Source organism: Niveispirillum sp. (genome assembly GCF_017996735.1).
Taxonomy (GTDB): Bacteria; Pseudomonadota; Alphaproteobacteria; order Azospirillales; family Azospirillaceae; genus Niveispirillum.
The window spans coordinates 1-52280 of the sequence record NZ_JAGOGJ010000040.1 but is presented as its reverse complement, the minus strand read 5'-3'; the positions used below and the strand labels follow the sequence as shown (position 1 = coordinate 52280).

At 65.2% G+C, this 52280-nt stretch carries 46 protein-coding genes and 1 tRNA gene; 27 read left to right on the top strand and 20 right to left on the bottom strand.

What is annotated here, in order from left to right; genetic code table 11:
• From KBA48_RS14680 to KBA48_RS14670, 3 genes are all read left to right on the top strand, one after another.
• Positions 1 to 2495, top strand: a 2495-nt coding sequence (locus KBA48_RS14680) for an AsmA-like C-terminal region-containing protein (RefSeq protein WP_292907598.1), incomplete at its 5' end; no start/stop codon positions are given.
• Positions 2496 to 2564: 69 nt separating this feature from the next.
• Positions 2565 to 3347 (top strand): 3-hydroxybutyrate dehydrogenase, encoded by a 783-nt coding sequence (locus tag KBA48_RS14675; RefSeq protein ID WP_292907596.1) that lies wholly within the window; start codon positions 2565 to 2567, stop codon positions 3345 to 3347.
• A gap of 50 nt (positions 3348 to 3397) precedes the next feature.
• A complete protein-coding gene (locus tag KBA48_RS14670) occupies positions 3398 to 4438 on the top strand; it encodes a patatin-like phospholipase family protein (RefSeq protein ID WP_292907594.1) in 1041 nt (346 codons plus the stop codon).
• 9 nt (positions 4439 to 4447) lie between these two features.
• Here KBA48_RS14670 and KBA48_RS14665 read toward each other — a convergent pair whose 3' ends face one another.
• A complete protein-coding gene (locus tag KBA48_RS14665) occupies positions 4448 to 5305 on the bottom strand; it encodes an ATP-binding protein (RefSeq protein WP_292907592.1) in 858 nt (285 codons plus the stop codon).
• Positions 5306 to 5517: 212 nt separating this feature from the next.
• Between KBA48_RS14665 and yajC the strand changes: the two genes are divergently transcribed.
• Positions 5518 to 5859: a preprotein translocase subunit YajC gene (gene yajC, locus KBA48_RS14660; RefSeq protein WP_292907590.1), complete on the top strand. Its 342-nt coding sequence runs from the start codon at positions 5518 to 5520 to the stop codon at positions 5857 to 5859.
• A gap of 123 nt (positions 5860 to 5982) precedes the next feature.
• Here the strand turns inward: yajC and mgtE are convergent, their stop codons facing one another.
• The 3 genes from mgtE to KBA48_RS14645 all read right to left on the bottom strand — a co-directional run bounded on the left by mgtE (position 5983) and on the right by KBA48_RS14645 (position 10373).
• The gene (gene mgtE, locus KBA48_RS14655; protein ID WP_292907588.1) at positions 5983 to 7314 is read right to left on the bottom strand and encodes a magnesium transporter; all 1332 of its coding nucleotides are present in this window, start codon (positions 7312 to 7314) and stop codon (positions 5983 to 5985) included.
• A gap of 78 nt (positions 7315 to 7392) precedes the next feature.
• Positions 7393 to 8013: a methyltransferase domain-containing protein gene (locus KBA48_RS14650; protein ID WP_292907586.1), complete on the bottom strand. Its 621-nt coding sequence runs from the start codon at positions 8011 to 8013 to the stop codon at positions 7393 to 7395.
• Between the two features lie 68 nt (positions 8014 to 8081).
• The gene (locus KBA48_RS14645; protein WP_292907584.1) at positions 8082 to 10373 is read right to left on the bottom strand and encodes an NADP-dependent malic enzyme; all 2292 of its coding nucleotides are present in this window, start codon (positions 10371 to 10373) and stop codon (positions 8082 to 8084) included.
• Positions 10374 to 10729: 356 nt separating this feature from the next.
• Between KBA48_RS14645 and KBA48_RS14640 the strand changes: the two genes are divergently transcribed.
• Together KBA48_RS14640 and KBA48_RS14635 are read left to right on the top strand one after the other, a co-directional pair.
• Positions 10730 to 11608, top strand: a complete 879-nt coding sequence (locus KBA48_RS14640) for an FkbM family methyltransferase (RefSeq protein ID WP_292907582.1) — start codon at positions 10730 to 10732, stop codon at positions 11606 to 11608.
• 11 nt (positions 11609 to 11619) lie between these two features.
• A complete protein-coding gene (locus KBA48_RS14635; RefSeq protein WP_292907580.1) occupies positions 11620 to 12384 on the top strand; it encodes a class I SAM-dependent methyltransferase in 765 nt (254 codons plus the stop codon).
• Positions 12385 to 12564: 180 nt separating this feature from the next.
• On the opposite strand, the gene KBA48_RS14630 is transcribed toward KBA48_RS14635, so the two are convergent.
• Positions 12565 to 12649 (bottom strand) — tRNA-Leu (locus tag KBA48_RS14630).
• A gap of 176 nt (positions 12650 to 12825) precedes the next feature.
• Between KBA48_RS14630 and KBA48_RS14625 the strand changes: the two genes are divergently transcribed.
• The 3 genes from KBA48_RS14625 (at position 12826) to KBA48_RS14615 (ending at position 15017) form a co-directional block, all read left to right on the top strand.
• Positions 12826 to 13935 (top strand): branched-chain amino acid ABC transporter substrate-binding protein, encoded by a 1110-nt coding sequence (locus KBA48_RS14625; protein ID WP_292907578.1) that lies wholly within the window; start codon positions 12826 to 12828, stop codon positions 13933 to 13935.
• Positions 13936 to 14145: 210 nt separating this feature from the next.
• The gene (locus KBA48_RS14620; protein WP_292907576.1) at positions 14146 to 14556 is read left to right on the top strand and encodes a response regulator; all 411 of its coding nucleotides are present in this window, start codon (positions 14146 to 14148) and stop codon (positions 14554 to 14556) included.
• 224 nt (positions 14557 to 14780) lie between these two features.
• Entirely contained in the window at positions 14781 to 15017 is a 237-nt protein-coding gene (locus KBA48_RS14615; protein ID WP_292907574.1) for a hypothetical protein, read from the top strand.
• 246 nt (positions 15018 to 15263) lie between these two features.
• Here the strand turns inward: KBA48_RS14615 and KBA48_RS14610 are convergent, their stop codons facing one another.
• From KBA48_RS14610 to serS, 4 genes are read right to left on the bottom strand one after another with little or no spacing between them, the layout of a single operon-like run.
• Entirely contained in the window at positions 15264 to 16547 is a 1284-nt protein-coding gene (locus tag KBA48_RS14610) for a LysM peptidoglycan-binding domain-containing M23 family metallopeptidase (RefSeq protein ID WP_292907572.1), read from the bottom strand.
• A complete protein-coding gene (locus KBA48_RS14605; RefSeq protein ID WP_292907570.1) occupies positions 16544 to 17200 on the bottom strand; it encodes a protein-L-isoaspartate(D-aspartate) O-methyltransferase in 657 nt (218 codons plus the stop codon). Before KBA48_RS14605 ends, KBA48_RS14610 begins: the two co-directional genes overlap by 4 nt.
• Entirely contained in the window at positions 17197 to 17973 is a 777-nt protein-coding gene (gene surE / locus KBA48_RS14600) for a 5'/3'-nucleotidase SurE (protein ID WP_292907568.1), read from the bottom strand. Before surE ends, KBA48_RS14605 begins: the two co-directional genes overlap by 4 nt.
• Entirely contained in the window at positions 17966 to 19240 is a 1275-nt protein-coding gene (serS, locus tag KBA48_RS14595; protein ID WP_292907566.1) for a serine--tRNA ligase, read from the bottom strand. Before serS ends, surE begins: the two co-directional genes overlap by 8 nt.
• Positions 19241 to 19712: 472 nt before the next feature.
• Between serS and KBA48_RS14590 the strand changes: the two genes are divergently transcribed.
• From KBA48_RS14590 to KBA48_RS14565, 6 genes are all read left to right on the top strand, one after another.
• Positions 19713 to 20381, top strand: a complete 669-nt coding sequence (locus KBA48_RS14590; RefSeq protein WP_292907564.1) for a MarR family transcriptional regulator — start codon at positions 19713 to 19715, stop codon at positions 20379 to 20381.
• Positions 20378 to 21058, top strand: coding sequence for an MOSC domain-containing protein (locus KBA48_RS14585; protein WP_292907563.1), 681 nt, complete (start codon positions 20378 to 20380; stop codon positions 21056 to 21058). Before KBA48_RS14590 ends, KBA48_RS14585 begins: the two co-directional genes overlap by 4 nt.
• Positions 21059 to 21184: 126 nt before the next feature.
• A complete protein-coding gene (locus tag KBA48_RS14580; protein WP_292907562.1) occupies positions 21185 to 21583 on the top strand; it encodes a BlaI/MecI/CopY family transcriptional regulator in 399 nt (132 codons plus the stop codon).
• The gene (locus tag KBA48_RS14575; RefSeq protein ID WP_292907561.1) at positions 21580 to 23193 is read left to right on the top strand and encodes a M56 family metallopeptidase; all 1614 of its coding nucleotides are present in this window, start codon (positions 21580 to 21582) and stop codon (positions 23191 to 23193) included. Before KBA48_RS14580 ends, KBA48_RS14575 begins: the two co-directional genes overlap by 4 nt.
• 136 nt (positions 23194 to 23329) lie before the next feature.
• Positions 23330 to 23809, top strand: a complete 480-nt coding sequence (locus tag KBA48_RS14570) for a VOC family protein (RefSeq protein WP_292907560.1) — start codon at positions 23330 to 23332, stop codon at positions 23807 to 23809.
• Positions 23810 to 23889: 80 nt separating this feature from the next.
• Positions 23890 to 24975 carry an ATP-dependent 6-phosphofructokinase gene (locus KBA48_RS14565; RefSeq protein WP_292907558.1) on the top strand — a complete coding sequence of 362 codons (1086 nt, stop codon included), beginning with the start codon at positions 23890 to 23892 and terminating at the stop codon, positions 24973 to 24975.
• A gap of 256 nt (positions 24976 to 25231) precedes the next feature.
• On the opposite strand, the gene KBA48_RS14560 is transcribed toward KBA48_RS14565, so the two are convergent.
• Positions 25232 to 25984 (bottom strand): response regulator transcription factor, encoded by a 753-nt coding sequence (locus tag KBA48_RS14560; protein WP_292907556.1) that lies wholly within the window; start codon positions 25982 to 25984, stop codon positions 25232 to 25234.
• A gap of 331 nt (positions 25985 to 26315) precedes the next feature.
• On the opposite strand from KBA48_RS14560, the gene KBA48_RS14555 reads away from it, so the two are divergent.
• The gene (locus KBA48_RS14555; protein ID WP_292907554.1) at positions 26316 to 26987 is read left to right on the top strand and encodes a response regulator transcription factor; all 672 of its coding nucleotides are present in this window, start codon (positions 26316 to 26318) and stop codon (positions 26985 to 26987) included.
• A 133-nt stretch (positions 26988 to 27120) separates the two neighbouring features.
• On the opposite strand, the gene KBA48_RS14550 is transcribed toward KBA48_RS14555, so the two are convergent.
• Positions 27121 to 28185, bottom strand: coding sequence for an OmpA family protein (locus tag KBA48_RS14550; RefSeq protein ID WP_292907552.1), 1065 nt, complete (start codon positions 28183 to 28185; stop codon positions 27121 to 27123).
• Between the two features lie 231 nt (positions 28186 to 28416).
• The gene (locus tag KBA48_RS14545) at positions 28417 to 28602 is read right to left on the bottom strand and encodes a hypothetical protein (protein ID WP_292907550.1); all 186 of its coding nucleotides are present in this window, start codon (positions 28600 to 28602) and stop codon (positions 28417 to 28419) included.
• Between the two features lie 187 nt (positions 28603 to 28789).
• Here KBA48_RS14545 and KBA48_RS14540 point away from each other — a divergent pair, with 187 nt between their 5' ends.
• On the top strand, positions 28790 to 29821 hold the full coding sequence (locus KBA48_RS14540; RefSeq protein ID WP_292907548.1) for an MBL fold metallo-hydrolase: 1032 nt from the start codon (positions 28790 to 28792) through the stop codon (positions 29819 to 29821).
• A 6-nt stretch (positions 29822 to 29827) separates the two neighbouring features.
• On the opposite strand, the gene KBA48_RS14535 is transcribed toward KBA48_RS14540, so the two are convergent.
• Complete coding sequence (locus tag KBA48_RS14535) at positions 29828 to 30469, bottom strand: hypothetical protein (protein WP_292907546.1); 642 nt, start codon at positions 30467 to 30469, stop codon at positions 29828 to 29830.
• Positions 30470 to 30802: 333 nt separating this feature from the next.
• Here KBA48_RS14535 and KBA48_RS14530 point away from each other — a divergent pair, with 333 nt between their 5' ends.
• Positions 30803 to 32014 carry a helix-turn-helix domain-containing protein gene (locus KBA48_RS14530; RefSeq protein WP_292907544.1) on the top strand — a complete coding sequence of 404 codons (1212 nt, stop codon included), beginning with the start codon at positions 30803 to 30805 and terminating at the stop codon, positions 32012 to 32014.
• Between the two features lie 173 nt (positions 32015 to 32187).
• On the opposite strand, the gene KBA48_RS14525 is transcribed toward KBA48_RS14530, so the two are convergent.
• A complete protein-coding gene (locus KBA48_RS14525) occupies positions 32188 to 32664 on the bottom strand; it encodes a phasin family protein (RefSeq protein ID WP_292907542.1) in 477 nt (158 codons plus the stop codon).
• A gap of 827 nt (positions 32665 to 33491) precedes the next feature.
• Between KBA48_RS14525 and uvrC the strand changes: the two genes are divergently transcribed.
• From uvrC to KBA48_RS14500, 5 genes are all read left to right on the top strand, one after another.
• On the top strand, positions 33492 to 35429 hold the full coding sequence (uvrC, locus tag KBA48_RS14520; protein WP_292907540.1) for an excinuclease ABC subunit UvrC: 1938 nt from the start codon (positions 33492 to 33494) through the stop codon (positions 35427 to 35429).
• 49 nt (positions 35430 to 35478) lie between these two features.
• A complete protein-coding gene (pgsA, locus tag KBA48_RS14515; protein WP_292907538.1) occupies positions 35479 to 36042 on the top strand; it encodes a CDP-diacylglycerol--glycerol-3-phosphate 3-phosphatidyltransferase in 564 nt (187 codons plus the stop codon).
• 4 nt (positions 36043 to 36046) lie between these two features.
• Positions 36047 to 36301 carry a molybdopterin converting factor subunit 1 gene (gene moaD / locus KBA48_RS14510; RefSeq protein ID WP_292907536.1) on the top strand — a complete coding sequence of 85 codons (255 nt, stop codon included), beginning with the start codon at positions 36047 to 36049 and terminating at the stop codon, positions 36299 to 36301.
• On the top strand, positions 36301 to 36798 hold the full coding sequence (locus KBA48_RS14505; RefSeq protein ID WP_292907534.1) for a molybdenum cofactor biosynthesis protein MoaE: 498 nt from the start codon (positions 36301 to 36303) through the stop codon (positions 36796 to 36798). Before moaD ends, KBA48_RS14505 begins: the two co-directional genes overlap by 1 nt.
• 271 nt (positions 36799 to 37069) lie before the next feature.
• Positions 37070 to 38293 carry a hybrid sensor histidine kinase/response regulator gene (locus KBA48_RS14500; RefSeq protein ID WP_292907532.1) on the top strand — a complete coding sequence of 408 codons (1224 nt, stop codon included), beginning with the start codon at positions 37070 to 37072 and terminating at the stop codon, positions 38291 to 38293.
• Here KBA48_RS14500 and scpB read toward each other — a convergent pair.
• Genes scpB through argS form a run of 6 tightly spaced genes read right to left on the bottom strand, consistent with a single transcriptional unit; the run spans position 38290 to position 44412 of the window.
• The gene (gene scpB, locus KBA48_RS14495) at positions 38290 to 38871 is read right to left on the bottom strand and encodes an SMC-Scp complex subunit ScpB (RefSeq protein WP_292907530.1); all 582 of its coding nucleotides are present in this window, start codon (positions 38869 to 38871) and stop codon (positions 38290 to 38292) included. The genes KBA48_RS14500 and scpB overlap by 4 nt on opposite strands.
• Entirely contained in the window at positions 38868 to 39644 is a 777-nt protein-coding gene (locus KBA48_RS14490; protein WP_292907528.1) for a ScpA family protein, read from the bottom strand. Before KBA48_RS14490 ends, scpB begins: the two co-directional genes overlap by 4 nt.
• Positions 39641 to 40330, bottom strand: a complete 690-nt coding sequence (locus KBA48_RS14485) for a site-2 protease family protein (RefSeq protein WP_292907526.1) — start codon at positions 40328 to 40330, stop codon at positions 39641 to 39643. The genes KBA48_RS14490 and KBA48_RS14485 overlap by 4 nt, the downstream gene beginning before the upstream one ends.
• A gap of 4 nt (positions 40331 to 40334) precedes the next feature.
• Entirely contained in the window at positions 40335 to 41342 is a 1008-nt protein-coding gene (nagZ, locus tag KBA48_RS14480) for a beta-N-acetylhexosaminidase (RefSeq protein WP_292907524.1), read from the bottom strand.
• Positions 41332 to 42654 (bottom strand): SPOR domain-containing protein, encoded by a 1323-nt coding sequence (locus tag KBA48_RS14475; protein ID WP_292907522.1) that lies wholly within the window; start codon positions 42652 to 42654, stop codon positions 41332 to 41334. Before KBA48_RS14475 ends, nagZ begins: the two co-directional genes overlap by 11 nt.
• A gap of 12 nt (positions 42655 to 42666) precedes the next feature.
• Positions 42667 to 44412, bottom strand: a complete 1746-nt coding sequence (argS, locus tag KBA48_RS14470; protein ID WP_292907520.1) for an arginine--tRNA ligase — start codon at positions 44410 to 44412, stop codon at positions 42667 to 42669.
• 263 nt (positions 44413 to 44675) lie between these two features.
• Here argS and KBA48_RS14465 point away from each other — a divergent pair, with 263 nt between their 5' ends.
• The 4 genes from KBA48_RS14465 to KBA48_RS14450 form a co-directional block, all read left to right on the top strand.
• On the top strand, positions 44676 to 47996 hold the full coding sequence (locus tag KBA48_RS14465) for a DUF2126 domain-containing protein (RefSeq protein WP_292907518.1): 3321 nt from the start codon (positions 44676 to 44678) through the stop codon (positions 47994 to 47996).
• A gap of 67 nt (positions 47997 to 48063) precedes the next feature.
• Entirely contained in the window at positions 48064 to 50493 is a 2430-nt protein-coding gene (locus KBA48_RS14460) for a circularly permuted type 2 ATP-grasp protein (RefSeq protein ID WP_292907516.1), read from the top strand.
• The gene (locus KBA48_RS14455) at positions 50471 to 51394 is read left to right on the top strand and encodes a transglutaminase family protein (protein ID WP_292907514.1); all 924 of its coding nucleotides are present in this window, start codon (positions 50471 to 50473) and stop codon (positions 51392 to 51394) included. Before KBA48_RS14460 ends, KBA48_RS14455 begins: the two co-directional genes overlap by 23 nt.
• Positions 51395 to 51517: 123 nt before the next feature.
• A partial coding sequence (locus KBA48_RS14450; protein ID WP_292907512.1) for an FAD-binding oxidoreductase occupies positions 51518 to 52280 on the top strand: 763 nt, incomplete at its 3' end.

Sequence of the window (52280 nt, the reverse complement as noted above, 5' to 3'; positions counted from 1 at the left end):
TCCCCAGGAAGTTCGATGCCGCCCCTGTCCTGCATCTGGCACAGCATCTGGCCGGCATCGAACTTCCTGGGGATGCCCGCAGCGGCACGGCCCCCGCCCTGTCATTGCGCGGCCGCCTGTCCCTGACGAAACAGAGTGTCGGCATGGACGGGATCGAGCTGCAATGGGGCGACAGCCGCGCCACGGGCAGCGTGGAACTGCCGCGCCACAGCGACAGCACGGGTTCCATCGTCCTGGCCTTCACGGCGCTGGATCTGGATGGGCTGGGGTCCGATCTGCCGGGGCTGAAATCCGGCTTGATGCGGGCCAACCTGTCACTGGACCTGCTGGCCGACCAGGGGCGGTGGCGGGGCGACATCCTGCGCGACCTGCGGCTGGTCGGGCGCCTGGGCGACGGGGTGCTGGGCGACGCGGAACTGTCCGCCACCCTGCCCGGCTCAACCATCCTCACCCTGAAGGGCGCTGCCGATTTCAGCGCGGATCAGCCGGTGCTGGGTGCCGATATCGATCTGAAATCCGACAGCCTGCGCGATATGCTGGCCTGGGCCGGGGTAGCGGTGGACACCGTCCCCCTGGAACGGCTGCGGCAGGCCCGCCTGACGGGGAAACTGTCGGGCAAACCGCTGGATTTTGCCCTGACCGATGCCGTCGGTACGGTGGATACGACAAAATTCAGTGGCGCCATCACTCTGTCGCGGCGCGACCGCACGGGCGTTGGCTTGCGTGTCGATCTGGACCGGCTGGACCTGGATGCCTATCGCAAGACGGATGCCCCGCCCCTGTGGCCGACGCTGAAGCCCCTGCTCGACGGTCTGGATCTGACGCTGGAGGCCAAAGCGCAGCAACTGGTGGCGCAGGGGCTGCCGGTGGAGGGGCTGATCCTGGATGCAGGCTGGACCGGCAATGCCCTGACCCTGCGCAATCTTGCCGCTAATGGGGTGGCCGGCATCAATGTGAAGGCCAGTGGACACCTGTCGGACAAGGAGGGGGAAAGCTCCCACCTGACGCTGACCGGGTCGGGGCCGTCGCTGGCCCCCCTGCTGCGTGCCCTGGGGCGGCCGGACCCGGTCCTTGCCGAACGGCTGGGACCCGTGGTTGTCGAGGCGCGGCTGGTCGGGGACGCCAGCAGGCTGGCCGTCGATATTCGCGCCGACGCGTTGGGCGGCAGCACGCAGGTGGGCGGCAGCATCGGCAATCCCACGGCCAAGACCGACGCGCAGTTGGATGTGAAACTGCGCAGCAGCCTGCCCGATACCGGCAACCTGTTGCGCCTGCTGGTGCCTGATTGGCGGACGGGCGGCGCCCTGGGGCCGCTGGATCTGTATAGCGGCATCACGGGACCTGTCGGCGGCACCCTGGTCATGGACGGTATCCAGGGACAGTTCGCGGGCCATAACGCCGCCGGTGCCCTGACCTGGACACCCGGCCCGGCAGAGGGTGGGGCGGCGCGGCTGGACGGCAAACTGTCGCTGTCGGTGCTGGATGCCGATCTGCTGATGCCCGCCCTGACGCAGGAAGGCGATGCCTGGAACCTGGGCTGGACACGCAAGCTGAATGGCAAGCTGGACCTGTCGATCCCGCAACTGACGCTGGGCGGGGAAAAACTGCTGAATGCCAGCCTGCCCCTGAGCATCGGCAATGGCTTGGTCCGTCTGGATGCCGCCACCGCTCGCTGGCAGGGCGGTGATGTCACCCTGACGGGTGCCCTGGAACAGACGGAGAAATCCCCGCTGGCCACGGATGAGGAACCGGGGCCGGTCCCGCTGTCGGGCAGCGTCGCGCTGGGTATCAAGGATGCAGTCCTGCCCGATGGGTTCGGCAACACATCCTTGGGTGTGAAGGGCGGGCGGTTCGACCTGACCCTGACCGGCACCGGCGCCGGACAGACACCGCGCGCCCTGCTGTCGGCGCTGACCGGCGAAGGAAAGATCGGCCTGCGGGATGGCGGCATCACGGGGCTGGACATGGCGCTGGTCAGCAAACGTCTGGCCGAAGGCGGTCCGAAGGGGCCGACACAGGTGCGCGCCGCCCTGCGTGCCAATGGGGAGACGGCTTTCCAGACGCTTTCCTTGTCCTTCGCCCTGGCCGAACGTGCCGCCGCCCTGAGCGCTATTGACGCCAAAGGCCCCCTGGGCACGATCAGCGGCGCCGGGCGTTGGTCCTGGCAAGACAGAACGCTGGATCTGGGCCTGAGCCTGCAGCCGGCCAGCCCCAAGGACGCGCCCGCCATGGCCCTGAAACTGGCCGGTCCCGAAAAAGCTGCCGTGCGCACCCTGGAACTGGCCAATGCCGATACATGGCTGGGTGCGCGGGAAACGGAACGGCTGGCCAAACAGGCCGCCGCTGACGCTGCGGCGGAGGCGGCAAAGGCCAAACCCGCACCGGCAGCCCCCGCCAAGCCACCACCGGCCAAACCGGAGACCAAGCCCGCAGCCAAGCCGCAGCAGGACGGCACGGTGCAGGGAATCCTCGACCGGTTGAAACGGACCCCTTGATTTACGAGTCGAATGAGTATTCAAGTCGCAGGCAACGGAATCATGAGCCACCAGGGAGTGAGTGCCATCATGTTGAAGGGTAAGGTTGCCATCATCACCGGCTCCACCAGCGGCATTGGCTTGGGCGTGGCACGCAAGCTGGCCGCGGCGGGTGCCGATGTGGTCTTGAACGGCTTTGGCGACACGGCGGAGATCGAGGCGGTACGCAGCGGCATCGAAACGGAATTCGGCGTCAAGGCCCGCTATTCCGGTGCCGACATGACCAAGCCCGATCAGATCAAGGCCATGGTGGATGAGACGGCGGCCGCCCTGGGAGCGGTCGACATCCTGATCAACAATGCCGGTATCCAGCATACGGCCCCGGTCACCGACTTTCCGGCCGAGCGCTGGGACAGCATCATCGCCATCAACCTGTCGGCCGTCTTCCACGGCATCCAGGCCGCCCTGCCGCATATGCAGGCCAAGGGCTGGGGCCGCATCATCAATATCGCCTCGGTGCATGGTCTAGTGGCCAGCGTCAACAAGGCCGCCTATGTCGCCGCCAAGCATGGCGTGATCGGCCTGACCAAGGTGGTGGCGCTGGAGAATGCCGAAAGTGCCATCACCTGCAACGCCATCTGCCCCGGCTGGGTGCTGACCCCGCTGGTGCAGAAGCAGATCGACGCCCTGGCCGCCCGCGAAGGCATCAGCGAGGTTGAGGCCAAGGTGAAGCTTCTGTCGGAAAAGCAGCCGTCCAAGCAGTTCACAACGCCCGACGAACTCGGCGATCTGGCCGTATTCCTGTCGTCGGCGGCCGCCGCCAATATCAAGGGTGCCGCCCTGACCGTGGATGGCGGCTGGACCGCTCAGTAATATCCTGTCCCTACACAGTCTTCCTCTCGTTCCCCCAGACAAAGTTCATCATGACCCGATCAAAAACCGTCGCCCGCCCCCGTGTTGGTCTTGCATTGCAGGGGGGCGGGTCACACGGGGCCTTTACCTGGGGCGTGCTGGACCGGTTGCTGGAACTGGACCGTCTGGATGTGGAGGCGATTTCCGGCACGTCGTCCGGCGCCATGAACGGGGCGCTGATGTCCTGCGGCTGGCTGACGGGCGGGCCGCAGGCGGCGCGGGACCTGCTGCACCGGTTCTGGCGGCGCGTGGCGAAAGCCAACGCCTTCGGACCCCTGTCTCCGTCCTTCCTGACGCAGTTGACCGGCAATCCGAATGTGGAGGCACACCCGGTCTATGCCGGGTTCGACCTGATGATCCGCATGATGTCGCCCTATCAGTTCAACCCGCTGGGGCTGAACCCGCTGGCCGACGTGCTGGACGGGCTGATCGATTTCAAGGTGCTGCGAGAAGCGCGGGACATGCGCCTGTTCGTCAGCGCCACCAATGTCGAGCGCGGGCGCTTGCGGCTGTTCCAGGGCCAGGATCTGTCGGTCGATTGCCTGCTGGCCACCGGCTGCCTGCCCTTCCTGTTCCAGGCGGTGCAGATCGACGGGGAGCATTACTGGGACGGCGGTTACATGGGCAATCCCGTGCTGGACCCGTTGATCAAGCAATGCCGGACCAACGATATCCTGATCGTTCAGGTCACGCCGATCGATCGGCCGGATGTACCGAAGAACCCGACCGCCATCGTCGACCGGATCAATGAAATCAGCTTCAATTCCACTTTCTTGCGGGAATTACGGTCGATCGAGCTGGTGAATGGCCTGCTGGCCAAGGGGGCGATGACCACGGAAGCGTCGGGCATGCGGCCCATCCACCTGCACCGGATCGAGGCGGAGGAACGCATGGCCCATCTGGGTGTGTCCAGCAAGCTGAACGCCGACTGGGGCTTCCTGACCGATCTGCGCGATACGGGCCGGGCCGCTGCCGACGACTGGCTGGCCCGGTACGAAAAGGATCTGGGTCAGCGCAGCAGCTTTGAAACCGGCCCGCTGTTTGTGCGCTGATACCGGATTTCACCCCAGCTTCTTGCCTGCGGCACCCGCCAGATCCTGGATCAACTGCCAGGCGACGCGGCCGGAGCGGTTGCCGCGCGTCACCGACCATTCCACGGCCGCCGCGCGCAACTGTTCCACCGTCAGGTCCAGGCCGTGGGCGGCGGCATAGCCTTCGACCATGGCGAAATAGCTGTCCTGATCGCAGGCATGGAACCCCAGCCACAGACCGAAACGGTCGGACAGGCTGATCTTCTCCTCCACCGCTTCCGACGGGTTGATGGCGGTGGACCGCTCATTCTCGATCATGTCGCGCGGCATCAGGTGCCGGCGGTTGGACGTGGCATAGAGCACGACATTGTCGGGCCGTCCCTCGATCCCGCCCTCCAGCAGCGCCTTCAGCGACTTGTAGTCACCATCATCATGGCTGAAGGACAGGTCGTCGCAGAACAGCACGCAGCGGCGGTCGCTGGCGCGCAGCACCTCCAGCAGCCGGCCCAAGGTGGGGATGTCGTCACGGTGGATTTCCACCAGGGCCAGCGTGCCCGGCGCATCACGGTTCACACGCGCATGCACCGCCTTGACGATGGAGCTTTTGCCCATGCCGCGCGCACCCCACAACAGGGCATTGTTGGCCGGCAGCCCGCGTGCAAAGCGGCTGGTATTTTCCAGCAACTGCGCCTTCTGCCGGTCGATGCCCTTCAGCAGGTCGTAATCGACATGGGCAACGCGGGCAACGGGGGACAGGCACAGGCTGTCGGCATGCCAGACGAAGGCGTCGGCCGCCGACAGGTCCCCCGTCGGCCGGGCGGGTGGGGCCAGCCGGTCCAACGCGTCGGCGATACGGGACAAAAGGGCGGCAATATCCTGTTCGGCCATGATCATGTCGCTCTAAACACAGGTGGTGCCCCTTGCACGATCCTGCTGCCGGGGCCAGATGAGGTGCCCGCACGCTAGCATGGGGCTGGCGGCTGGCCGAAGCCCGCTTGCCGCATGGCAGTTGGCCGGTTTCGGTTGCAACGGCCCCGATGGCTTGTATAGTCCCCGCAGCCGGCGCCGCCGGCAGTTTTTAAGAATTCGAGGAGCAGTTGATGTTCATTTCCACGGCCTATGCCCAGGCCGCTGCCGGTGCGCCGGGTGGCGGCATGGAATCCCTGATGTCGCTGGCCCCGCTGGTGCTGATCTTCGTGGTCTTCTATTTCCTGCTGATCCGTCCGCAGCAGAAGAAGCTGAAGGAGCACAAGTCGATGCTGGACGCGCTCCGCCGGGGTGACAAGGTCGTGACGGGCGGCGGCATCGTCGGCAGCGTCGTCAAGGTCGCCGACGACGAGGTTACGGTGGAAATCGCCGAGAATGTCCGTGTCCGCGTCCTGCGCTCCACGATCACCAGCGTACTGGCCAAGACCGAACCCGCCAAGGTGGACGAGAAGTAATATATGGGGTCATGAACAATGACCCTTTGTGGCCGGCGTTGAGGACGATTGAAGTCTCCTCAGCGTCAGGTCAGCATGGGAAAGGGCCCGATCCGGATCGCACCGGCATCGGGCCCTTTCGATTCAGAGCAGGATCAACGTCGCCAGTCCCAGGAAGGCCAGAAAGCCAACCACGTCGGTGACCATGGTCAAAAACACACCTGAGGCCACGGCCGGATCGATCTTCATCCGGTCCAGCACGAACGGGATCAGGCCACCGAAAAGCCCCGCACAGATCAGGTTGATGACCATCGCACCCGCGATCACCACACCGATCAGGGAATGGCCGAACCATAGATAGGCGATGCCCCCGACAATGCAGGCCAGGGCCAGACCGTTCAACAGGCCGACCAGCACTTCCTTGCCGATCACCCGGGCGGCATTGGCAGTTGTCAGTTCCTTGGTTGCCAGCGCGCGCACGGCCACGGTCAATGCCTGTGTGCCGGCATTGCCCCCCATGCTGGCAACGATGGGCATCAGGGCCGCCAGGGCCACCACTTGGGCGATGGTGCTGGTGAACTGGTTGATGACCGTGGCCGAAATCAACGCCGTCACGACATTGAAGGCCAGCCAGCGGAACCGCGAACGCGCGGTCGACAGCACGGCACGGTAAAGGTCGTCCTCGCCCACACCACCCATGGCCAGAAGGTCAGCCTCCGCCTCCTCCTCGATCACGTCCACCACGTCATCGACGGTAATCACGCCGACCAGCCGCCCGTTCCGGTCCATCACCGGCGCGGATACAAGTCCGTAATTGCGGAAAAGGCGGGCCACCTCCTCCTGATCCATGGTCACGGGGATGCGGTGGATATCATCGTGCAGGATATCGGCCAGTTTGACGCCGCGCTTGGCCCGCAGCACCCGCGACAGCGGTACGCTGCCCATGACCCGGTGCATCGGGTCAACGACAAAAATGTCGTAAAATTGCTCGGGCAGGTCGCTGTCATCCGTGGTGGCCGCGGCACGCAGAAAATCCAGCAGGCCGCCAACCGTCCAGAATTCGGGCACGGAGACGAACTGCCGGCCCATCAGACGGCCGGCCGAGTATTCCGGATAGGTGAGCCCCTCCTCCACCAGCGCCCGCGCTTCCGGCGGCAGGTTGGAGAGAATCGATCGCTGCGCCTCTTCGTCCAGATCCTGGATGACATCGACCGCATCGTCGGTGTCCAGTTCCGCGACGGCGGCGGCCAGAGCCTTCGGCTCCAGCCGTTCCATCACCTCATCACGCAGGTCCACGGAAAGATAGGTCAGGATTTCCGCGTCAAATTGCGGGCGCAACAGAACAATCAGCAATTCACGCCGATCCTCGTCCGCCTGTTCCAACAGGTCGGCAATGTCCGATGGATGCAGTTCCGCCAGCGCCGCGGCCGCGCTTTGCGCATCCCCGGCATCCAGAAAATCCGAAATGGAATGCATCTGCGCCCTTTCGGGCTCCTGCACCGTCAAGACCTGACCTCGATCGAGTTATCGCCGACCGGGACGATCGGCAGCCTGCTAACGCTGTTCCGGGAAATGGGCGTTTGCCAAGACACGGAGTTCAGGGCCCAGCAATGGGACGTTCGACGCGACCATCCACAAATCATAGAAGGGATGTCCCCGTGCGATACCGGCAACCGCCTGGAACCCGGCCTGCTGCAAAAGATGAGCCAGGCTGTCACGCGTGAAGCCGCAGCGATGCGCCATGAAGTGGTTCCCCAAGGCCAGGGAGGGACGATGGCCATAAAGGACGTCGATCGCGGAAATGGGGCCGGCCGGCGAAACGGCATAAGGCTCCATCAGCTTGCCCTTCGCCACCAGCGCCGCAATGCCCTGCAGATCCGGACAGGTGAGGATCAGGAACCCATCCGGCTTCAGCACCCGCCGGCATTCGGCCAATGCCACCGGCACCTCGTGGAAATACTGGTGCTCGATATTGTGGCTGGAAAAGATGGCGTCCATCGACCCGGACGACACCATCTCCATATTGACCATCGATCCGACGATATCGGGACCAACCGCCGGATCGATGTCGAAGCGCACCTCTTCCCAGCCATCGCTGGCAAAGGCCCGGGTTGTTTCATGACGCCGCTTCAAACCGCAGCCGACATGAAGGAAGCGCTTCAACTCAACCATCATATCGCCGTCCTGTTTCAACAATGTTCAACGGGCCGCAATCAGCGTTCATGCGGCCCGCCCGAATGTCGTCAACGCTCCTGCGCGACGGTGGAATTGTGCATCTGCGCGTCGATAACCGCCAGCGCCGACATGTTGACAATGCCACGGACCGTGACCGACGGGGTCAGGATATGTGCCGGCTTTGCGGTGCCCAGCAGCACAGGTCCCACCGTCAGGCCATCGCCCAGAACCTTCAACAGGTTGAAGGAAACGTTGGCGCTGTCGCGGTCGGGCATGACCAGCAGGTTGGCGGAACCGTGCAGCCGGCTGTTGGGGAAAATGCGGCTGCGGATTTCCGGGCTGATGGCCGCGTCCGCATGCATTTCGCCCTCCACTTCCAGGTTCGGATAGCGGGTGGTGATGGCCTGCAACGCCTCCCGCATCTTCACGGCGGAAGCGTCATTGTGGCTGCCGAAGCTGGAATGGGACAGAAGCGCGATCTTCGGCGACAGGCCAAACCGCCGCACCTCCTCCGCCGCAAGATCGGTGATGTCGGCCAGATCGGCGGCGGTCGGGTTGGCATTCACATAGGTGTCGGTCAGGAAGAAGGTGCCGCGATTGAGGATCAGCACCGACAGGGCCGCCATCACACGGGCTCCCGGCTTCTTGCCGATCACGTCATTCACATGCTTCATGTGCCAGTCATACAGGCCGACCGTGCCGCAAACCAGGGCGTCCGCCTCACCCTTTTCCACCATCAGCGCACCGATGACGGTCGGGTTGGTGCGCACCACCTGACGAGCGCGGTCGGGCGAAACGCCGTTGCGCTCCATCTTGCGATGGTAGGTCTGCCAGTAATCATTATAGGCGGGATCATTCTGCGGGTCGATCAGGCGCACATTCTCGCCCAGGCGCAGACGCAGCCCCAACTTTTCGATACGGCGGGCCACAACCTCCCGGCGGCCGATCAGGATCGGCTGGGCGATGCCGTCTTCCAGCACCTGCTGGGCGGCGCGCAGCACCCGTTCCTCCTCGCCCTCCGCATAGGCAATGCGGCGCGGATCGGCCTTGGCCTTGGCGAAGACCGGCTTCATCAGCAGGCCGGAGCGGAAGACGAACTGGCCCAGTTGTTCGCGATAGGCGTCGAAATCCTTGATCGGACGGGTGGCGACACCGCTATCCATTGCCGCCTGCGCCACGGCCGGGGCGATTTCCAGGATCAGGCGCGGATCGAAGGGGCGCGGGATCAGGTATTCCGGACCGAAGCTGGGCGGCGCTTCGCCGTAGGCCATGGCCACCACATCATGCACCTCCGCCTGGGCCAGCCGGGCGATGGCATTGACGGCGGCGATCTTCATCGCCTCGTTGATGGTGGTGGCCCCGACATCCAGCGCCCCGCGGAAAATGAACGGGAAACACAGGACATTGTTGACCTGATTGGGGAAGTCCGAACGGCCGGTGCCGACGATGGCATCCGGGCGCACGGCCTTCACTTCGTCCGGCATGATTTCCGGGGTGGGGTTGGCCAACGCCATCACGATCGGATTGGCCGCCATCTTCTTCACCATGTCCTGAGTCAGGACGCGGGGAGCGGACAGGCCCAGGAAGATGTCGGCATCGCCGATGATGTCGTCCAGCGTGCGGGCGTTGGTGGGCTTGGCGTAACGCTCCTTGCGCGGGTCCATCAGTTCGGTGCGGCCCTGATAGACCACACCCTTGATGTCGTTGACCCAGACATTGTCCACCGGGAGGCCCATATCGACCAACAGATCCAGACAGGCAAGCGCCGCCGCCCCGGCACCGGAGCAGACCAGCTTGACCGAAGCGAAATCCCGGCCCGTCAGCTTCAGTGCATTGGTGATGGCAGCCGCCACGATGATGGCGGTTCCATGCTGGTCATCGTGGAAGACAGGGATCTTCATGCGCTCGCGCAACTGCTTCTCGACATAGAAGCATTCGGGCGCCTTGATATCTTCAAGATTGATGCCACCGAAGGTCGGCTCCAGCGCGGCGATGACATCCACCAGCTTGTCGGGATCCTTCTCGCTGATCTCGATGTCGAACACATCGATGCCGGCGAACTTCTTGAACAGGACACCCTTGCCTTCCATCACCGGCTTGGACGCAAGCGGACCGATATCGCCCAGGCCCAGCACGGCCGTGCCGTTGGTGATGACCGCCACCAGATTGCCGCGGCTGGTATATTTGGCGGCGTTGGCCTCGTCCTCCACGATGGCTTCGCAGGCATGCGCAACGCCGGGGGAATAGGCCAGTGCCAGATCGCGCTGTGTCGCCAGCGGCTTGGTCGGCGTTACGGCGATTTTGCCGGGAACGGGAAGACGGTGATAATCCAGCGCCGCATCACGGAAGGCATCGGTCATTTCAGGGTGAACTCCCAACAAACCTGAACGGATTTTTGTTGGTCCCTAGTTAGGCCCGGACAGCCGCCGCTGTCCAGCCATTGGGGGATGCGATCCGCAGGGATCAGCCCCGATGGCCAGGATCAGACGATAGCCTTGCCCGCATCGCAGACAAGGGGGCGCGGAGGGATCGGCAGGCTCTTTACTATCTGGTGATAAATGGACTGAAGCAAAATCCGCCGCGCAACTCTCGGTCACCTGTTCCCTTTTCCATTTTATTTATGTAATGCTCCGCAGTGATGGGCGCAGCCGTAATATCCCCCGCGTTATCTTCATCTCCGGCGGCCGCGCCCAGCCCGCGCAAAGGAAGCGATGCGATGTCTCTGCCCGACGGCGTTAATGATAAGGCCACTTTCTGGAACAACTTTCGTTCCCATATCGATTTCATGCGCGTGCAACTCGGTGTCCTGAACATCGAATTCCAGCCACGGCCGGGGCGCGGCCTTTACGCGCAGGCAAGCGCATCCCCCAGTACGGCCACGATCCGTACCCGTTGCGATTCCGCCATCACTCCCGCGATTCTGGCCAATCACCATTGGCAGATCGAGGAACTGCTGTTCGCCAAGAAGCTGCTGGAAACCGTACCGGCCGCTGTTGTGGTGGATGTGGGGGCCAATATGGGGCTGTTCACCCGTCAGGTTCTGGGCTGGTGCGACAATGTCAAACGCGCCTTTGCCTATGAGCCGGAGCCTGACAATTTCGCCTGCCTGCTGCACAATGTCGCCTGCTTCAACAATGTCGTGCCGGAAATGGTGGGGCTGGCCGAGACGGATGGCGTCTTCCGGCTGTTCCTGGACCTGCAGAATTGCGGCAATAACAGCTTGGTATCCGACGATCTGGCCGGCGCACAGACCAAGGGCGCGACGGAGGTCAAGGTGATCAATGCCGCCGTGGAGGCACGCCGCTGGCTGGAAGACGGCCTGCCAATCTTCTACAAGTCCGATACCCAGGGTTATGACGAAAAGATCATCACCCTGCTGCCGGACGAGGTCTGGGACAACGTGATCGGCGGCGTGATCGAGATTGAGAATATCGACAAGCCGGCGTTCGACATGGCCAAATTCACGGCCTTCCTGGACCGCTATAAGAACAAGGTCATCCTGGACCAGCCGGAAACGATCGTGTCGACCAGCGAAGTCCTGGGCTATCTCAATCGTGGCAAGGGGCCCGGCGTCGATCTTGGCTTCTGGAAATAAGGAACGACATCATGGCCAAGTCCAAAGCGGTGGCGCTGCGCCTGTTCGAAATCTACAAGAAGAACGGTTACACGCTCTCCTCGGAGCTGGAGCCGGGATACATGAAGACGGACAGCTTTGTCTTCACGCGGCTCTATGTCGGGCATCTGAACCAGACCTACCATCTGGGCATCGCGATGCGGGAAATCGCCTTCCTTGAGTCGCTGAGCAGCCTGACCGATTTCAAGAACATCTTCATCATCGGCAACAGCTTCGGCTTCAGCACGCTGGCCCTGGCCCTGATGAATCCACAGGCCAAAGTGGTGGCAATCGAGATCGGTCTGGAGCCGTTCACCGATCGCTGGATCGAGGCGACGAATACCATTGCCCAGACCGAAGGCCTGAACGTCAAGGTGGTGAAGGGCAGTTCGCCGGAAAACAATGCCGAAATCATCGAGCGCGAACTGGGTGGCGCCATCGATTTCGCCTTTGTTGACGGCCTGCATACCAATGACGCCGTCCAGAAGGATTTCGACAGCCTGCGGCCGTTCGGTCACCGCCGCACCATCTATGGCTTCCACGATGTGCTGGCCCACAAGATGGTGGAGGGCCTATCCGCCGCTGTCAGCCGCAACCCCATTCCCGCCCAGATCTTTTTCGCCACGCCATCAGGTATCGCGCTGGCGTCGGAAGAGTTCCCGGAAGGGTTCGATGTGTTCTGCGACGTCTATGGCAGCAACAGCCTGACACAGGCCATCCTGGAACGGGGGGTGGCGGCCGTGGTTCCAGCCGCTTGACCGTATGCCGGTTTGGTAGCCAAGGGCCGCGCCGGGAAACCGCGCGGCCCTTGGCATTTTCCAGATCATTGCGGAACAGGGCAATCCCGTCGCCCCCCAACCGCACCCATCGAAAAGAATGAGTCCTGAAAGCACGAAGCCCCGGAACATCGCTGTTCCGGGGCTTTCGCGTCTTGATCATGGTGCGGCCGAAAAGACTCGAACTTTCACGGGTTGCCCCACAGCGACCTCAACGCTGCGCGTCTACCAATTCCGCCACGGCCGCAAGCACATGTCGAAAACCAGACAGGCTTGCCGTCTGGTGGAGCGCTGGATAGCAAATCGCGCCACACGGTTCAAGCACCAATAACGACCTTCATGGCCAAGCAACAGATTTAACAGGTCGGCCCCGCGTGATAGCCTTCGGACCAAGTTCCACGCCCCCATGGGAGATTGGCGACAATGAATTTGAAGAAGACCCTGGCCGTAACGCTGGCCGCCGCCACCATGCTGACCGCTGTGCCGGCGCTGGCCGACACGGTTGTCGGGCTGGTGGCACCGCTGACCGGACCCAACGCGGTATTCGGCGAACAGATGCGCCGTGGCGCCGAGATGGCGGTCGCCGACATCAATGCCAAGGGCGGGCTGCTGGGTGAAAAACTGGTGCTGGTCAATCTGGACGACGCCTCCAACCCCAGCCAGGGCGTTGCCATCGCCAACAAGCTGGCCACCCAGGGCGGCGTTGCCGCCTTTGGCAACTTCAATTCCGCCGTGTCGATTCCCTCTTCCAAGGTGTTCGCGGATGAAGGGATCATCATGATCAGCCCGGCATCCACCAACCCGCAACTGACCGAGCAGGGCTTTACCACCGTTTTCCGCACCTGCGGGCGCGACGACCAGCAGGGCGATGTCGCCGCCGCCTGGCTGACCAAGAATCACAAGGATGGCAAGATCGCCGTCATCCATGACCAGACCACCTATGGCCGGGGCCTTGCCGAAGCCACGCGCGCCGCGCTGAACAAGGGTGGCAAGAAGGAGGTCATGTTCGATGCCGTGAATGTCGGTGACCGCGACATGTCGGCCCTGGTCACCAAGATGAAGGATGCCGGCGTCAACGTCGTCTATTTCGGCGGCCTGCATACGGAGGCCGGCCTTCTGGTCCGCCAGATGGCGGATGCCGGTCTGAAGGCAATCTTCATGTCGGGCGACGGGGTTGTGAACCAGGAATTCTGGAACATTGCCGGCGCGTCGGCCGAAGGCGCGCTGGTCACCTTCGGCAACGAATATCGCGATAAGCCGGAAGCTGCCGACGTGGTGAAGCGTTTCCGTGGCGCCGGATTCGAGCCGGAAGCCTATACGCTGTACACCTACGCAGCCGTGCAGGTCTGGGCCGGGGCCGCGGTCAAGGCGAAGACGGTGGATGCCGACAAGGTGGCGGCCAGCATCCGCGACGGCGTCTATACGACGGTGATCGGGCCCCTGTCCTTCGATGCGAAGGGGGATCGCAAGATCACCGACTATGTCGTCTACCGTTGGAGCAACGGCAAATATACCCCGATCCCCGGTCAATGATCCTTGTAAGGCGCCTCCGGCCGACGATAAGGCCGGAGGCGCCTCGCGTGGAGGTCTATACCTTTTGATCAGATACATTCTTTTGGCTTAGTGCGTTGACCGAGTGGCTGGGTTGCCCGCCCCGCCGGGCTGTCTTATCAACCTATGGGTCAAGCCATTTGCCGATCGCCGGTGGATTCGCGCCTTGATTTAAAGGAAAAGGGACAAGAGGTGACCTTACCCGCCGCCCCGCTGAAGGTGATGATCGTCGAGGATGATGCCCTGGTCGCGTTGGGTGTGAGGCTGACGGTCAGCGAGTTGGGCCATAACGTGGTCGGCATCGCGGCTTCGGAGCTGGAGGCCCTGGCCGTGGCCCAGGCAGAACGGCCGCAACTGGCCCTCATGGATATCCGGCTGCGCGGCACCAGTGACGGCGTCCAGGTGGCCCAGCGCCTCTGGCAGGAACTGCGGATCCGCTGCATTTTCCTGTCGGCCTATGCCGACGACCATACGATGGAGCGGGTGGCACAGACCCGGCCCCTGGGTTTTGTGCAGAAACCCTATTCCGCCCTACAGCTAAAGTCCGCGCTGGAACAGGCGCGGGCGCGGCTGGCCGAGAATATGGGCAATGAGCCAACATAATTTCCTGCATTGGGCATGGCTTTGCCGCAATTGAATGAGATCCTGCCCATGTAGGCAGCGGTAGGCGCGGCAGACTGCCAGGAAAATACGCAATTCCTGGGGAAAACTGCATCGCCCCTGTTGTCAACGGAACCTCAAAGCTTCAAGGTTGGAGCGTTGAAGCGTACCCGGTGTTGGGGGGATGGGCCCCTTACACTGGCCACATATAAGCGAAGGAGCGAACAATGCGCGTGCTTCCCCTGGTTTTTGCCGGCCTGATGGTTGTCGGTCTGGCTGCCTGCGGCAAGAAGGAAGAGGCTGCCGCCCCCGCCCCGGCTCCGGCCCCGGCGGCTGAGCAGCCGGCACCGGCCGCAGAACCCGCGCCGGCCCCGGCAGAAGCCCCGGCCGCCCCCGCGGAAGGCACCACCCCCGCTCCGGCCGAGGGCACGGCCCCGACCACCCCGCCGGAAGGCAACAAGTAAGATCAGCCTGCGGGCGATCTGAGCAGGGCCGGGCACCGTCGGGGTGCCCGGCCCTTTGCTTTTCAGACCCAGGGCCAAGCCTTTGTTTTATAGCAAGGGTCATGGACCATGACCCTTGGAGGCCGCCGACTGGCGGCCCGCGCACCCATGTGCGCGTAAGCCCAAGCCGCCGGATGGCGGCGCCCGGCGCATGAGGGCGAATGCACATACCAAGAGCCATGCTCCACGGCTCTTGGTATGAGAAGTCTATTTTTCCATCTGATCGATGGGATTGAGCACCTGTTCGCCCTTTCGGACGGCGAAGTGCAGTTGGGCGGAGCGGACATTGCCGGTCTGGCCCACCGTGCCGATCCCCTGCCCCCGCGTCACGCGCTGCCCCTGCTCCACCGCGATGGCGTCAAGATGGGCATAGACGGTGACCCAGCCGCCATCATGGCGGATCAGAACCAGATTTCCGAAAGATTTCAATTGGTTGCCAGCATAGGCAACGATGCCGTTGTCCGCCGCCATCACGGCCGTGCCCTTGGGCGCGCCGATATTGATGCCGTCATTACGCAGGCCCCCCGGCTTTTCCCCGAATCCGGACAGGATGGGACCCTTCACGGGCCAGAGGAACCGGTTGCCGGCGCGGGCCGGCGGCACGTCATCCTTGGGCGGTGGCGGTGGCGGGGTGACAGCGGCCACCTGGGCCGGCGGCGCCTCCGCCACGGGGGCCGGGGCCAGGGTCTGCGCCGGTGCAGAGGCCGGTGCCGCAGCCTGGGACGCGGGCGTGGCCGGCCGGCGGTCGGGCGTGACGGGGGCCGCCTGCGCCGTTGACGCGGAGCCAGGGGGCGGAAGGCTTTCCGCTTCCACCCCGCGACGGCCGGCGGCGGCACCAGCAGCCGGAGCCGTGATGGCGGGACGTGGCGACGGGACCGGCGTGGTGGTGGTGGGTGGCGGCGGCAGGGTTGCCACCTCCACCGCGGGACGCTGTGCCCGTTCCGCCGGGCTGGAGCTGGCGGCGGGCGGCAGGTCCGGCTTGCGACCGGGGGCCGGGGTAGCCGGCTTGGTAGCGGGCACGGGCACCGGCGCCGGCAGGGGCGGCGACGGTGCCGCAGCAGCCACGGCGGTGCCGGCCATCGGGCTTTGCCCCGGCAGGCGCAATGTCTGCCCCGCCTTCAGATTATAGGGCTGCTGCAGGCCGTTGAGACGGACCAGTTCGGCCATATCCACCTGATATTGCCGGGACAGGCCGTACAGCGTGTCCCCCGTCTTCACCACATAGACCTTGGGCAAGGGCAGCAGCAGCCGCTGACCGGGTTGCAGCACATAGGGGGCAACAAGGCCGTTGGCTTCGATCAGGTCGCGGACCGGGACGTTATATTGCTGCGCCAGCTTGTACAGATTGTCGCCACGCGACACGAAGATGGAATTGATGGGGGCTGCCGGCGCGCGCGCCGCCTTGCTGGGCAAATCCCCTTCCGTCGAGCAGCCGGAGAGCAGCAGGCCCGACAGGAGTGCGGCCAGGGCAAGGCGTGAACCGGTCATCATGCCGGCACCGGGTCCGGGGCGACATCCGGCAGCAGGGGAACGAACCTGACGGGCCACAGTACCTCTCGCTTCAATCCATCCTGGTCACGGCGGATCCGCACAACATTCAGCGCGCGATGATCCGGCCCCAAGGGGATCACCATGATACCACCAACCGCCAGTTGGTCCACTAGTTCACGAGGCGGGTTTCCTATGCAACCTGCGGTGACCAGTATCCGTTCAAAGGGGGCGGCTTCCGGCCATCCCCGGATGCCATCCCCCACCCTGGCCGTCATATTATGCAGACGCAAGGCGGTAAATCGCTGTTCCGCCTCCTGCGCCAGGGGACGGTGACGTTCAATCGTATAGACCCTCCGCGCGATCTTGGCCAGAATCGCGGCCTGATAACCGGACCCGGTCCCGATCTCCAGCACCTTGTGCCGGTCGGTCAGTTCCAGGGCCTGGGTCATCAGGCCCACCACCTGCGGCTGGCTGATGGTCTGGCCATGGCCGATGGGCAGGGCCGTATCCTCATAGGCCTGGTCGCGAAACGGGCGCGGCACGAACAATTCGCGCGGGATCAATTCGATGGCCCGCAGCACATTGACGTCCGTCACCCCCTGGCGGCGCAGCAACATCAGCAGCCTGATCTTGCGCCCCGCCCCCCCGGTCATGCGAAGACCCCTTTCAGGTTCTCCAGACACCCGTAATGGGTCAGATCCAGGAAGATGGGGGTGACCGCGATGCCGCCATGGTTGACGACATGCACATCGGTGTCGGCGGGCACATCATCATCCCCCCGCGCCGCGCCGATCCAGAAATAGCGGCGGCCACGCGGATCGACCCGTTCATCCAGCTCGTCCCCGATCTTGCGGTTGCCGTGGCGGACCACATACACGCCCGTGACATCGCCGATGGCCACATCCGGATAGTTCACATTCATCAGGACCAGTTTCGGCCAGTCGGCGGCCATCACCTTGCGCACCACCTGTGCCCCCATCGCCTGCGCCACCGCCCAGTTGGGCGGGCCGCCATGGGGCATGCGCTGGCTCATCGCGATGGCGCGAACGCCCAGCAACGTCGCCTCCATGGCGCAGGCGATGGTGCCGGAATAGGTCACATCCTCGCCCAGATTGCTGCCATGGTTGATGCCCGACAGGACCAGGGCCGGCTTTTTATCCGCCATGAAATGGTTGATGGCCAGCAGCACACAGTCGGTGGGCGTGCCATCGACCGCGTACCGCTTCTCCCCCAATTCCCGCACGCGCAGGGGCCGGTGCATGGTGAGAGAGTGGGAAGCGCCGGATTGCTCCGTCTCCGGCGCCACCACCCAGACATCGTCGGTCAGTTCGCGCGCAATGGCCTCCAGCACCGCCAGACCGGGGGCATGGATGCCGTCATCATTGCTGATGAGGATGCGCGTGCCGGTGAAGTCGAACTCAGCCATGGGCGGCAATCCGTTCCAGCCCGCCCATATAGGGGCGCAGCGCTTCCGGGATCAGGATCGATCCGTCGGCCTGCTGGTAATTTTCCAGCACGGCGATCAGGCAGCGGCCCACGGCGGTACCGGAGCCGTTCAGCGTATGCACGAACTGCGTCGCCTTCTCCCCCTTGGCGCGGAAGCGGGCCTTCATGCGGCGGGCCTGGAAATCACCGCAGTTGGAGCAGGAGGAGATTTCACGATAAGCGCCCTGGCCGGGCAGCCAGACCTCGATATCGTAGGTCTTCTGCGCCGTGAAACCCATGTCGCCCGAACACAGGGTGACGGTGCGGAACGGCAGGCCCAGCCGCTTCAGCACGGTTTCCGCCGCGTCGGTCATGCGCTCATGCTCCGCCGCCGACTGATCGGGGCGGGTGATGGAGACCATTTCCACCTTGTAGAATTGATGCTGACGGATCATGCCGCGCGTGTCGCGGCCAGCGGACCCGGCTTCGGACCGGAAGCAGGGGGTGCGGGCCGTCAGGCGCAGGGGCAGTTCTTCCCCATCCAGGATGGCGTCATTGACCAGATTGGTCAGCGGTACCTCGGCGGTCGGGATCAGCCAGAAACCGTTGGTGGTCTGAAACAGATCCTCGGTGAATTTGGGCAACTGGCCGGTGCCGAAGGCGGCATCATCCTTGACCAGCAACGGCGGGGACACTTCCTCGTACCCGTACTCGGTCGTGTGGATGTCCAGCATGAAATCGCCCAGGGCGCGTTCCAGCCGGGCCAACTGCCCCCGCAGCACCGTGAACCGCGCGCCCGACAGCTTGGCCGCCAGATCGAAGCTCATCAGGCCCAGGGCTTCGCCCAGTTCGAAATGCTGCCTGGCACCGGCGATTTCCGTCGGGATGCCGATGCGGCGGATTTCGACATTGTCATGCTCATCCTTGCCATCCGGCACGTCCGGGGCGGGAATGTTGGGATAGGAGGCCAGGATCCGGTCCAGTTCCGCCCCCAGTTCCTTCTCCCGCTCTTCCAACTGCGGCATCTTTTCCTTGATCGCCGCCACCTCGTCCAGCAGGGGCTGAGCGTCCTTGCCGTCCTTCTTATAGGCGCCGATCAGTTTCGACGCCTCGTTCCGGCGGGCCTGCAGCTCCTGCGCCTGCGTCTGGCAGGAACGACGCTCCTGATCCAGTTCCAGGATGCGGGAAGACAGCGGTTCCACGCCGCGCCGGGCCATGCCGGCATCAAAAGCTGCGGGATTGTCGCGGATGGAACGAATGTCGTGCATGGAAAACCAGATGCAAAGGGTCAATCGGTGCCCGTTTATAGGGGCGGATAGGGCAGCGCGTAAAGCACCGACAGGGGAATGGGCGGTGGATATGGGCGGGGTTGATTTCGGGTTCATTTGTTGGCTGGCGTCGGGGGGGGGGGGCTGACGCCAACGGAGTGTTGTTCCCTCACCCTCCCGTTGGCTGGCGCCAACGGGAACCGTCATCCCCTCACCCTCCCGTTGGCTGGCGCCAACGGGCCCCTCCCTCTCCCGCAAGCGGGCGAGGGGTGGAACCTCCCCGTCGCACCTGAAACCGCCCCTCGCCCACGGGAGTGGGAGAGGGAGGGGCCCGCCCGCGTCAGCGGGTGGGAGGGTGAGGGCGCGGTGCCCCTCTCTGTGAAGCGCTGTCATACAACGCGCGGCACCGCTTCGCCCTTGCCAAAATTTCGGAGTCCGAATATGAATCCCCGCAACCAAAGGCTGGGGTGTCATGATCGAGGACATGTTCGACCGGTTGAGCGAGCCGGCGGCCAACAGGTTGGCGGATGGGTTCGTGCGGGTGGCGGCGGCGTTGAAGGCCAATGACTGGCGCGATGCCACGCCGCACGGGCTGACGGCCACGCAGGCCCGCATCCTGACCTTGCTGCGCGATAATCCCGACGGGCTGCGGCCCGTGACCATCGCGGCACGCATCGGGGTGAAGGCGCCGACCGCCAGCGAGGCCACCACCACCCTGATCCAGAAGGGTCTGGCCATGCGGGTGGCCGCCCCCGGTGACGGGCGCGGCAATCTGGTGCTGGCCACGCGGGACGGGTTGAAGCTGGCCGACCGGTTCGGGGGCGGGCCCTTGTTCCTGATCGACGCGCTGGGTGACATGCCGGCATCGGACCAATTGTCCCTGCTGCGCCTGATGCTGCGGCTGGTGCGCACGCTGCAACGCGCCGGGCATGTGCCGGTCAGTCGCATGTGCCTGGACTGCAAATATTTCCAGCCGAATGTCCGTCCGGGATCGGACCTGCCGCACCATTGCCATTTCGTCGGCGCGCCGCTGGGCGACCGGCATTTGCGGCTGGATTGCCCGGAACAATCCCCCGCCCCCCTGCCCGTCGCCGACGAGGTCTGGGCCGGGTTCCTGAACGATCGGGGAGAAGCACGATGATCCTGGACCATCTTTTGACCGGCATGCCGCAGCCGCTGGGCGACAAGCAGGTGCCCAGTTCCATCGCGGCCCGGCGTCCCGTGGCGGGACCGGTCTTTCTGGGGACCCTGGGGCTGAATGGCGACGGGGTGGGTGATGCCAAGGTGCATGGAGGGCCGGACAAGGCCGTGCATCTCTACCCGTTCGACCATTACGCCGCCTGGGCCGCCGAACAGCCGGACATGGCCCCCGTGCTGGCCGCCCCCGGTGCCTTTGGCGAGAATTTCTGTGTCGCGGGCGTGACGGAGGCGGATGTCTGCCTGGGGGATGTGGTGGGGCTGGGCGACGCGCGGCTGCAACTGGCGCAGGCGCGGCAGCCCTGCTGGAAGCTGGGCGTGCGCTTCGGCCTGCCGGTGCTGCCACGCCTGCTGCAGAAAACCAGCCGCACGGGATGGTATTACCGCGTCCTGTCGGAAGGCGAGGTCCGGCAGGGCGACAATTTCACCCTGCTGGACCGGCCCCACCCGGCCTGGACGCTGGCCCGCACCCTGCGCGTACTCTATGTCGACACGCTGGACCGGGACGCGCTGGACGAACTGGCCAATCTGACCGGGGCCAGCGCCGGCCTGCGGCGACTGGCGGGCAACCGGCTGGCCAATGCCGCCGTCGAGGATTGGGAACCCCGGTTGCGGGGATGAGTTTGGCGAATCGCCCCTGACGCACCGTCCGCATCGTCCTTCCGGTTTCACCCGCCCCCCCCTTTCAGGGAGATGTGCGGAATCCGCTTGTCCGTGACCACTCGTAATGCTACAGACTGTAGCACTATGAACGATAGCACTACGCAAGATCACAATCCGTCGGACCTGGGCGATCTTGAAAGAGAGATCATGGACCTGGTCTGGCGGCGTGGGCCCGTCAATGCCGATGCGGTGCGAGAGATGCTCAGCCGCCCATTGAAGGAGTCCACGGTCCGCACTGTCCTGAAACGTCTGGAGGAGAAGGGATATCTCACCCATGACGTGGAGGGCCGGACCTTCATCTATCGGGCGGCCGAAGGGCGCGACCGGGTGGCCGCGCGTGCCGTGAAACGCATCGTCGACTGGTTCTGCGGCGGATCGGCGGAGGATGTGGTGGTCGGCATGGTGGAGACCGACATGCTGTCGCCCGAACAGCTTCAGGCCCTGGCCGAAAAGATCGATAAGGCGCGCAAAAAGGGGGGATGATGCTGACGCTGCTGCTGGAGGCGGCCGTGCGGTCCGCCGTGCTGATGGGGGTGGCGGGCCTGGGCCTGCGCCTGCTGCGCATCGACAATCCCTTCACCCGCATGGCCGTCTGGGTCGGGGTTTTGGGCTGTGCGCTGGTGATGCCGCTGCTGATGCGGCTGGCCCCGGCGGACGCCATGATGGTGCCCATGGATGGCATCCGGCTTTGGCTGCGGCCCGCGGTGGAGCTGGTGGAGACCGGCCCGGCGGCGATGGCCGGGGCCGGACCGGTGGAGATCGACCGGCTCGCCTGGGTCGACTGGCGCAGCCTGGGATTCTCGCTCTATCTGGCCATCACGGGGGCGATGCTGCTGCGTCTGGCGGCGGGCACGCTGGTCAGCCTGCGGCTGCGCAACGCGGCGATGCCGCTGTCCGCCCTCTGGACCGATGGGCGGGATGTGCGTGTGTCCGACCGGATCGCCGTACCGCTGACCATTGCGGGCACCATCCTGCTGCCGCCCGACCATGGCCGCTGGACCGATGCCAAACGCCGGGCCGTCCTGGCGCACGAAACCTCGCATGTGGAACGGGGTGATTTCTACACATTGCTTCTCGCCACCTTTCACCGGGCCGTCTTCTGGTTCAGCCCGGCGGCCTGGTGGCTCAATAACCATCTCGCTGAGCTTGCCGAGGCCAACAGCGATACCGACGCTCTTGCACAGATGGAGGATCGCTTGAATTACGCTGAAATCCTGGTGGAGATGGCGGCCAAGGCAAGTCGCCTGCCCGCCGGGCTGGCCATGGCCCGCCCCGCCACCGTTGCCGCCCGCGTGGACCGTATCCTGCAAGGCGGCGCCCTGCCGCTGCGCATGAATGTGCGGCGCTGGGCCCTGGTCGTGGCGCTGCTGGCCCCGGCCGCCATGGCCACCGCCGGCACCACCGGCGTGGACAAGGTCGACCCGCTGGTGGCCGAACGTATGGCCGAACAGCAGAAGCCGCGTCAGGCCATCACCCTGGACCCGGCCGCCTATGACAGGTTCGTGGGCTATTACGAGATGCCGTTCGCCAGTAACCGGCCCCTGAAGGTCCATCGCGACGGCAGCCGCTTGCTGGCCAATGTCATCGGCCAGAACCCGGTGGAACTGCTGCCCGAAAGCCCGACCAAGTTCTTCGCCAGGGAGTTGCCCATGCAGGGCAGTTTCCAGATCGATGCGGCGGGCACGGTGACGGGTGTGGTGCTGCACCAGAACGGCCATGAACTGCCGGCCCCGCGCATTGATGAGGCCACCGGCAAGGCCCTGGAACAGGCGCTGGCCGAGCGGGTCAAATCCAACAAGCCCCTGCCCGGCAGCGAGGCCGCCCTGCGCGCCCATATCGCCCAGATCAAGGCCGGCAAGATCGACCGTGACAGCATCCTTGCCGACCGGGCCGACGGCGTCATCGCGGTCCTGCCCAAGATCCAGAAGGAGATGCTGCCGCTGGGCGAGTTGAAGAATTTGGAGTTCCGGCGCGTGGATGGGGGCGGCATGGACGTCTATCGCGCCACCTATGAAAAGGGCGTGCGCGACTGGTGGGTGCTGGTCACCCCCGACGGCAAGCTCGACAGCATGTGGTTCGGCCCAGCCGCTTGACCCTCGATCCCCATCGACGTGAAACGGCTGCACCTTGGGCGCCCCCGAATACGGGGCGCCCTTTTTTTCATGTGCCCTGTCGGGATGGTGCCCCCTGCCCCGTCCTTTGATCATAGGCCCTGGAACGGAGGACAAGATGGCACGCGTGAAGCAGCATCTGTGGTTTGAAAAGGACATGGAAGCGGCGGTGCGCTTCTATACCGGGCTGATCCCCGGTTCGGCGCTGGACTGGATCACGCCGCTGCCGGCCGACACGCCGTCGGGTCCCGCCGGGTCGGTGCGGCTGGCCGCCTTCACGCTAGGCGGACAGCAATACATGGCCATCGATGCCGGCCCCATGGAACCGTTCAACCACGCCTTCTCCATCATCGTGGAATGCGATGATCAGGCGGAGATCGACCGGCTGTGGGCGGCCCTGTCGGAGGGCGGGGCCGTCGAACAATGCGGCTGGCTGCGCGACCGCTGGGGCCTGTCCTGGCAGATCGTGCCCAGGCGGCTGGGTGAGTTGATGATGGGCGACCCGGCGCAGTCCAAGCGCGTGGCCGAGGCCATGTTGAAGATGGTGAAGTTCGACATCGCCACGCTGGAGGCCGCGGCCAGCGGCAATGCGGGTTGATGGCGACAGGTTGCCGCTGAACGGTTGCCCCGCTGCCCCCTTTACTGGCACCCTGCCTGTCAAGAGCCAGGGGGAAGACAATGACCGCAGCCAAGCGTATCGGCATCCTGACCAGCGGCGGCGACTGTGCCGGCCTGAACGCCGTCATCCGCGCCGCCGTCCACCGCGCCGCCCATTACGGATGGGAAGTGGTGGGGATTGAGGACGGGACCCAGGGCCTGCTGGCCCGTCCCGTCCGTTATTTCAATCTGGACCTGAACCGCGTGGACGGGGCCATGATGCGCCAGGGTGGCACCATCCTGGGCACCACCAACAAGGGCGATCCGTTCGCCTATCCCATGCCCGACGGCACCAGGAAGGACCGCAGCCACGAGATCATCGGGGGCCTGCGCGAACTGGGCGTCGACAGCCTGATCGGCATCGGCGGCGACGGGTCCATGGCCATCCTGCGCAAGCTGGCCCGTATCGGCGGCATCAAGCTGATCGGCATCCCGAAGACCATCGACAATGACCTGGGCATTACCGAAATGTCGGTCGGGTTCGACACGGCGGTGGCGGTAGCGACCGAAGCGTTGGACCGGTTACAACCCACCGCCGCCAGCCATGACCGGGTCATGGTGCTGGAGGTGATGGGCCGCGACGCGGGCCATATCGCCCTGTCGGCGGGCATCGCGGGGGGCGCCGACGTGATCCTGCTGCCCGAACTGCCCTGGTCGGTGGCGGGCGTGGCCGACAAGATCAAGCGGGTCCAGGCCGGCGGCCGCAACTTCGCCCTGGTTGTCGTGTCGGAAGCCGTGAAGACCATGGAAGGTGTGAAAGCCCAGCAGGAATTCAGCGACGGGCAGAAACGCTATGGCGGGATCGGCAATTATCTGGGCCATCTGATCGCGGAAGCCACGGGAGCGGAAACCCGCGTCACCGTCCTGGGCCATGTGCAGCGCGGCTGCCCGCCGGGCCATAATGACCGCGTGCTTGCCTCGGCCTTCGGCGTGGCGGCAGTCGACCTGCTGGCCGAGGGCAAGAGCGACCGTCTGGTCGCCTGGTCCAACCGCCGCGTCATCGACATCCCCATCGAGGACGCCATCGCCACCTATGCGGCGGTGGATATCAACGGGACCCTGGTGAAAACGGCGCGCGGCCTGGGAATTTATGTGGGGGATGCATAACGTCCGGTTCATGCCGACGGCTTAGGGTGAAGCGTGCTCCGACCATCATCCCCGCTCATCACGGGGATGATGGTGGGGGCGACATCAACCCGAGTCCATATGAACCTGTCGAGCCCTAGACGCGTCGGCGGCTAGACGCGTCAGCGGCCTGACTTTGGCATATTAAAAGGCGAAGGCCGGGCGCTGCCCAGCCATCAACCACGTCAGCGCTGATACTTACATCCCGCCTTCGCCAGGCAGACGGCACCCGACAGGGTCAGTCGGCGCGGAAACCCGTGCGGGCCGCCAAGATGGCAATCTGTGTCCGGTTACGCGCGCCCAGCTTCTGCATCATGGCGCGGACATGGACCTTCACCGTGCCTTCCAGCACGCCCAGTTGCCGGGCAATCTCCTTGTTGGAGCAGCCGGACAGCAGCAGACGGAAAATATCGCGCTGACGGTTGGTCAACCGGGACACCGACGCAAAATCGGCCTGATCCTCCGCCGCCGGGACCACGACCGATGGCGTCAGCATGGCATAGGGCATCTGGACATAGCCCTCGCGGGTCAGGGCCAGCGAGACAGCCTCCGCCAGGACGGCGCTGGGATCGCTTTTCAACAGGCAGGCGGCGGCACCGGCGGTCAAAAGGGTCCGCGTTTCCGCCGGGGTGAAGGCGGATGACATGATGATGGCGGGAATACCCTGCAGCCGCCCCAGGAAATCGGCCACGACCGCCATCCGCTCCGGCCCCAGGCCATCCGCGTCCATCAGCACGACATCGGGAACGCTGGTCGCCTGCGCCAGAATGGCCAGCGCCTCCACCGGCGTTCCCGCCTGCCAAGTCTGCGCACCATCATGCATGGATGCGAGCGTCAGGGCCAGACCGTGACGGACCAGCGCCTGCGGATCGATGATCAGGAAACAACGGCGGCGCACACCGGAAACAACATCAATCCCGGAGGGACGCACATAATTATCCATGGTCACAACACGCAGCGGGTGACCGCCCCGGCGCACAGCGATGGTCATCGTGACCTCCAGCAATTGGGCCTGCCGCCCGAACGTTAACCTCCCGTACATATTCATACGGATTAAGTCTTCTCGCAACCTCCTTCTGGTCAATTGATCCAGAATCTGTTTATATTCTTCAAAGCAACCGAGTTGTTATGAAATTAGATCGAATTTCGAAGCTTTTATCCTTTAGGGTTACTTCGTCCGTCGATCTATCGATTGTATTTTAACTAAAATTTCAGCGTCAGGCCCAAAAGGCTTGGAATCGTGGGAAAAATTCCCGTCGGATGCGGCATGCGCCTGGTTCAGCGGCGATGGGAATGGGCTGAATCGAAGGGGGTATGCGGGGATGACATCCGGTTCCGTGATGCTGGTCGATCATGACCAATTGTTCAGTGCCGCCCTGGCCGCCCTCCTGGAAGAGGAGGGCATGCAAGTGGAGTCGCCGCTTCCTTCGCTTTCCATAGCGGAACAGGCCCTTGCGCAGGCGCCGCTTGCCCCGCCGGCCCTGATCATCGCCGATCCATCGGGCCTGGACCGGTCGGATGATGCCGATCCCCTGCAAAGACTGCGCAATGCCGCGCCGGATGCACGCCTGCTGGTGCTGAGCGCCGACCTGTCGCAGGCATCGCTGAACCGCAGTCTGGCGGCCGGCGCCCATGGGCATGTGTCGAAAGCGGCATCCTTCAACGCGGTATTGCGGGCCGTCCGCCTGATCCTGCTGGGCCAGGCGGTCTATCCGGCCGCCGCGACACAGGGGCTGGGCCAGGCGCCAGCCCCCATGGCCACGGCCACGGAAACCAATGGGGAAGGCGGCGGCGCCGATCTGTCCCCGCGGGAAACCCAGATCCTGGCCTGTGTCATCAGCGGCCATTCCAACAAGGCCATCGCCCGGCGCCTGTCCATCACGGAAAGCACCGTGAAGATGCATTTCAAGAACGCGATGCGGAAAATCAATGCAGGCAACCGGACCCAGGCGGCGATCTGGGCCATGGAACATGGCATCGCGCCGATGGCGTGATCGGAACGTAAAACAGCATCAATTTAAAATAAAAATCCAACCATCAAAGTAAAAAAGGGCCGCTGTTACCAGCGGCCCTTTTTCGTTGCGCCCCACCGGCCCCAGGGGACCGGCGGGGATCATGCGTTCCCGATCAGGGGAAAACGATGACGGCGCGACGGTTCGACGGCTCACGGACGCCATCGGCGGTCGGGACCAGCAGATCCGTCTCACCCTTGGCTTCCACGGCCACCTGATTGGCCGGCAGGCCCTGGCTGACCAGATACTCACGCACAGCCTCGGCGCGGCGCTGCGACAGCTTCTGGTTATAATCGGACGGACCCGACGTGTCGGCATGGCCGGCAACGTTGATCTGAACGATCTTACCAGCCTTGGCGTCGCGGGCCACGTTCTGCAGAACCTGCTGCGCGTCAGCCGACAGAACCGAACGATCCCAGTCGAAGAAGACCGTGAAGTTGCGGGTGATGGTCGGCGCAGCAACCGGGGCCGGCGGCGGCGGGGGCGGCGGCGGCGGGGGCGGCGCAACGACCGTGGTGGCCTGGGCCGGCTTTTCCTGGACCGAGCCGAACACGGTGCGCACGCCGATCAGCACGCTGTGCGAGCTGTAGTTCGTCTTGTAGACCGGGTTCTCGTTCTTGAACTTCAGGTCGTCGATGCCCTGATAACGATAGCCGATGGTCAGATCCAGACCCGGCGACAGAGCGTAGGCAACGCCGGCGCCCAACTGGTAAGCGAAATTGTCCTGCGCGGCGTTGGAATAGTAGGGCGCGGTGAAGACCGGACCGACATTGTCGGTGTCAACCCAGCCCCAGCCCAGACCGGCGGCGACATAGGGACGGAACGCCGAACCCGTGTCGAATTCCTTCTGGACCACACCCATCAGGGTGAAGGTGGTGGTGTCACCGATCGGATTGCCCAGGGCCGGGCTGATCTTGTCGACCTGATGCAGGGAATACCCACCCTCGATACCCAGGCGCAGGCCGTCGCCAAACTGATAGCCACCTTCGAACACGGCGGCGATGCTTTCCTTCGACTTGACCTTGTTGGTGGTCGTGGCCGTCTTAAAGTCCAGATCCTGCAGCCAGTTCACGCCGATCTGGGACCCGATATAGGGACCTTCCGGCAGAGTTTGTGCCGAAGCGACCATGGGCAGCACGAGAGCCAATGCGGTTCCCATCAGCAAATGGTGCAGTTTCATCTTTCATTCTCCTTATGGGCCCTTGGGGCGATCACCTTTTGCGTCGGGACCTGGATTCAGGCGAAGATCCCGGCGGCGACCTGTTCTGTCACGGACGCCCGGGGAAAACCCAGCGGCATCCGTCCACACCAGACTTACAGAAATTGTGCTGCCGACTCAAGGTGGCAACTTGGTGGACAAACATACTAGCCCATATGGCTAAACAATCATGCCGGAGAATTTGCGTTTGTTCTACGCCGCGCTGCGGAAGGCTTTCATCGCTTCGCGCCGCGCCGCGACACCATCATTGAAGCGCTTGCCATGCAGACGCTGCACGGCTGGATGGACCGCGTGGAACACGAGATCATCATCCCCGTGCACCAGCAGACCCAGCGCTTCTTCTTCAATTTCAATGATTACGCCAGTTTGCTCATGCATTTTCCGCGTCCCTTGCACACAGGCATCGACGGGCCGCGCTCTACACCGCCGATGATGACGGTTGCGATCACTGTTTGATGACAATGCCACCGGCATGGCAAATCCCGGTCATTTGTCCTATGTCTTCTGAACGATTATGTTCGCGGATTTATCCTGGTCCCTGCTTTCAAGAAAGGTCCGATCGACCGTGACCGCACCGTCCCCGACCGTTCCCGACCCGCAAATCACCCAGGCCGCCCCCGGAGTCTGGGGGATTCGCCTGCCCCTGCCGTTCCAGTTGAACCATATCAATGTCTGGGTGCTGGCCGACCGGCTGGAAAATGGCGATGCCGCCTGGACATTGGTCGATACGGGCGTCGCCAGCAGCCTGACCCGCAGCCTGTGGGAAAAAGTCGCAGCCGATTTGCTCGGCGATGCCCCGGTTCGGCGGGTGATCGTCACCCATTTTCATCCCGACCATATCGGGCTGGCGGACTGGCTATGTCGGCGCTTCAACGCGCCCCTGTACATGACACGTTCCGAATGGCTTCTGGCGCGCATGCTGTGCCTGGACAGTTCGGAGGAGAACGCCGAGGCGGGCCGCAAATTCTATAGCGCCATGGCGCTGGACGGACCGGTGCTGGCCGCCCTGACGGCGCGGGGGAACGCCTATGCCCGTGGCGTGCCGGTGGTTCCGGCCTGCTTCAACCGGCTGTCGGGCGGCCAGCGTCTGCGCATCGGCGACCATGACTGGAGCATCATCACGTCGGGCGGGCATTCCCCCGAACATGCCTGCCTGTACCGCGCCGATGGCGCCGTCCTGATCGCTGGGGACATGGTGCTGCCGCGCATCAGCCCCAATGTCAGCGTCTGGCCCGCCGAACCGTACGCCGACCCGCTGGCGGAATTCCTGGATGGTTTGCGGCGGCTGCGCGAATTGCCGGCGGACACCCTGGTCCTGCCCTCGCACGGGCCGATCTTTCAGGAACTGCACGGCCGCATTGATGAATTGCTGCGCCACCATGAGGAGCGGCTGGCCGATGCGGAACGGGACTGCGCCAATGGCGGCCGGACCGTGGCGCAGATCACCCGCGCCATGTTCAACCGCACCCTGGACACCCACCAGATGACCTTTGCCACGGGCGAGGCCCTGGCCCATCTCAACCATCTGGTCGAACAGGGCCGTTTGCGGCGCCATCATCGCCCGGATGACGGCGCCTGGCTGTTCACCCCACCCTGATCACACTCAGGGCGCTGAACTTTTGGCCTTGGTCTTGGCGGCACCGGCGGCGGCACCGGACACGGCGGCCGGGGAACGGGCCGGTACGGCATTCGCCGCCGCCGCCGCGTCGGCCATCAGAATGGTCGGCGCCGGTTTGTCGCAGCGCGGGGCATTCGCCATGCGCACGCCGGCCGCATCGGGCGACAGGCCACGTTCGATCTCCTCCAGGCTGGCCGCCATTGCCGCCGCGACCACCGGCGCATGCGTCCCGCAGAAGACCGGCGTCGTCAGCGCGATGGCGCGCTGTGAGGTTTCATTGGCCAGACGGGTCCGGAAACTGTCGAAGCCACGTGTCGGGTTGCCACTGGTCGTCCGCTTGAAATAGGCGACGAGGGTCTTTTCCCACTGCTGGATGCGGGCCTGATGTTTAAGGGTGAACATCTTGTACTGATTGAACAGGCTGGGTTCACCCTTGACGTCCATATGTTGGCAGGTCAGGCCCACCACCATCAGTTCCGTGTGCAGCCGGATGCCCTGTTCGGCCGCGAATTCCTGTACCGAGTAGCAGGGTCCCTTGGACGGCGCCGACAGCGCCGGCGAGACGGCGAGAAGGGTGGCGAGGGAAAGCGCACCGACGGCGCGGGCGACCGGACGGAAGGGCAACATGCGGGCATATCCGTTGCAACGGGATGAAACTGCGCGGACTGTGCCGCAAGCCGCATCGCCCTGCAAGCACGGCCAGCGGCGGGGCCGGTGATTTCGTTACCCAACCGTTCCGGTCGTGACGCGCCGACCGGTTTTTTTGGCTTTCCTGCGCAGTTTCTCTTTCATTTCGAAAACAATTCCCCCATATCTGAGTCCACAAATCCTGGCAGCCCCTTTCGTATGGCAAGCCGTGACCCGCGGGTCCCAGCAAAAGGCCTGCTTATGCGACAGGACTGCCTGCGACTGTGAATCCGCTGCATCATGCATGAGCCTCTCTGGCAACCGAGTGATATCTTGAACGCCGAAACCGAAGGTGACGCGGAGTCCCCGAAGCGTCGGGGTCGTATTCCGCAGTCCGCTTGGCCGCGGATCCTGGAGCGCTATAAGGCGGGGGCTACCCTGTCCGCCATCGCCCGGGAATTCGACTGTACGCCCAGCGCCATCTCCTACATCGTCCGCAAGGCGGAAGCCGCCGGGTTGAGCAGCGATGGACAGGAGACGGCGGATACCCCGCCCGAGCCGCCCGTCGCGGTGGAGCCGGCGCCGCCGCCCGTGGCCGTAACCCCGGTGGAAACACCACGCCCACGGCGTGCCCCGCGGTCGGTCGAGGCCCGCCCCGCCGATGACGTGCCGGTCCTGAATGTGGCACCGCCCGTGGCACCTGCGCCCGCAGCCCCCGCGCCGGCACCGGTGCAGGCCGTGGCGCCGGCGCCGGTGGTGCCCGAGGTTGCGGCCGCACCCGAGGCGGCCAGCGTCGAACCGTCGCGCGAAAGCCCGCTGGTGCATGACAGCGGCCGTCCGGGCGAACAGCCGACACGGCGTTTTGAGGCACGTGAACCACGCCCGCCCCGGGAACCGCGCGAAGCCCGGCCCGAGCGGAACGAACGGTTCGGCCAGGAAGCACGCGAGCCGAGGGAACCGCGGGAGCCGAGAGGCGACCGTGAGCCGCGCGGCGACTTCCGGGGCGAACCCCGGCAGGATCGGGGTGCGCAGCAGGGCGAACGCCGCCAGCAGCAAGGTCATCTGCGTTTCCCGCAAGGGGGACAGCAGGGTCCGCAGCGCGACCGTTTCGGCGAACGTCCGCCGCGGGACCGTCTGGAGGCCCGTCCGCCACGCGATTTCGACCGCGACCGTAATGTCGCGGGCGAGAGCCGTGCCGCCGAGCGTCCGGCGCCCGAGCAATTCGTGACGGACAGCCCGACGGATGTCGTCTATCCCTATCGCCAGCAGCAGCGCAATCCGTCCCGGCTGGAAGCGGCGGAGGTTCCGACGACCCCGGCCGATGAACGCATGGATGCCGCTGCCAAGGCCTGTGCCGAAGCCTATCGGGCCTGGAAGGGCCAGGCGGGCGGCGTACAAGGGCTGACCGACGCGCTGCACGAGCTGCGCAAGGTCATCGCCCGGATGGAGATTGAAATCTCGGCCAGCCGCAAGGAAGAGGCGCGTCCCATCCCCTTCCCGGCCTATCGTCACAACATGCCGCAGCCGCAGCAGCCCCGGGGCTGATATCGTCGATTGCAGGCATCACGCCGCGTTAAAGGGCCCCGTCATCATGGCGGGGCCCTTTTTCTTTTCCAGCCCCATGGGGACGGCGCCAGCCGCGTGACAAAACCCCGCCCAACGAAAAAGGCCGCCCCGAGGGGCGGCCTTCAACTGACGGCAACGTCGATGGGACGGGATCAGGCCTTCTTGGCCGTAACCTTGGCCAGGACGCCCTGCAATTCCTCGATGCTTTCCTTGACGCGCTTGGACAGCACTTCGGCCGCTTCGCTGTTGGACTTGGCCACCAGTTCAGACAGTTCCTTCAGATTGGCCGAGGCCTTTTCGAAGGAGGCCTTCACCAGGGCAGCCTGCTTGGTCACCTTGTCTTCCGGGGTGCCGGGGGTCAGCAGTTCGGTGACCACGGCGGAGGTCTCTTCCAGCGACTGCCGGATGATCTCGGCCTGCCGGCGGGCGACAGCCTGATAACCTTCGATGGCAAGCTGGTTGGCGGCAACGATGGCTTCCACATTGCGGCGCTGCGTGGCGACCACGCCCTCGAAATCGGGGCTGGGCAGCTTGAAGTCAGCGAACGCCTTCTGGAAATCGGTGAAGCGGTTCATGTCGAAGAACTTCGCCGGATCAAAGTCCAGAAACGGATTCTTGGTGGTGGCCATCGTGATCCCCATTGCTGTCTGTCGTCAGTAACAGTGGATAGCGGCAGCACGGGACCATCCCTGCTGCATCGCAATATATCCGGACCCTATAATGCACTTTGCCGCTTTTTTCGTCAACTTCTTTGTTGCACCGCACAATATCCCTGGAATTTCAACCATCTGATCATTTCGATCCGATATGTTGGGTAGCAGAGCATGGCTGCCATCCACCATCAGGGGTCATGGCGGCCGGGGGACGGTCTTTATTCCCAGGGATAAAGGCGGCGCTTCCCCTCCCCGCCCCCCGGTTCCTAGGGCAGGGACCCAGTCACAGATTAAGAACCGGCCCCCTCCCGGCCGCCCACGTAAACGAAGTCTTAACAGGCGGCTGAACGGCTGGTGTCCCAATCCGGCGCGAATTGCGTCCTGCCGTCTGCGCCCATGGTCCTAGCTTTTTACACAGGCCGACAATCTGCCGCGCTACGCGGGTCCCTTTTGCGATGTCAAGCCCCGGAATGGGCTTCATGACAATCCCGTGTCGGCTTGACTTCCAAAAATATCAATAAAATCAATGGTATGATTTTTTCTGCCTATTTTTTGAGCAATGCGTTGGAAGCCGCAGACTCCCTTGCTCCCACCCCTGCCACCCAGCACTTGTCCGCAGACTTATCCACAGGTTCCGTGGAAATCAGTACCGGGAGGTCTCTGCCGCCATGCGCCAGCCGGATGCGCCGACGGGGCCGCTTACCGTTATCCCTTCCGGACAGGAGCCATACCCGACGGCGGTAAAGAGCCGTGGGTTCAGCAGGTGATTGACCCGCGCGCGGGGATGCGCCACATGCTGCACCATGACCGACGATGCCGACCATATTCCGCCCCCCGCCCCCCTCACGGACGCCCCGCCCGCCGCCGCGCCGGGCAAGCGCAAACGCGCCGTGGCGGACCTGAACCGGGGGGTGGAGATCATCAAGGGCTATCTGCGCACCCTGCCCGACCGGCCGGGCGTGTACCGGATGCTGAATGATGAGGGGGACGCGCTCTATGTCGGCAAGGCGCGCAGCCTGAAAAAGCGCGTCACCAATTATACGATGCCGGTCAAGCTGCCCATCCGCCTGCAGCGCATGATCGCCGAAACCACGCAGATGGAGTTCGTCACCACCCATACGGAGGTGGAGGCGCTGCTGCTGGAATCGAATCTGATCAAGAAGCTGATGCCGCGCTACAATGTGCTGCTGCGCGACGACAAGACGTTCCCGCATATCCTGATCACGGGCGGGCGGGATTATCCGCAACTGAGCAAGCATCGCGGCACACGGACCGAGGCCGGGTCCTATTACGGCCCCTTCGCGTCCGCCGGGGCCGTGAACCGCGTGCTGACGGCGTTGCAGCGGGCGTTTCAGTTGCGCACCTGCGCCGACACCATTTTCAACAGCCGCACCCGCCCCTGCCTGCAGTTCCAGATCAAGCGCTGCACGGCGCCGTGCGTGGAAAAGGTGACGGCTGGCGAGTATGCCGAGCAGGTTCGCGAGGCCAAACAGTTCCTGGAAGGCCGCAGCCGCGACATTCAGACGGCGCTGGCCACCGACATGCAGGCCGCGGCCGAAGCGCTGGATTTCGAACGCGCCGCCAAGCTGCGTGACCGTATCCGGGCGCTGACCGCCATCCAGGCCCATCAGGACATCAATGTCGAGGGCGTGGACGATGCCGACATCATCGCCGCCTATCAGGAAGGGGGCAGTACCTGCGTGCAGGTCTTTTTCTTCCGGGGCGGGCGCAATTACGGCAACCGCGCCTATTTCCCCAGCCATGACAAGGTGATGGAGGTCGAGGAGGTCCTGGCCGCCTTCATCGCCCAGTTCTATGACAACAAGGCCGCCCCACCCCTGATCCTGGTCAGCCATGATCTGGCCGAGGAAGCGCTGTTGCAGGAGGCGCTGTCGGTGCGTGCCGGGTCCAAGGTGGAACTGCACACGCCCAAGCGCGGCGACAAGAAGCGGCTGGTCGATCACGCCATCACCAATGCCCGCGACGCCCATGGCCGCCGCCTGGCCGAGACGGGCAGCCAGGCCAAGCTGCTGGTCGGCGTGGCCGAAGCGTTCGGTCTGGCCGAGTCGCCCCAGCGTATCGAGGTCTATGACAACAGCCACATCCAGGGCGCGCATGCCATCGGCGGTATGATCGTGGCGGGACCGGACGGGTTCATCAAGAACGCCTATCGCAAATTCAACATCAAGGCGCCCGAGGCCGCCGGTGATGATTTCGCCATGATGCGCGAGGTCTTCACCCGCCGATTCGAACGCGCGCTGAAGGAGGACCCGGAACGGGCCGGCGAAACCTGGCCCGATCTGGTGCTGATCGACGGTGGCGAGGGGCAGTTGGGCGTGGTGATGGAGGTGATGGCCGAACTGGGTATCGAGGATGTGCCCCTGGTCGCCATCGCCAAGGGTCCCGACCGCGATGCGGGGCGCGAGCGGTTTTTCATGCCGGGGCGCCCGCCCTTCGGCATGGAGCATAAAAGCCCCGTGCTCTATTACCTGCAGCGCCTGCGCGACGAGGCGCACCGCTTTGCCATCGGCACCCACCGGGCCAAGCGGGAAAAGGCCATCAGCGCCTCGCCCCTGGACGAGATCCAGGGAATCGGGCCGCGCCGCAAGAAGGCTTTGCTGCTGCATTTCGGTTCCGCCCGCGCTGTCTCCCGCGCGGGGCTGGCCGATCTGCAAGCCGTGGAGGGCATCAGCGAGGCCGTCGCCAGAATCATCTATGATCACTTCCATGGGGAAGGATAGGATGCGCCCCACCGGCCCCGGCCCCCGCTAACACCCTGACTTGGCGCCCATGCTGACCAGCCTGCCCAATATCCTGACCCTGTCGCGCATCGCGGTGATCCCCGTGGTCGTGGCCCTGTTCTTCTTTCCGGGAAAATGGAGCGCCTGGACGGCGCTGGGCCTTTACGCGGCGGCCTGCATCACCGACTGGTTCGACGGCTATCTGGCCCGCATCTGGCGGGAGGAAAGCCTGATCGGCAAGTTCCTGGACCCGATCGCCGACAAGCTGCTGGTGGCCGCCGTGCTGATGATGCTGGCAGCGGTGGGCAAGATCAACGGGCTGGCCATCATTCCCGCCATCATCATCCTGCTGCGCGAGGTGATGGTGTCGGGTCTGCGCGAATTCCTGGCGGGCCTGCGCATCTCCCTGCCCGTCAGCCAGCTTGCCAAATGGAAGACGGGCATCCAGATGGGGGCCATCGGCTGGCTGATCGTCGGTGCCGACGGGCCGGAGGGCTGGCCCGTCACCCTGATCGGCGAGGTCGGGCTGTGGCTGGCGGCCGCCCTGACCCTGCTGACGGGCTGGGACTATCTGCGCGCCGGCCTGCGCCATATGCTGAACCCACAGGGGTGACCTTATGCTCAAGCTGCTCTATTTCGCCTGGCTGCGCACCAAGATCGGCATGGCCGAGGAGCGGGTGGCGATGCCGGACGGCGTCACGGATGTGGCGGGCCTGATCGACTGGCTGCGCGGGCGCGGGGCGGGCTATGCCGACGCACTGGCCAATCTGGATGTCGTGAAGGTGGCCGTGAACCAGGAATATGTGCCCTTCACCCACCCGGTCGCGGCGGGTGACGAGGTGGCCCTGTTCCCGCCGGTCACGGGCGGTTGATGACCGTCAGGGTCCAGCGGCAGGATTTCGACATCGGGGCCGAACTGGCGGCCCTGTCCGATGGCGATACCGGGATCGGCGGCGTCTGCTCTTTCACCGGCCTGGTCCGTGACCTGCATCCGCAGGCGGGCGAAGCGGCCGGCACGGTCCGCGCCCTGACGCTGGAACACTATCCCGGCATGACAGAGCGGCAGTTAGAAGCCATCGAGGCCGAGGCGTGGACACGCTGGCCCCTGTCGGCCTGCCTGATCGTCCACCGGTATGGGCGCATGGAGCCGGGCGAACGCATCGTGCTGGTCGCTTGCGCATCCGCCCACCGCGAGGCGGCGTTCGATGCCTGCCGCTTCATCATGGATTGGCTGAAGACCAAAGCCCCCTTCTGGAAATTGGAAGAAACCGGAAGCGATGGCGACCGCTGGGTGGCGGCACGGGAGAGTGACGCGGCGGCGGCCGAAGGCTGGCGCGGCAGGTCGAATACCATCGGTCCAGAATCCTGACCGATGGCATAATACCAGCGGCACGAAATCACGAGCGATGGTCAAGCTTTCGTGCGCCTCAGTCGCCGGCAGGCGTATCCGCGCCCTTGGCTACGCGGCATGGGCCGCGCGGCGGCAATCGCCGCCGTACCATCGGTAAAGAATTTGACCCATGACATAACACCTACCATCAATTCGCATCCCCCATGCGGAAACAACTGCAAGGTTGCAGGCGACATTCGGCACCCGCTGTGCCACATATATTAGCAGGTAAAACCTCATCAGCGCTGAAATGCACCTAAAGGAAAATCCCGCCACCATCCTGGTGATCGGCGGGGATAAGTCACGTTATCCGGCCCCTGCTGCGCTTAAGCGGCTGACGCCCCCTGTCGATTTGCGCTTCCTGCCCACGGAGGAAGGGGTGCTGTCCATCTGCCGGTCGCACCAGCCGGCCTTGATGGTGGTGGACCTGAACGGTATCGGGGCGCCGCTGGGCCTTGTCTGCAATGTGAAGGCCGCCGACCTGCCCCTGGATCCAACCATCATCATGGTCGGAGATGATGTCACGCCGCAGCAACGGACTCAGGCCGTAGAACTGGGCGTGCTGGAAGTCATGGAACGACCGGAAACGCTGGCCGAACTGCAAATCCGCCTTCTGGCCCATCTGCATCTGCGCCAGCGTCTGTCACAGGCCGAACAGGTCGCCACCGAACGCAACCAGCGCCTGAACGAGGCCCTGGACCTGCTGAAGGCGGCCCAGCGCAAGCTGCTGGACCAGGCGCAGAAACCGGAACGTGCCAGCCAGCGCAGCACCAGCGACGTGCTGGCCGGCGCCGCGCATGAGCTTCGCACACCGCTGAACGCCATCATCGGCTTTTCCGAACTGATCCGGGACGAGGCGCATGGCCCCCACGGGGATCCGCGCTATGGCGAATATGCCGTCGATATTCATCAGGCCGCGACCCATATGCTGACCATCGTCGATGGCACCCTGGATCTGGCCCGGGCGGAAGCCGGCGCTGAACCGCTGGATATCCGCGACATCGATATCGGCCGGACGGTGCAGGAGAGCGCCCGCATGCTGCGCCAACTGGCGGAGGGGACGGGCATCAACCTGGATATCAAGGTGCCGGACATACCGTTACGTATCCGTACCGATCCAGAGAAGATCCGCCAGATCGTGTTGAACCTGGCCTCCAACGCCATCAAGTTCACCCCGCGCGGCGGGCGCGTCACGGTCGAGGTGGCGGGCCTGGACGATGGTGGGGCCGTCATCCTGGTCATCCGTGACACCGGTATCGGCATCCCGACCCAGGAAATAGCCACCGCCATGCGGCCCTTCGGCCAGGTGCGCCAGGCCGACCGGCCGCATCCGAAAGGCACCGGACTGGGCCTGCCGCTGACCCGCCGCTTTGTTGAGATGCTGGGCGGAGAGCTGGATATCTCGTCCGTTCCGGGCAAGGGAACCGTGGTCAGTGTCCGGCTGCCCTCAGATGCACCTGACCCCGTCGGTTAATCACCGACAGGGTCAAGCCCTGGCAGGGTGGGCAGTGGTGTGGATTTATCCAGCAGGCCGGCAGCCCGCAGATCATCCACCCCCGGCAGGTCACGCAATGATTCGAGACCGAAATGATCCAGGAAATGCGGTGTCGTCACCCAGGTCAGCGGCCGGCCGGGCGTTTCGCGGCGGCGGCCCGGACGGATCCAGCCCGCCTCCATGAGAATGTCGAGCGTGCCCTTTGACGTAGTGACACCCCGGATCGCCTCGATCTCCGCCCGGGTGACGGGCTGGTGATAGGCGACGATGGCCAGCGTTTCCACCGCCGCGCGGGACAGTTTGGCCGTCACCTCCACCTCGGTGCGCAACTGATCACCCAGATCGGGGGCGGTGCGGAAGGCCCAGCGCCCGCCGGACGCCGCCAGATTGACGCCGCGATAGCGGTAGAGATTTTCAAGTTGCAGCAGCAGGGGCCGAACCGGCGTGGGGCCGATCCGGGCTTGCAGCGCCTCTTCGGACACCGGTTCGGCGGATGCGAACAATATGGCCTCCAGCAGCCGCAGCAACTGGGTATCGGCATCAAAAAGATCGCTCATTCCTGACCCTCCCCCTCCCGGCGGGCGCGCAACTGGATCGGTGCGAAGGCACCATCCTGGCGCAGTGACAGCTTGCCAGCCTTGGCCAATTCCAGGATCGCAACGAAATTGCTGGCTAGCACCGACCGCGCCTTCACCCCCGTCCCGCGCCAGCCGGCCGGCAGCAGCGCCGAAAGATAGGACCAGTCGGGAATGCGGCCCAGCATGGCCTCCAGCCGGGCCACGGCCTCTTCGATCGAATATAATTCCGTTACCGGAATGGTAAAGGGCGACTGCCGCGCCTGACGCCCCGAAATATCGCCATAGGCCTTCAGCAGATCATAGAGCGACAGGTCGTGGCGATGCTTGGCGAAGATCGGCAGATCTTCGGGCGCCCCGCGCACCATCCGGTCGCGGCCCAGGCGCGGGCGGGCCATCAGGCGGGCCGCCACGCCCTGCATCGCCTCCAGCCGCTGCAATTGCAGGGTCAGGGCGGCGGCCAGCGTTTCGGCCGACGGTTCGTCGGGCTGTGGATCGGGCAGCAGCAGACGGGATTTCAGATAGGCCAGCCAGGCCGCCATCACCAGATAATCGGCCGCCAGTTCCAGACGCAGGCGCCGCGCCTCCGCCACGAAGGCAAGGAACTGTTCGGCCAGTTGCAGGATGGAAATGCGGGTCAGATCAACCTTCTGGTCACGGGCCAGCGTCAGCAGCAGGTCGATCGGCCCTTCAAACCCGTCAATGTCGAGCAGCAGCGCGTCACCGACGGGTGTCTCCTCGAACCCCGCATTCACGACGTCAGGCCGGCCAGGCCCGCGATGGCGTTCACCACCCAGTTGGTGGCCGGCCCCAGCACCATGAATAACGGGTTGAAGTCGAACCCGGCATGCCCGGCCGCAAACGGAATCAGGAAGACCAGCAGCAGCAGGATGCCCATGCCATAGGGTTCCAGCCGTGAAACCAGCCGGGCGGCCGGCATGGGCAGAATGCCGACCAGAACCCGCCCGCCATCCAGCGGCGGCAGCGGGATCAGGTTGAACAGGGCCAGCAGCACGTTGAACTGCAACGATACCGCCAGATTGTTCACCATCCAGTCGGCCATGAAACCGGGCGCCATCGGGGCGATATGCAGCAGCAGGGCGGACACGAAGGCCAGCAGGAAATTCACCCCCGGCCCGGCGGCGGCAACCCAGATCATGTCCCGCTTGGGATTGCGCAGATTACGGAAATCCACGGGCACGGGCTTGGCCCAGCCGAACATGAAACCGGTGAAGACAAACATGGTCATGGGCAGCAACACCGTGCCCACGGGATCGATATGACGCAGCGGGTTCAAGGACAGGCGGCCCAGCATCTGGGCCGTGCGGTCGCCGAATTTCAGCGCCGCATAGCCGTGCGCGGCCTCATGCAGGGTGATGGCGAGCAGGGCCGGCAAGGCCATGATCGACAGCTTGAACAGGATTTCCTGAAAATCGGGCATGCTCTCACCCCGCCAGCAGCCGATCGAATTCGGCACGCATGGCATTGATATCGGTTTCAGGCGCCTGCGCGACAAGGCCGGCGGCGGCGGACCAGCGGCGCAAGCCCTCTGCATCCAGCGCGCGCGCATGGGCAACGACGTCCCGCATCTCCTCCATCCGGCCGTTGCAATGCAAGGCCACATCGCAGCCGGCCGCCAGAACCGCCGCCGTGCGCTGACCCAGCGTGCCGGACAGGGCCTGCATGGACAGATCGTCGCTGAACAACAGCCCGTCGAAGCCGATATGACCCCTGACAATGTCGGTGATCACGGTCGGCGACACGCTGGCCGGCAGGGCGGGGTCGATGTCGGTATAGACGACATGCGCCACCATGGCCGCCGGCAGATGGGCCAGCGCCTTGAATGGCGCGAAGTCCCAGACCTCCAGGTCGGCCCGGCCTGCGCCCACCACCGGCAATTCCTTGTGGCTGTCGGCGAAGGCCCGGCCATGGCCGGGTATATGCTTGACGATGGGCAGAACACCGCCGGCCAGCAGCCCCGCCGCCTGTGACCCCGCCAGGCGGGCCACCCTGTCCGGGTCCATGGCAAAGGCGCGGTCACCGATCACATCATGCGCACCGGGGACCGGCACGTCGGCGACGGGTGCGCAATCAACATCGATGCCAAGGTCGGCCAGCGTGGCGGCCAGCAGACGCCCGTGCAGCCAGGCGGCCTGTGTCGCCATCTCCGCATCGGGCAGGTCGCCGATGGCGCGCGCCGCCGGCAGGTCGGGCCAGTGCGGCCCGCGCAGGCGGGCCACGCGCCCGCCTTCCTGATCAATCAGGATGGGGGCATGGCGGCCGACAGCATCGCGAAGGTCACGCACCAGCGCGCGCACCTGCGCCGGATCCTCCACATTGCGGCGGAACAGGATGAAGCCCAGCGGATTGACATCGCGGAAAAAATCCCGCTCTGCCGCCGACAGGACGGTGCCGTCACATCCCAGAACCAGGGCCGCGATATCAGCGGACAATGCTGCACCCCGCACCCTGTGCCGCCATGGCGGCACAGATCTGCTTGGCCCGCGCCTCATCCACCGGTCCGCCCTGGATACGGTAGAAGATACCCTTGGGCAGTTGCACCCGGACGGTACGCATGGGCAGGCCGCCCAGCTCACCGGCGAATTTGCGCTGCAGACGCTGCCATTCGGCCGCGGCCTTGCCTTCCGCATCCACGGCGGCAACCTGCACACGGACGGCGGGGCCGCCCGTGGCGGGCTTGGCCTGCGCCGCGACGGCAGGAGCCGGGGTGGGGGCCGGCTTGGGCGCCGCTGCCACCGGGGGCGGCGCGACGGCGGGGCGGGTCTGGGCCGGCTGCTGCGGCAGCAATTGCTGCGGCGGTTGGGGGGCGGGCACCGGGGCCGGCACCGGCTGCTGCTGTGGTGGCGCAGGGGCCGGGGTGGCGACGGGGGGCGCATAGGTGGGGACCGGCTGCGGTGCCGGCGGCTGATAGGCCGGTTCCTCTGCCGGGGCCTCGCGCATGGCGGCGACGGCCCCCTCCCCTTCCTCCGCCATCGGCATATCCTCCGCCGGTTCCACCATGTCGGCGCGCGGACGCTCCATGGGGGATTCCGGTGGCGGCAGCAGACGTTCCACCTCACCCGGCGGGGTGCTGCCGGAGGGGTTCAGCCGGTCATAGACCAGCTTGTCCTGATGCGGCACTTCCATGCCGCCCGGCTGTTCGGGGCGGATCTTGGTGGGGCTGCTGTCGGCGCGCAGGATCGGGGCCACGCTTTCGGTGCCGGCCCGCATGCCCTGGTTATAGGCATAGAAGATAATGCCGCCGAAAACGATGATGGCACCGGCAAACACACCGATATTCAGCAGGTTGCGTCGGCGCGGCGGTGCCGGGTTGTGATAGCCCGGATATTGCTGCTCATAATCCTGGTAATAGGCATCCTGGGCCTGCTGTGCCGCCGGCCCGGTCGGATAGCCCTGCTGATAATGCGGATCGGCCTGGGGATCCTGCGCCTGGGCACGATAGCCGGCGGCGGCCGGATCGGCATAGGTATCGGGCGCCGGTTGCTGCTGCGGCGGCGGAACGGGCTGCGCGCTCAGCGGCGGCGGCGGGGGCACATGCCGCTGCGGCTGCACATAATCATCCATGGGGCTGGGTTCAGCCTGGGGATGCTGCTGCTGTGGCTGCTGCGGCGGTTGCGGGGCCGGCGGATAGCCGGCACGGGGGCTGAAGGATGGATCGGCGCGGAATTCCGCGCGCGGGGCCGGACGACCCGCCGGGGGCGGCGGGTTCTGGCCCTTGTCATCCTCATCATCATAATAGGTCATGGGAACGGCGCCTCAACGCATTTCCTTGACGGGCTCAACGCCCAGGATGTCGAGACCGCAGGCAATCACCTGGGCCACGGATGTCACCAGCGCCAGACGGGCGCGGGTCAGGTCGGCATCGGCTTCGATCAGGAAACGCATGGATGCGTCATCCTTGCCCTTATTCCACAGACCGTGGAAGGAGGAAGCGAGTTCATAGAGATAGAAGGCGATACGGTGCGGCTCATGCGCTTCGGCCGCCGCTTCGACCATGCGGGGGAAGGACAGCATCTGCTTCACGATGGCCACTTCCTCGTCCGACGACAGACGCGACAGGTTGGCCGCCGCCAGCGATGCGGGCGACAGATCCGCCCCCGTCTCCGCCGCATGGCGCAGGACGGAATGGCAGCGCGCATGTGCGTACTGAACATAGAAAACGGGATTTTCCTTGGATTGTTCCGTGACCTTCGCCACGTCGAAATCCAGGGTCTGGTCATTGCGGCGGGTCAGCATGATGAAGCGGACGACACCGGCCCCCACCTCGTCCACGATGTCGCGCAGGGTCACGAACCGGCCCGCGCGCTTGGACATCTTCACCGGCTGGCCGTCATCCATCAGGTTGACAAGCTGGCAGATCTTGACGTCCAGCGCGCCCTTGCCGCCCGTGATGGCGGTGACGGCGGCCTGCATGCGCTTCACATAGCCGCCATGGTCGGCGCCCAGCACGTCGATCAGGTCGCCGCCACCCCGGCGGAACTTGTCAAAGTGATAGGCGATGTCGTTGGCGAAATAGGTGTAGGAACCATCCGACTTCTTCAGCGGCCGGTCGACATCGTCGCCGAACCGGCTGGCGGCAAACAGGGTCTGGGGGCGCGGCTCCCAATCGTCGGGCTTCTTGCCCTTCGGCGGCTCCAGCACACCGGTATAGATCAGTCCCTGTTCCTCCAGCGTCTTCAGCGCCAGATCAACGGCACCGGCATCGACCAGGGCGCGTTCGGACGAGAAGACATCATGCTTCACGCCCATCTGCGCCAGATCCTCCTTGATGCGGATCATCATCTGCGCCACGGCGAATTCCCGGAACAGGGGCAGCCATTCCGCCTCCTCCGCGTTCAGGAACCTGTCGCCATACTGGTCCTTCAGCGCCTGCCCCACGGGGACCAGATAGTCACCGGGATAAAGGCCGGCGGGGATTTCGATCGTCTCCCCAAACGCCTCGCGGTAGCGCAGGTGGGCGGAGCGGGCCAGCACATCGACCTGGGCGCCGGCATCGTTGATGTAATATTCCTGGGTGACGTTGAAGCCGGCCTTGATCAGCAGCCGGGCCAGCGCGTCGCCCACCACGGCGCCGCGCGTATGGCCCACATGCATGGGGCCGGTCGGGTTGGCCGAGACATATTCGACATTCACGGGCCTGCCCTGGCCCAGATTGCTGGACCCGAAAGCAGCACCCAGGTTCAGGATGTCGGCCAGACGCGACAGCCAGAGGCCGGTATCGATGCGCAGGTTCACAAAACCGGGACCGGCGACCGACGCCTCGGTCACGCTGGCCGTATCCTTCAGCCGGGCGACCAGGGCCTCGGCGATGGCGCGCGGCGGTTTTCCGGCCGGCTTCGCCAGGATCATCGCGGCATTGGTGGAAACGTCGCCATGCGACGGGTCACGCGGCGGTTCAACGGTGATTCGGGAGAAGTCCAGCCCGGACGGCAGGTCACCAGCCTGAACCAACTGGTTCAGGGCATCATGGATCTTGGCTTCGAAGTCTTTGAAAACGTTCATTTTTCCAAACTTGATCGAGTGTATCCGGGCATGACGCGACCAACGCGGAATCGGCCGATCCGCGAAGTCATCCGGCACCCTACACCGAACCTTCGCGTCCGCACAGCATGCAGAAATGAAGGGCGGGAATGTGGCGGCCAGCCACCGGGAATGCGCGAGCAGACCAACAATTGCTGCAACGCACCTTAACCCCCTTCCCTTTTGGTGTTACCGTCATCCCACCGTCATCCGACGGTCGCATATCGGTTGGGGGACAGGAGCGAATGGGTATTCATGTCGCGTTGAACCACAAGACCATCTACCGCTACGACCGGCCCGTCAGCCTGGGGCCACAGATCGTGCGGCTGCGTCCGGCCCCCCATGCGCGCACGCCCATCCTGTCCTATTCGCTGAAGGTCACCCCGAAGAAGCATTTCCTGAACTGGCAGCAGGACCCGCAATCCAACTGGCTGGCCCGGTTCGTCTTCCCGGAAAAGACCACGGAATTCACGCTGGAGGTCGATCTGGTGGCCGACATGGCCGCCATCAACCCGTTCGATTTCTTCCTGGAACCGGCGGCGGAGAAGGTGCCCTTCACCTATGACCCGCTGCTGGCCAAGGATCTGAAACCGTTTCTGGAAACCGAACCCGCCGGCCCCCTGCTCTCCGCCTTCCTGGCGGAGATCGACCGGTCCGAACAGGCGACCGTCAATTTCCTGATGGGCCTGAACGCCAAGCTGCAACAGGCCATCGGCTATGTCATCCGCCTGGAACCCGGCGTGCAGACGCCGGAGGAGACGCTGGAGAAATGTACCGGGTCGTGCCGCGACAGCGCCTGGCTGATGGTGCAGGCGCTGCGGCATCTGGGCCTGGCCGCGCGTTTTGCGTCGGGCTACCTGATCCAGCTTGTCGCCGACCAGAAGCCCCTGGAAGGACCAGAGGGGCCGACGGCGGATTTCACCGACCTGCATGCCTGGTGCGAGGTCTATCTGCCCGGTGCCGGCTGGATCGGGCTGGACCCGACCTCCGGCCTGATGGCCGGTGAGGGGCACATCCCCGTCGCCTGCACACCCGATCCGTTCAGCGCGGCCCCGGTCACCGGCGGGCTGGACCCGTGCGAGGTGTCGTTCGAACATAAAATGTCGGTGACCCGCATCCGCGAGCAGCCGCGCACCACCAAGCCCTATTGGCCCGACCAGTGGGCCGCCATCGACACGCTGGGCAAGCAGGTGGACCGGGAGATCGTGGCGGGCGACATCCGCCTGACCATGGGCGGGGAGCCGACCTTCATCTCCATCGACGACATGGACGGGGCGGAATGGAACACCGCCGCCCTGGGCCCCACCAAGCGCCTGCTGTCCGGCGACCTGATCCGCCGGTTGAAGCGGCGCTTCGCGCTGGGCGGCCTGCTGCATTTCGGCCAGGGCAAATGGTATCCCGGCGAAAGCCTGCCGCGCTGGGCCTTGCAGCTTTACTGGCGCAAGGATGGCGACGCCCTGTGGACGCATGACGAATATCAGGCCGACGAGCGCAAGGATTACGGTTTCAAGGCCAGCCATGCGGAGGAATTTATCCGCACCCTGGCCGAAAAGCTGGGCATTCCCGGCGACTATGCCCGCGCCGCATTCGAGGACCCCTGGTACTACATCAACAAGGAACGCAAGCTCCCCATCAATGTCGACCCGTTCGACAGCAAGCTGGAGAATGAGGAGGAGCGGTCGCGCCTGGCCAGGGTGTTCGAGCGCGGGCTGGACCAGCCCATCGGCTTCGCCCTGCCCCTGAACCGCCGGCACGAGGCGACGGGGCCGGTCTGGCTCTCCTCCGCCTGGTCCACGCGCTCGGAGAAGCTGCTGCTGGCACCGGGTGACAGCCCCGTCGGCTATCGCCTGCCGCTGGGGTCCCTGCCCTGGGTGGCGCCGGCCGAATATCCCTATCATTACGAACAGGACCCGTTCGATCCGCGCACACCCCTGCCCGCCTATGAGGAACTGACGCAACTGGTGGCGGAGAACAAGGGCAGGACGGAACCCAGCGCACGGCACCGCCGCATGGCCGATGTCCGTGAGGGCGTGCCCGACAAGGGCGAGTCGGCCTGGTGGGTGGTGCGCACGGCCCTGTGCGTCGAGCCGCGCGACGGCCGCCTTTATATCTTCATGCCGCCCACCTCCTATCTGGAGGATTGGCTGGAACTGATCGCCGCCATCGAGGCCGCCTGTGTCGAACGCGACATGCCGGTCGTGCTGGAAGGCTATGGCCCGCCCAAGGACCCGCGTCTGGCCAGCATCGCCGTCACCCCCGATCCGGGCGTGATCGAGGTGAATATCCATCCGGCATCCAATTGGGACGAACTGGTCGCCAACACGACGGACCTGTACGAGGATGCGCGGCAAAGCCGGCTGGCCACGGAGAAATTCGCCCTGGATGGCCGCCATGTCGGCACGGGCGGCGGCAACCATGTGGTGGTCGGCGGGCCGACGCCGGCCGACAGCCCGTTCCTGCGCCGGCCGGATGTGCTGCGCTCGCTGCTGACCTACTGGCAGAACCATCCGTCGCTGTCGTTCCTGTTCTCCGGCACCTTCATCGGCCCGACCAGCCAGCATCCGCGCGTGGACGAGGCTCGGCATGACAGCCTTTACGAGCTGGAAATCGCCTTCAAGATCCTGGACGAGGCGGGCGCCAACTGCCCGCCCTGGCTGGTGGACCGGGCGCTGCGCCATCTGCTGGTCGATGTGCAGGGCAACACCCATCGCAGCGAATTCTGCATCGACAAGCTGTACAGCCCCGACAGTTCCACAGGCCGCCTGGGCCTGCTGGAACTGCGCAGCTTCGAAATGCCGCCGCATGCGCAGATGAGCCTGGTGCAGCAATTGCTGCTACGGACCCTGATCGCCTGGTTCTGGAAACAGCCCTATCGCGCCAAGCTGGTGCGCTGGGGCACCAAGCTGCATGAACGCTTCATGCTGCCGCATTTTGTGGCCCAGGATATCCAGGACGTGGTGTCGGACCTGCGTGGCGCCGGCTATGCGTTCGAGGAAAGCTGGTTCAAGCCGCATCTGAACTTCCGCTTCCCCACCCTGGGCCATGTCAGCCAGCGCGGTCTGAACCTGGAATTGCGGTCGGCGCTGGAGCCGTGGCATGTGCTGGGGGAGGAGCCGGGCGGCGGCGGCACCGTGCGTTTTGTGGATAGCAGCCTGGAACGGGTGCAGGTGAAACTGGCCGGCGCGACCGACGACCGGTTCGTCGTCACCTGCAACGGGCGCAAGGTTCCGCTGCATCCGACGGGCACCGAAGGGGAGTTCGTGGCCGGCGTGCGATACCGTGCATGGCAGCCACCTAACTGTTTGCACCCAACGATACCCGTGCATACGCCGCTAATCTTCGATATCGTGGATAGTTGGACGGGTCGCTCGATCGGCGGCTGCACCTACCACGTGGCACATCCGGGCGGGCGGAACTTCACCACCTTCCCGGTCAATGCCAACGAGGCGGAGGGGCGGCGGCTGGCCAGGTTCTTCCCGTTCGGCCACACGCCGGGGCCTATGGCGGCCCCGATCGAGATCAGAAACCCCGAGTTCCCGTTGACCCTTGACTTACGCCTTGGCTGATCTTCCCCGCGACAGAGCGGACGCATCTGCGGAACCCTGGGACGAAATGGTCACGGGGGATGGACATGTGCGCGCGCACTGGCAGAGTTTCATCTCATCCGGGGCGGCTGACAGCGCGTCGATGGAGGAACGCTGGGACGCGGGCCGGCGGCTTCTGTTCCAGAATGGCGTGACCTATCACGCCTATGCCGACCCGCAGGGGGTGGACCGGCCCTGGCCGCTGGACCCGATCCCGATGCTGCTGCCCCAGTCGGAATGGCAGATGATCGCGGAGGGGCTGCGGCAACGGGCGCGGCTTCTGGACCGGATGCTGGCCGATCTTTATGGCGAGCAGACGCTTCTGCGCGATGGCGTTCTGCCGCCGGCACTGGTCCTGGGCGATCCGGGTTTCCTGCGCGCCTGCCACGGCATGAATCTGGCGCCGGGCGCGCGGCTGACCCTGGTGGCCACCGACATGGTGCGCGACCGCGACGGCATCTGGCGTGTCCTGGACAGCCGCACCCAGGCCCCGACGGGCACGGGCTATACGCTGGAAAACCGCGTGGTGATGAGCCAGACCCTGGCCGAGTCGTTCCGGGGTTGCAATGTCGAGCGGCTGTCACCCTTCTTTGAGCAGTTGCGCCAGACCCTGATCAATCTGGCCCCGCGCCGGTCGGGACCGGACGGATGCCCGCGCCTGGCGCTGCTGACGCCCGGCCCCCTGAACGAGGCCTATTTCGAGCATGCCTTCCTGGCCCGCCATCTGGGTCTGACCCTGGTGGAGGGGGCGGATCTGACGGTGCGCGATCAGGCGGTCTATCTGAAGACGCTGGGCGGGCTGGAACGGATCGACGTGATCCTGCGCCGCGTCGATGATGATTTCTGTGACCCGCTGGAACTGCGCCCCGACAGCGCGCTGGGCGTGGCCGGGCTGGTGGAGGCCGTGCGGGCCGGCAATGTCGCCATCTGCAACAGCCTGGGCAGCGGTCTGACGGACAGTGTCGCCCTGATGCCCTGGATGGCCACCCTGACCCGGCATCTGCTGGGCGAGGCGCCGTTGCTGGCCGATGTGCCCACCTATTGGGGTGGGGATACGCGGCAGCGGGCGGAGATGGTGGCCGGGCTGGACCGGCTGGTCTTCCGCCCCGCCTATTCCAGCATGGGCCACCGTACCACCTTCGGGCCGGAACTGACGGCGGCGGGACGGGCCGAACTGGCCGCCAGCCTGCGCCGCCGGCCCCAGGATTGGGTGGCACAGGAACCGGTCGTGCCCTCCACCGCCCCCGTCTGGCGCGATGGAAAGAAGGTAGCCCGCCCCCTGGTGATGCGCGCCTTTGCCTGCGCCATGCCGGATGGCGACTGGATGGTGATGCCGGGCGGTCTGGCCCGCATTTCCGCCGACGAACGCTTTGCCTCGGTAACGTTGCAGACGGGCGCCGGGGCCAAGGATGTCTGGATCGTCGGCGCCAGCCTGGGGCAGCCGCAGCGCCGGCGCGGCACGGCCGCCATGATGCCCGATGGCGGCGGCGACAGCGGCCCCCGCGCCGGTGATCTGCCGTCACGATCGGCCGATCATCTGTTTTGGGTCGGCCGTTATGCCGAACGGGCCGATACCGCCGTCCGCACCCTGCGCGCCGCCGCGCGCCGCCTGTCCGACGATGCCCATCCGGGCGCGGAGGAGGAACTGGTGCCGCTGCTGCGCCTGATGGGCTTCAACGGCCTGATCCCGCTGGAGATTTCGGCCCTGCCCCAGGCAGACGCCGTGCGCGGCATGCGCCAGGCGCTGGAGATCGTGGCCGATCCGGCCAATCCGGGCGGGCTGCGCGCCACCATGGACCGGTTGCGCCGTGCCGCCACGGGTGTGCGCGACCGCCTGCCCGGTGAGTTCACCCGGGTGCTGACCGTGCTGGGCGAGGTGGCGTCGCAGCCGCTGAAGGCCGACCCGGCCGCCATGCATCTGCGCCTGGACGAGGTATCGCGGCTGCTGGCCTCCCTGATCGGTCTGGAACTGGACGGCATGTCGCGGGGGCCGGCCTGGCGGTTCCTGGTGCTGGGCCGGCGTCTGGAACGGGCCATCGGCATTGTGGGCGCCTTCAATGGCTGTGGCCTGGGCGCCGGCACGGCCGGGACGGTGGCGTCCCTGTCGGTGCTGCTGGAACTGGCCGCCGCCGGCGCCGCCTATCGCGACCGGCATCCGGTGGGCATCCGGCGCGAACCGGTGCTGTCGCTGCTGCTGGCCGATGACGACCATCCGCGCTCCCTGGCCTTTCAGATCAAGACGGTGCAGCGGCAACTGGTGAAACTGCCCGCCATCGATGGCGAGGGCCTGTCGGTCAACCCGACGGTCCTGGCCAACCAGTTGCTGGAAACGGCGGCGAACCTTGTCGCCGACCCGCAGCCGACCCGCGACCCCACAGCCCTGGCCGACCTGACCGAACGGTTGGGACGGCTTCTGCCCGAAATCTCCAACCTGCTCAGCCAGGCCTATTTCAGCCATGTCTTTGCCCGCACGACGTGAAGAGGATGCCGTGGAAGGCAAGGAACGCGGTGCCGTGCGCTATCACTGCCGGCATGTGACCCGCTATGGCTATGCCGACCCGGTGACCAGCGCCCATATGCTGGCCCATCTGGCCCCGCGCGCCCATCCGCGCCAGACCTGCCACATGGCCACCCTTTCCATCGTGCCCTGGCCCGGCGTCGTGACGGAGCGGCGCGACTGGTTCGGCAATCCCGTCACCTATGCCGCGCTGCAGACGCCGCACCGCGAACTGGTGGTCACGGCGGAGATCGAGGTCACGGTGGCCCCGCCGCCGGCCTTCGTGCCCGAGGCCACGCCCTGCTGGGAAGAGGTGGCGGCCCTGGCCACGTCGCAGGGTGAAACGGCGGAGTTCGTGCGTCCCTCGGCGCGGGTGCCCCTGGCCGACATGGCCCTGACCCTGTTCGCCGCCGCCTTTTTCCCGCCGGGCCGGGCGGTGGGCGAAGGGGCGCTGGACCTGACGCGGCGCATCCATGCCGATTTCAGCTTCGACCCCACCGCCACCACCATCAGCACGCCCATCAGCGAGGTCCTGACCCGCAAGCGCGGCGTCTGTCAGGATTTCGCCCATCTGATGATCGGTGCCTTGCGGGCGCTGGGTCTTCCCGCGCGCTATGTCTCGGGCTATCTGCGCACCCTGCCGCCGCCGGGCAAGCCGAAGCTGCAGGGCGCCGATGCCAGCCATGCCTGGGTGCAGGTCTGGTGCGGCCCGGATGATGGCTGGATCGACCTGGACCCCACCAACGGGCGGCAATGTGACACAGACCATCTCACCCTGGCCTGGGGCCGGGATTATGATGATGTCTGCCCCCTGCGCGGGGTGATCCTGGGCGGCGGCAACCATGGCGTTCTGGTTGCCGTGGACGTGGACGCCGTGGAATAAGGACCGGACCGGCGACCCGTGAAGGCCGCCGCCCGCACGGCGATCCTGTTTGCGCCCGCCCTTGCCTCTGCCATCATAGGCCCTTAACCGCGATCCGGTACCACGGAACAGTCAGACCGACCCATGCCGCACGCCCCCTCCTGGTACGCCGCCACGGCGCATCCGTCGCCCGCCCGCCCGATGCTGATGGGGGATACGAGCGCTGATATCTGCATTGTCGGCGGTGGATATACGGGGCTGGTGACCGCCATCGAACTGGCCGGCAAGGGCCTGTCGGTTGTTGTGCTGGAGGCGGAAACCGTGGGCTGGGGCGCATCGGGGCGCAATGGCGGGCAGATCGTCACCGGCTTCAACAAGGGCATCGGCGAGGTGGAGGGGCTGGTCGGCAAGCAGGATGCCCGCCATCTCTGGGACATGTCGGAAGAAGCCAAGCGGATGCTGGCCGATCTGGTGGAACAGCACGGCATCGATTGCGACCTGACCTGGGGCTATCTCCTGGCCGCCCTGAAGCCCCGGCACATGACCGCGCTCGACGAGCATCAGACCGAACTGGAAGAATTGGGATATGACAGGACGCGCATGGTGGGGCGCGACGAAATCCGGGGCATGGTCGCCACCAACGCCTATCTGGGCGGCCTGTATGATGCCGGCAGCGGACAGCTTCACCCGCTGAACTATGCGCTGGGCCTGGCGGCGGCGGCGGAGCGGCTGGGCGTGCGCATCCATGAGGGCACCCGCGTGGTGCGCATCGACACGGGCAGCCACCCCAAGGCCTACACGGCCACGGGCACGGTGTCGGCCCGCTTCCTGGTCCTGGCGGGCAATGCCTATCTGGGCGGGCTGTGCCCCCCGATCCGCACCCGGGTGATGCCGGCGGGCACCTATA

Coding starts and splice junctions, on each gene's coding strand:
- uvrC (WP_292907540.1), top strand. CDS start 33,492: ATGACCGACGATGCCGACCATATTCCGCCCCCCGCCCCCCTCACGGAC.
- KBA48_RS14645 (WP_292907584.1), bottom strand. CDS start 10,373: ATGACCGATGCCTTCCGTGATGCGGCGCTGGATTATCACCGTCTTCCC.
- KBA48_RS14665 (WP_292907592.1), bottom strand. CDS start 5,305: ATGGCCGAACAGGATATTGCCGCCCTTTTGTCCCGTATCGCCGACGCG.
- KBA48_RS14670 (WP_292907594.1), top strand. CDS start 3,398: ATGACCCGATCAAAAACCGTCGCCCGCCCCCGTGTTGGTCTTGCATTG.
- KBA48_RS14635 (WP_292907580.1), top strand. CDS start 11,620: ATGGCCAAGTCCAAAGCGGTGGCGCTGCGCCTGTTCGAAATCTACAAG.
- KBA48_RS14580 (WP_292907562.1), top strand. CDS start 21,185: ATGAACGATAGCACTACGCAAGATCACAATCCGTCGGACCTGGGCGAT.
- KBA48_RS14585 (WP_292907563.1), top strand. CDS start 20,378: ATGATCCTGGACCATCTTTTGACCGGCATGCCGCAGCCGCTGGGCGAC.
- argS (WP_292907520.1), bottom strand. CDS start 44,412: ATGAACGTTTTCAAAGACTTCGAAGCCAAGATCCATGATGCCCTGAAC.
- scpB (WP_292907530.1), bottom strand. CDS start 38,871: ATGAGCGATCTTTTTGATGCCGATACCCAGTTGCTGCGGCTGCTGGAG.
- KBA48_RS14485 (WP_292907526.1), bottom strand. CDS start 40,330: ATGCCCGATTTTCAGGAAATCCTGTTCAAGCTGTCGATCATGGCCTTG.
- KBA48_RS14590 (WP_292907564.1), top strand. CDS start 19,713: ATGATCGAGGACATGTTCGACCGGTTGAGCGAGCCGGCGGCCAACAGG.
- KBA48_RS14650 (WP_292907586.1), bottom strand. CDS start 8,013: ATGATGGTTGAGTTGAAGCGCTTCCTTCATGTCGGCTGCGGTTTGAAG.
- KBA48_RS14475 (WP_292907522.1), bottom strand. CDS start 42,654: ATGACCTATTATGATGATGAGGATGACAAGGGCCAGAACCCGCCGCCC.
- serS (WP_292907566.1), bottom strand. CDS start 19,240: ATGCACGACATTCGTTCCATCCGCGACAATCCCGCAGCTTTTGATGCC.
- KBA48_RS14465 (WP_292907518.1), top strand. CDS start 44,676: ATGGGTATTCATGTCGCGTTGAACCACAAGACCATCTACCGCTACGAC.
- KBA48_RS14560 (WP_292907556.1), bottom strand. CDS start 25,984: ATGACCATCGCTGTGCGCCGGGGCGGTCACCCGCTGCGTGTTGTGACC.
- KBA48_RS14500 (WP_292907532.1), top strand. CDS start 37,070: ATGCACCTAAAGGAAAATCCCGCCACCATCCTGGTGATCGGCGGGGAT.
- yajC (WP_292907590.1), top strand. CDS start 5,518: ATGTTCATTTCCACGGCCTATGCCCAGGCCGCTGCCGGTGCGCCGGGT.
- KBA48_RS14615 (WP_292907574.1), top strand. CDS start 14,781: ATGCGCGTGCTTCCCCTGGTTTTTGCCGGCCTGATGGTTGTCGGTCTG.
- KBA48_RS14605 (WP_292907570.1), bottom strand. CDS start 17,200: ATGACCGGGGGGGCGGGGCGCAAGATCAGGCTGCTGATGTTGCTGCGC.
- KBA48_RS14525 (WP_292907542.1), bottom strand. CDS start 32,664: ATGGCCACCACCAAGAATCCGTTTCTGGACTTTGATCCGGCGAAGTTC.
- KBA48_RS14505 (WP_292907534.1), top strand. CDS start 36,301: ATGACCGTCAGGGTCCAGCGGCAGGATTTCGACATCGGGGCCGAACTG.
- KBA48_RS14625 (WP_292907578.1), top strand. CDS start 12,826: ATGAATTTGAAGAAGACCCTGGCCGTAACGCTGGCCGCCGCCACCATG.
- KBA48_RS14570 (WP_292907560.1), top strand. CDS start 23,330: ATGGCACGCGTGAAGCAGCATCTGTGGTTTGAAAAGGACATGGAAGCG.
- KBA48_RS14565 (WP_292907558.1), top strand. CDS start 23,890: ATGACCGCAGCCAAGCGTATCGGCATCCTGACCAGCGGCGGCGACTGT.
- KBA48_RS14535 (WP_292907546.1), bottom strand. CDS start 30,469: ATGTTGCCCTTCCGTCCGGTCGCCCGCGCCGTCGGTGCGCTTTCCCTC.
- KBA48_RS14675 (WP_292907596.1), top strand. CDS start 2,565: ATGTTGAAGGGTAAGGTTGCCATCATCACCGGCTCCACCAGCGGCATT.
- surE (WP_292907568.1), bottom strand. CDS start 17,973: ATGGCTGAGTTCGACTTCACCGGCACGCGCATCCTCATCAGCAATGAT.
- pgsA (WP_292907538.1), top strand. CDS start 35,479: ATGCTGACCAGCCTGCCCAATATCCTGACCCTGTCGCGCATCGCGGTG.
- KBA48_RS14455 (WP_292907514.1), top strand. CDS start 50,471: ATGTCTTTGCCCGCACGACGTGAAGAGGATGCCGTGGAAGGCAAGGAA.
- KBA48_RS14640 (WP_292907582.1), top strand. CDS start 10,730: ATGTCTCTGCCCGACGGCGTTAATGATAAGGCCACTTTCTGGAACAAC.
- KBA48_RS14545 (WP_292907550.1), bottom strand. CDS start 28,602: ATGCATGAGCAAACTGGCGTAATCATTGAAATTGAAGAAGAAGCGCTG.
- KBA48_RS14575 (WP_292907561.1), top strand. CDS start 21,580: ATGATGCTGACGCTGCTGCTGGAGGCGGCCGTGCGGTCCGCCGTGCTG.
- KBA48_RS14610 (WP_292907572.1), bottom strand. CDS start 16,547: ATGATGACCGGTTCACGCCTTGCCCTGGCCGCACTCCTGTCGGGCCTG.
- KBA48_RS14555 (WP_292907554.1), top strand. CDS start 26,316: ATGACATCCGGTTCCGTGATGCTGGTCGATCATGACCAATTGTTCAGT.
- moaD (WP_292907536.1), top strand. CDS start 36,047: ATGCTCAAGCTGCTCTATTTCGCCTGGCTGCGCACCAAGATCGGCATG.
- mgtE (WP_292907588.1), bottom strand. CDS start 7,314: ATGCATTCCATTTCGGATTTTCTGGATGCCGGGGATGCGCAAAGCGCG.
- KBA48_RS14550 (WP_292907552.1), bottom strand. CDS start 28,185: ATGAAACTGCACCATTTGCTGATGGGAACCGCATTGGCTCTCGTGCTG.